At 56.6% G+C, this 57671-nt stretch carries 51 protein-coding genes and 1 pseudogene (1 of these 52 running past the window's edge); 36 read left to right on the top strand and 16 right to left on the bottom strand.

Annotated features, from left to right (window positions below):
* A protein-coding gene (hemW, locus tag G518_RS0120115; protein ID WP_036595401.1) for a radical SAM family heme chaperone HemW crosses the window boundary here: on the top strand, nt 1-510 show its 3' end. 675 nt of this gene lie to the left of the window's left edge; only the last 510 of its 1185 coding nucleotides appear in the window; the start codon falls outside the window, past its left edge; it ends in the stop codon at nt 508-510.
* 154 nt (nt 511-664) lie between these two features.
* Nucleotides 665-880, top strand: coding sequence for a CsbD family protein (locus G518_RS0120110; protein ID WP_028604076.1), 216 nt, complete (start codon nt 665-667; stop codon nt 878-880).
* A gap of 155 nt (nt 881-1035) precedes the next feature.
* On the opposite strand, the gene G518_RS0120105 is transcribed toward G518_RS0120110, so the two are convergent.
* The 6 genes from G518_RS0120105 to G518_RS0120075 all read right to left on the bottom strand — a co-directional run bounded on the left by G518_RS0120105 (nt 1036) and on the right by G518_RS0120075 (nt 4663).
* A complete protein-coding gene (locus G518_RS0120105; protein ID WP_051237101.1) occupies nt 1036-1677 on the bottom strand; it encodes an LOG family protein in 642 nt (213 codons plus the stop codon).
* Complete coding sequence (locus G518_RS0120100; protein WP_028604074.1) at nt 1674-2111, bottom strand: diacylglycerol kinase; 438 nt, start codon at nt 2109-2111, stop codon at nt 1674-1676. The genes G518_RS0120105 and G518_RS0120100 overlap by 4 nt, the downstream gene beginning before the upstream one ends.
* A 66-nt stretch (nt 2112-2177) precedes the next feature.
* Nucleotides 2178-2651, bottom strand: a complete 474-nt coding sequence (locus G518_RS0120095) for an RDD family protein (RefSeq protein ID WP_028604073.1) — start codon at nt 2649-2651, stop codon at nt 2178-2180.
* Nucleotides 2652-2982: 331 nt separating this feature from the next.
* On the bottom strand, nt 2983-3612 hold the full coding sequence (locus G518_RS36055) for a DUF3106 domain-containing protein (RefSeq protein WP_084652027.1): 630 nt from the start codon (nt 3610-3612) through the stop codon (nt 2983-2985).
* Between the two features lie 14 nt (nt 3613-3626).
* Entirely contained in the window at nt 3627-4100 is a 474-nt protein-coding gene (locus G518_RS0120080) for a DUF3619 family protein (RefSeq protein WP_028604072.1), read from the bottom strand.
* Nucleotides 4097-4663 (bottom strand): RNA polymerase sigma factor, encoded by a 567-nt coding sequence (locus G518_RS0120075; protein WP_028604071.1) that lies wholly within the window; start codon nt 4661-4663, stop codon nt 4097-4099. Before G518_RS0120075 ends, G518_RS0120080 begins: the two co-directional genes overlap by 4 nt.
* Before the next feature lie 306 nt (nt 4664-4969).
* Here G518_RS0120075 and G518_RS0120070 point away from each other — a divergent pair, with 306 nt between their 5' ends.
* The 4 genes from G518_RS0120070 (at nt 4970) to ada (ending at nt 9700) form a co-directional block, all read left to right on the top strand.
* A complete protein-coding gene (locus tag G518_RS0120070; RefSeq protein WP_028604070.1) occupies nt 4970-6748 on the top strand; it encodes an acetolactate synthase 3 catalytic subunit in 1779 nt (592 codons plus the stop codon).
* A 119-nt stretch (nt 6749-6867) separates the two neighbouring features.
* Nucleotides 6868-7359, top strand: coding sequence for an acetolactate synthase small subunit (gene ilvN / locus G518_RS0120065; RefSeq protein WP_028604069.1), 492 nt, complete (start codon nt 6868-6870; stop codon nt 7357-7359).
* Nucleotides 7360-7444: 85 nt separating this feature from the next.
* The gene (gene ilvC, locus G518_RS0120060; RefSeq protein WP_028604068.1) at nt 7445-8461 is read left to right on the top strand and encodes a ketol-acid reductoisomerase; all 1017 of its coding nucleotides are present in this window, start codon (nt 7445-7447) and stop codon (nt 8459-8461) included.
* Nucleotides 8462-8596: 135 nt separating this feature from the next.
* Entirely contained in the window at nt 8597-9700 is a 1104-nt protein-coding gene (ada, locus tag G518_RS36050) for a bifunctional DNA-binding transcriptional regulator/O6-methylguanine-DNA methyltransferase Ada (protein WP_051237097.1), read from the top strand.
* A gap of 124 nt (nt 9701-9824) precedes the next feature.
* Here the strand turns inward: ada and hemP are convergent, their stop codons facing one another.
* Nucleotides 9825-10109, bottom strand: a complete 285-nt coding sequence (gene hemP, locus G518_RS0120050) for a hemin uptake protein HemP (RefSeq protein ID WP_028604067.1) — start codon at nt 10107-10109, stop codon at nt 9825-9827.
* 453 nt (nt 10110-10562) lie between these two features.
* Here hemP and pssA point away from each other — a divergent pair, with 453 nt between their 5' ends.
* From pssA to G518_RS36045, 4 genes are all read left to right on the top strand, one after another.
* Entirely contained in the window at nt 10563-11450 is an 888-nt protein-coding gene (gene pssA / locus G518_RS0120045; RefSeq protein WP_051237095.1) for a CDP-diacylglycerol--serine O-phosphatidyltransferase, read from the top strand.
* Nucleotides 11451-11692: 242 nt separating this feature from the next.
* Nucleotides 11693-13357 carry a 2-isopropylmalate synthase gene (gene leuA / locus G518_RS0120040; protein ID WP_028604065.1) on the top strand — a complete coding sequence of 555 codons (1665 nt, stop codon included), beginning with the start codon at nt 11693-11695 and terminating at the stop codon, nt 13355-13357.
* 53 nt (nt 13358-13410) lie between these two features.
* Nucleotides 13411-14949, top strand: coding sequence for a 2-isopropylmalate synthase (locus tag G518_RS0120035; RefSeq protein WP_028604064.1), 1539 nt, complete (start codon nt 13411-13413; stop codon nt 14947-14949).
* A gap of 169 nt (nt 14950-15118) precedes the next feature.
* On the top strand, nt 15119-16291 hold the full coding sequence (locus tag G518_RS36045; protein ID WP_036595400.1) for a serine hydrolase: 1173 nt from the start codon (nt 15119-15121) through the stop codon (nt 16289-16291).
* A 38-nt stretch (nt 16292-16329) separates the two neighbouring features.
* Here the strand turns inward: G518_RS36045 and G518_RS0120025 are convergent, their stop codons facing one another.
* From G518_RS0120025 to G518_RS0120010, 4 genes are read right to left on the bottom strand one after another with little or no spacing between them, the layout of a single operon-like run.
* Complete coding sequence (locus G518_RS0120025) at nt 16330-17115, bottom strand: IclR family transcriptional regulator (protein ID WP_028604063.1); 786 nt, start codon at nt 17113-17115, stop codon at nt 16330-16332.
* 28 nt (nt 17116-17143) lie between these two features.
* Entirely contained in the window at nt 17144-17935 is a 792-nt protein-coding gene (locus tag G518_RS0120020; protein ID WP_028604062.1) for an arginyltransferase, read from the bottom strand.
* The gene (aat, locus tag G518_RS0120015; RefSeq protein ID WP_028604061.1) at nt 17932-18669 is read right to left on the bottom strand and encodes a leucyl/phenylalanyl-tRNA--protein transferase; all 738 of its coding nucleotides are present in this window, start codon (nt 18667-18669) and stop codon (nt 17932-17934) included. The genes G518_RS0120020 and aat overlap by 4 nt, the downstream gene beginning before the upstream one ends.
* A gap of 30 nt (nt 18670-18699) precedes the next feature.
* Entirely contained in the window at nt 18700-19260 is a 561-nt protein-coding gene (locus tag G518_RS0120010) for an NUDIX hydrolase (protein WP_028604060.1), read from the bottom strand.
* Between the two features lie 36 nt (nt 19261-19296).
* Here G518_RS0120010 and G518_RS0120005 point away from each other — a divergent pair, with 36 nt between their 5' ends.
* From G518_RS0120005 to G518_RS0119995, 3 genes are all read left to right on the top strand, one after another.
* Nucleotides 19297-19758, top strand: a complete 462-nt coding sequence (locus tag G518_RS0120005) for a MarR family winged helix-turn-helix transcriptional regulator (RefSeq protein ID WP_028604059.1) — start codon at nt 19297-19299, stop codon at nt 19756-19758.
* A 241-nt stretch (nt 19759-19999) separates the two neighbouring features.
* Nucleotides 20000-20701 (top strand): YiaD family glycine zipper/OmpA-like lipoprotein, encoded by a 702-nt coding sequence (locus G518_RS36040; protein WP_051237093.1) that lies wholly within the window; start codon nt 20000-20002, stop codon nt 20699-20701.
* A 122-nt stretch (nt 20702-20823) separates the two neighbouring features.
* Nucleotides 20824-21471: a DNA-3-methyladenine glycosylase I gene (locus tag G518_RS0119995; protein WP_028604058.1), complete on the top strand. Its 648-nt coding sequence runs from the start codon at nt 20824-20826 to the stop codon at nt 21469-21471.
* Here G518_RS0119995 and G518_RS41090 read toward each other — a convergent pair.
* A pseudogene (locus G518_RS41090) lies at nt 21416-21580 on the bottom strand (antibiotic biosynthesis monooxygenase family protein); the annotation flags it as partial. The gene G518_RS0119995 and the pseudogene G518_RS41090 sit on opposite strands and share 56 nt — an antisense overlap.
* A 422-nt stretch (nt 21581-22002) precedes the next feature.
* On the bottom strand, nt 22003-22230 hold the full coding sequence (locus G518_RS0119990) for a hypothetical protein (protein ID WP_156909477.1): 228 nt from the start codon (nt 22228-22230) through the stop codon (nt 22003-22005).
* A gap of 142 nt (nt 22231-22372) precedes the next feature.
* Between G518_RS0119990 and G518_RS0119985 the strand changes: the two genes are divergently transcribed.
* The 6 genes from G518_RS0119985 (at nt 22373) to G518_RS39430 (ending at nt 32911) form a co-directional block, all read left to right on the top strand.
* Nucleotides 22373-25648 carry an ankyrin repeat domain-containing protein gene (locus tag G518_RS0119985; RefSeq protein ID WP_028604056.1) on the top strand — a complete coding sequence of 1092 codons (3276 nt, stop codon included), beginning with the start codon at nt 22373-22375 and terminating at the stop codon, nt 25646-25648.
* A gap of 885 nt (nt 25649-26533) precedes the next feature.
* Nucleotides 26534-29077 carry a hypothetical protein gene (locus G518_RS0119970; protein ID WP_028604054.1) on the top strand — a complete coding sequence of 848 codons (2544 nt, stop codon included), beginning with the start codon at nt 26534-26536 and terminating at the stop codon, nt 29075-29077.
* A 435-nt stretch (nt 29078-29512) separates the two neighbouring features.
* On the top strand, nt 29513-31186 hold the full coding sequence (locus tag G518_RS0119965; protein WP_156909476.1) for a hypothetical protein: 1674 nt from the start codon (nt 29513-29515) through the stop codon (nt 31184-31186).
* A gap of 227 nt (nt 31187-31413) precedes the next feature.
* Entirely contained in the window at nt 31414-31878 is a 465-nt protein-coding gene (locus tag G518_RS0119960) for a type III secretion system chaperone (protein ID WP_169457974.1), read from the top strand.
* Nucleotides 31879-31903: 25 nt separating this feature from the next.
* Nucleotides 31904-32332, top strand: a complete 429-nt coding sequence (locus tag G518_RS0119955; RefSeq protein WP_028604051.1) for a hypothetical protein — start codon at nt 31904-31906, stop codon at nt 32330-32332.
* Between the two features lie 363 nt (nt 32333-32695).
* Nucleotides 32696-32911, top strand: a complete 216-nt coding sequence (locus tag G518_RS39430) for a DNA-3-methyladenine glycosylase I (protein ID WP_084652025.1) — start codon at nt 32696-32698, stop codon at nt 32909-32911.
* On the opposite strand, the gene G518_RS0119950 is transcribed toward G518_RS39430, so the two are convergent.
* Nucleotides 32856-33146 (bottom strand): antibiotic biosynthesis monooxygenase family protein, encoded by a 291-nt coding sequence (locus G518_RS0119950; protein ID WP_028604050.1) that lies wholly within the window; start codon nt 33144-33146, stop codon nt 32856-32858. The two genes, G518_RS39430 and G518_RS0119950, sit on opposite strands and share 56 nt — an antisense overlap.
* 57 nt (nt 33147-33203) lie before the next feature.
* Between G518_RS0119950 and maiA the strand changes: the two genes are divergently transcribed.
* The 16 genes from maiA to G518_RS0119870 all read left to right on the top strand — a co-directional run bounded on the left by maiA (nt 33204) and on the right by G518_RS0119870 (nt 54656).
* Nucleotides 33204-33845, top strand: a complete 642-nt coding sequence (gene maiA, locus G518_RS0119945; protein WP_028604049.1) for a maleylacetoacetate isomerase — start codon at nt 33204-33206, stop codon at nt 33843-33845.
* Nucleotides 33845-34660: a peptidoglycan editing factor PgeF gene (gene pgeF, locus G518_RS0119940; RefSeq protein WP_036595395.1), complete on the top strand. Its 816-nt coding sequence runs from the start codon at nt 33845-33847 to the stop codon at nt 34658-34660. Before maiA ends, pgeF begins: the two co-directional genes overlap by 1 nt.
* Before the next feature lie 217 nt (nt 34661-34877).
* Nucleotides 34878-35873 (top strand): DUF2157 domain-containing protein, encoded by a 996-nt coding sequence (locus G518_RS38670; protein ID WP_051237091.1) that lies wholly within the window; start codon nt 34878-34880, stop codon nt 35871-35873.
* Nucleotides 35870-37546: a GDYXXLXY domain-containing protein gene (locus tag G518_RS38665; RefSeq protein ID WP_051237089.1), complete on the top strand. Its 1677-nt coding sequence runs from the start codon at nt 35870-35872 to the stop codon at nt 37544-37546. The genes G518_RS38670 and G518_RS38665 overlap by 4 nt, the downstream gene beginning before the upstream one ends.
* A 254-nt stretch (nt 37547-37800) precedes the next feature.
* On the top strand, nt 37801-39489 hold the full coding sequence (locus tag G518_RS0119925; protein ID WP_028604047.1) for a PHA/PHB synthase family protein: 1689 nt from the start codon (nt 37801-37803) through the stop codon (nt 39487-39489).
* A gap of 33 nt (nt 39490-39522) precedes the next feature.
* Entirely contained in the window at nt 39523-40701 is a 1179-nt protein-coding gene (locus G518_RS0119920; RefSeq protein WP_028604046.1) for an acetyl-CoA C-acetyltransferase, read from the top strand.
* A gap of 115 nt (nt 40702-40816) precedes the next feature.
* Nucleotides 40817-41554 carry an acetoacetyl-CoA reductase gene (gene phbB / locus G518_RS0119915; protein ID WP_028604045.1) on the top strand — a complete coding sequence of 246 codons (738 nt, stop codon included), beginning with the start codon at nt 40817-40819 and terminating at the stop codon, nt 41552-41554.
* 325 nt (nt 41555-41879) lie between these two features.
* Complete coding sequence (locus tag G518_RS0119910) at nt 41880-43292, top strand: YncE family protein (protein WP_211231748.1); 1413 nt, start codon at nt 41880-41882, stop codon at nt 43290-43292.
* A 221-nt stretch (nt 43293-43513) separates the two neighbouring features.
* Nucleotides 43514-44515, top strand: a complete 1002-nt coding sequence (locus G518_RS0119905) for a heme/hemin ABC transporter substrate-binding protein (protein WP_036595394.1) — start codon at nt 43514-43516, stop codon at nt 44513-44515.
* Entirely contained in the window at nt 44512-45573 is a 1062-nt protein-coding gene (locus G518_RS0119900) for a FecCD family ABC transporter permease (protein ID WP_036595392.1), read from the top strand. Before G518_RS0119905 ends, G518_RS0119900 begins: the two co-directional genes overlap by 4 nt.
* A complete protein-coding gene (locus G518_RS0119895; RefSeq protein WP_084652020.1) occupies nt 45570-46352 on the top strand; it encodes a heme ABC transporter ATP-binding protein in 783 nt (260 codons plus the stop codon). The genes G518_RS0119900 and G518_RS0119895 overlap by 4 nt, the downstream gene beginning before the upstream one ends.
* On the top strand, nt 46349-47383 hold the full coding sequence (locus G518_RS0119890; RefSeq protein ID WP_156909475.1) for an alpha/beta hydrolase: 1035 nt from the start codon (nt 46349-46351) through the stop codon (nt 47381-47383). Before G518_RS0119895 ends, G518_RS0119890 begins: the two co-directional genes overlap by 4 nt.
* Before the next feature lie 54 nt (nt 47384-47437).
* On the top strand, nt 47438-48673 hold the full coding sequence (locus G518_RS0119885) for an MFS transporter (RefSeq protein WP_028604039.1): 1236 nt from the start codon (nt 47438-47440) through the stop codon (nt 48671-48673).
* Between the two features lie 84 nt (nt 48674-48757).
* Complete coding sequence (locus tag G518_RS0119880; protein WP_028604038.1) at nt 48758-50419, top strand: (2,3-dihydroxybenzoyl)adenylate synthase; 1662 nt, start codon at nt 48758-48760, stop codon at nt 50417-50419.
* Nucleotides 50420-50424: 5 nt separating this feature from the next.
* Nucleotides 50425-50688 carry a phosphopantetheine-binding protein gene (locus G518_RS0119875; RefSeq protein WP_036595390.1) on the top strand — a complete coding sequence of 88 codons (264 nt, stop codon included), beginning with the start codon at nt 50425-50427 and terminating at the stop codon, nt 50686-50688.
* The gene (locus tag G518_RS0119870) at nt 50688-54656 is read left to right on the top strand and encodes a non-ribosomal peptide synthetase (protein WP_084652018.1); all 3969 of its coding nucleotides are present in this window, start codon (nt 50688-50690) and stop codon (nt 54654-54656) included. Before G518_RS0119875 ends, G518_RS0119870 begins: the two co-directional genes overlap by 1 nt.
* A 36-nt stretch (nt 54657-54692) precedes the next feature.
* Here G518_RS0119870 and G518_RS0119865 read toward each other — a convergent pair whose 3' ends face one another.
* Nucleotides 54693-55883: a M20 aminoacylase family protein gene (locus tag G518_RS0119865; protein WP_028604035.1), complete on the bottom strand. Its 1191-nt coding sequence runs from the start codon at nt 55881-55883 to the stop codon at nt 54693-54695.
* Nucleotides 55884-55978: 95 nt separating this feature from the next.
* Nucleotides 55979-56971 (bottom strand): Bug family tripartite tricarboxylate transporter substrate binding protein, encoded by a 993-nt coding sequence (locus G518_RS0119855; RefSeq protein ID WP_245598048.1) that lies wholly within the window; start codon nt 56969-56971, stop codon nt 55979-55981.
* A 454-nt stretch (nt 56972-57425) separates the two neighbouring features.
* Here G518_RS0119855 and G518_RS0119850 point away from each other — a divergent pair.
* Nucleotides 57426-57671 (top strand): transposase (locus G518_RS0119850; RefSeq protein ID WP_028604094.1); only part of this gene is annotated, 246 nt, incomplete at its 3' end.

Here is a 57671-nt window from a genome sequence, read left to right as displayed (position 1 = left end):
AGCGCCTGGGCCATGCTCGATCGCATCACCGAACTTACGGTGGGGGCGGGTCTGGAACGGTATGAGGTCTCGGGGTATGCACGCGCGGGTCACCGCTGTGTGCACAACCTCAACTACTGGCAATTTGGAGACTACCTGGGGATAGGTGCAGGCGCTCACGGCAAACTGAGTTTCGCCCACAGGATCATTCGTCAGGTGCGGCATCGTGAACCCGATCTCTACATGAACAAGGCACTGGCGGGCGATGCGATTGCCCAGGAGCATGAGGTGCCGCGAAAGGATTTACCCTTCGAGTACATGCTGAACGCCTTTAGATTGAAGGACGGCTTCGCGCTGCAGGATTTCGTTGATCGCACGGGCTTGCCTCCGAGCAGCGTCACCGAAGGGTTGAAAAAGGCTGAGGAAGCGGGCTTGATTGAACGCGAAGGCGCCTGGGTTCGCCCGAGTGAGCGTGGATTCGACTTCCTGAGCGACCTGCAGGAGCTGTTCTTGCCTGAAGAGCGCGAGTAGGTGTGCTGCCGTAGGTGTGGACTGACGCGCAATGCTCACCTGCGCTGACTGACCAATCCAGCTATCTTTTCTACAGTAAATCCATCGCAGACGTTTTGGTCTCTGACACCCGGAGACGGCAACTGTGACCTATCGTAGAAACAAGGAGCTGAATATGAATGAAGACCGCATCAAAGGCAACTGGCTGCAATTCAAAGGCAAAGTGAAAGAGCAATGGGGCAAGCTAACGGATGATGATCTGGATGTCATTGCCGGAAAGCGTGACCAGTTCATTGGCAAACTCCAAGAGCGCCAAGGTATTGCCAAGGATGTTGCTGAAGAGCAATTGACTGCCTGGGAATCCCGCAACAAGGATTTCCGCTGGGATTGAGTATTCTTCAGGGGCTCAGATGAACCCCTGAACGCCGCCCAGAAAAAAGCCGCACTCCGAATTTCGGAGTGCGGCTTTTTGCTGTGGTCCTTAACCCGGAAACTGCAGCGGAACGCATTGATTGCGCTGCGGCGTTCGCATGGACGCCCTAAGGTTTAAATTTCCTCGAGACGCACGGCCGTGGGCAACCCCGCGGACTCTATGAGCTTTTCCAGTAAGGGCGTCGGACGCTCGTCTACCTCAATCGACCGCATTTGACCTTCGTCCATGAAGCCCTGGTTGACGCCATGACGCAGGAACTCCAGCATGCTGCTGTAATAGCCTGCGTGATTGAGCAGGCCGAGCGGTTTGTTGTGGTAGCCCAATTGGCGCCACGTCCATGCTTCAAAGAACTCTTCAAACGTGCCAATCCCTCCCGGCAAGGCCAGGAATGCATTGGAGTGCTCGGCCATGAGGCGCTTGCGCTCATGCATGGTGTCTACGATCAGCAATTCGGTGCAGCCTCGGTGGGCGTGCTCTCTATCGACCAGCGCTTGGGGAATGACGCCAATCACCCGTGCACCGGCTTCCAGTGCTGCATCAGCCACGACACCCATCAAGCCACTACGGCCACCGCCATACACGAGTTGGCCTTGATGTTCGCCAATCCAATGTCCTACTTCGCGAGCGACTTCAGCGTAGTCTGGAGTCACTCCATTGCGGGAACCGCAGTACACACACAGAGAAAAAGCCGGCTCAGATGCGGGCTTGGGTACAGAAGCGGAAAGGGAAGCGGAAACAGAAACAGTATTTTTCATGAAACGAAGAATTTAACGTACAAGGCTGCCAGCCAAATGCCGGTCGCCATCAGCAAGCTCAGCAGGACCGCAGCGCTGCCCATATCCTTCGCTCGCTTGGATAGATCATGCCATTCAGGCCCTATGCGGTCGATGGCCGTCTCTATACCCGTGTTGAGCAGTTCGACAATCATCACGATCAGTACCGAGCCAGCCAAAAGTGCTGTCTCCGCCCAGCTACGGCCCAACCAGAAAGCGGCGGGTATGAGAACCATGGCTGCCATGGCTTCCTGCCGGAATGCCGTTTCGTTCCAGCCTGCACGCAAGCCTTCGATGGAGTAGCCGGTGGCATGCCAGATACGTGAGAGACCAGTTCGTGCCTTTTGCGGGTTAACGGGCTCGTTCGGGTCTCTTGGCGGCGTGGTCGGATTTGATTTGGAAGGCGTTGAGCTCATGCGGCGATTGTCACGCAGGCATATGGCAACTTGTTGATGAACACGCGCTTAGCTGGAAAACACGTCCTAAGAGCGTTTTTTGACCTTTGGAGGGAGTCGCGGTGCTTCCACTAAACGTGTGCCTGCCCAAACGTCGTGCCAAAACTGTCCTTCGCGTTGAAATCGACTCAGCAACGCCCAGACCGCCACCCACCCCATCAGGAGCACAGAAATTTCACCACCCGAAAGTCCGAAAGGCGCCATCAGCAGCAGCGGAGGCAGAAACCAGATCCAGCTCAGGAAGTAGCGCAGAAGAGCCCGCCATTGTGGAAGCGATTGGCCGCCTCGGTCCACCACCCGGATATGCCAGGTTTTCATGGCCAAGGTCTGGCCTTTCGACCAGAACCACGCGAAGTAGATGCCCGCGACCACGAAAATAAAGGCCTGCAAGCCGTGCCGGTTGTGCAGCGCGTGGCGAGTTTGTGTCAAAGCGCTGAAAAGGTAGCCAGCCAAAAAGACGACGGCGAACATCAACATGCCTTCATAGAGCCAGCAAGCCATGCGTCGCCGCAGCGGCGGAGCGATGAGCGGTGAGGAAGGCGCGCTGGAAGAAGATGGCATCGTCGAAGATATGTTGAGCAAGGACTACAGGCCGATTGACCGCTGAGAGATAGGGCTATGAGGAGTAGCTAGGAAGCGTGGCTCAAAGAGCGAGCATCCAGGGCGGTTGACCATGGGATCGCTGGCTTGCGGAAAGTCGGCCCCAAATTCGCTAGCCCAAGTCCACGCCATTGGCTAGGGGCCAGTGAAAAATGGAATAGAGAAAAATGAAATAGAGAAACGCCTTACACCCGGCAACATTTGCCACCCACGCTCGCCAGAGCGCATGATTTTAAGGGGTAGCTGAAGAGGCCGCCGGAGCAGGGGCGCGGGGCAGAAGCGTGTTTCTGTTCAAGGGCGAAGGGGTTTGAGCCCCACCTGCCGGTGATACGGGAGGGCGCGGCGTGGCGCGCAGGATCTTTTCAGGAGGCACCGGACGCAGAGCGGGAGCGGTACTTTTCGGCGGCTTGGGTCTATCCGCTGCCAATCGCTGGCGCTCCTCAGCCGACAGCGATTGGTACTCTTCCCATTTGGCTTTCTTCTCGTCCACCGGAAGCTTGCGTGTTTCACCGAAATTCAACCGTGCCTGCGTGCGCTGCGCTGGAGTCAATTTGGCCCAATCGCTCATGCGACCTTGCAGCATATTGCGCTCCGCAGGGGACATGCGGTCGAAATTGTGTGCCAATGCGATCCATTTGCGCTGATGCTCGGCACTGAGCTTGGGCCACAAGCTTGCCAAAGGGCTCAAGGCAGCCTTCTGTTCCCCATTGAGACCGCTCCAGTTCACGGAGCCGCCCATTGGTGCGGCGGCTGCAGCTGGGGGTTGTGCCACCGATGGCGCGAGTTGCGCATAGGCAACAGCGCCCGCTGCAGCTAATGCGATTGTCGAGACCGACAGGAGACTGACCAACTGAGCGCGCATTTAAAAAACCGGATTTACTGGCTCGAGGTGCGCGCAGCCGAGTCAGTTTTCAAAAATTGGAGGAAGCCTGGATCGGAATAGGCGGCAGGAGGCAGATCGTCAGTGAGCAGTGCTGCATCGACTTCAGCGACTTCAGACACACGGTCATCCTCTTGCACGATATTGATCGTTATCAGCGCGACTGCCATGGCGATCACAAGGACAGCAGAGGTCAGGCGACCCCACAGACCCAGAACATCGTCGCCGAATCCGCCCAGGGCGACCGTGTTTCCGTACCTGACAACCGCAGGAGCTGTACGCAGGCGTGTCACGGCGACAGCCTGTTTACGCCGTGCAACCGCCTGTTCACGAGTGGCGCGCAGGCGCTCACTGATGTCATGCGGCAATTCAGCGCTACCGGCGGATAGGCGTGCAGCCACTCTCAGCCCGAAGCGGTTCTGCAATATCTCGGCGTGCGCACGTGTGTGCGGATAGTGGCGACTGTTCATGGCATGATTCCCTTGGCCCGGAGTGCCTTAGCCAGCGCCTGGACTGCGCGCGAGCAGTGTGTCTTGACACTGCCTTCCGAGCAACCCATAGCCGCTGCCGTCTCGGCAACATCCATCTCTTCCCAATAACGCATCAGAAAAGCCTCGCGTTGACGGCCAGGCAATTCTTGGACTTGTAACTCTATTACGTGCAGGATTTGTGCACGCCGCGTCAAATCCTCCGCGCTTTCTGTTCGCTGTGAGTCTGAAACCCCTGCAAAGGTTTCCAGTAGATCAAAATCGTTGTCGCCATCCGCTGTTTCGAAGTCGCTCATGTTCGAAAACAGTGCCTTGCGCGTTTTCTGGCGCCGAAACCAGTCCAGGGTGGTGTTGGAGAGGATGCGCTGATAGAGCATCGGCAGCTCCGCTGCGGGCTTGTCGCCGTAATGCTCGGCGAGCTTCATCATGCTGTCTTGCACGATGTCCAGAGCAGCCTCATCGTCGCGGACGTGATAGAGCGCGCGCTTGAACGATCGCTTTTCGACGCTCTTGAGGAAGTCGGAGAGTTCTTGTTCAGTGGCCAAGGGACGGTTCGCGACAGGCGTTTAGGCGGTCGAAGGGAAGGGCGGTAGGCTTAAGCGTCGCGAAGGTAGCGGTTCTTCTTTCGGGCGATTATGGCACCCACCGGGCTTTTTTTTCGCGATCCATCAGACATCTCTCATGTTGCAGTGCGATAATCCGAGTTGCAATCAAAAAGGCAAACGGGTCTCAGCACAGCGGATGTTCTTTCGCTCATGGCTGTTGGCCTCAAGTCCTGACGCGGCCTCATAAGGGCTGGCAAGGGGCACCCAAGGTTTTTCGTCAGAGAAATTCTCGAAAGGTTTATCAAAATGGAAATCTCTAAAGCCGAAATCAAATCGGCCGCTGCCGCCTCTGCTGGCAGCCAATCCTCCGAACTTCGCGGCGCTGAAATTCTCATCAAGGCTTTGCAGCTTGAGGGTGTAAAGCACATTTGGGGTTACCCAGGTGGTGCGGCGTTGCACATTTACGACGCGCTCTACAGGCAAGACATCGTTCAGCACATTCTGGTGCGTCATGAACAAGCGGCAGTGCATGCTGCTGATGGTTTTGCTCGAGCCACTGGCGAGGTCGGTGTAGCCCTGGTTACTTCCGGTCCCGGCGTGACCAACGCGGTCACTGGCATTGCCACCGCGTACATGGACTCCATTCCCATGGTCATCATTACCGGTCAGGTGCCTGCCACCGCCATCGGTCAGGATGCCTTCCAGGAATGCGATACCGTGGGTATCACGCGGCCTATCGTCAAGCACAACTTCCTGGTCAAGGATCCGCGCCAGATGGCGGACGTGATGAAGAAGGCGTTCCACATCGCCCGCACCGGCCGTCCTGGCCCTGTCGTGGTGGATGTGCCTAAAGACATTGCTTTCGCCAAAGCTCCCTGGACGGGTTACCCCGAAAAAGTGGAGATGCGCTCCTACAACCCTGTGAAGAAAGGCCATGGCGGCCAGATTCGCAAGGCCATGCAGCTGCTGATGGCGGCCAAGCGCCCGTATATCTACACTGGCGGCGGTGTTCTGCTCTCCAATGCCTCCGCTGAGCTGCGTCAGCTGATCGACATGTTGAACGTGCCGATCACCAACACCCTGATGGGTTTGGGTGCTTTTCCCGCCACGGACCGCCGTTTCGTCGGCATGTTGGGCATGCACGGTACCTGGGAGGCCAACCATGCCATGCAGCACTGCGATGTTTTGCTGGCAGTGGGTGCGCGCTTTGATGACCGCGTGATCGGCAACCCCAAGCATTTTGCTCAAAACGATCGGAAGATCATTCACATCGACATCGATCCGTCGAGCATCTCCAAACGCGTCAAGGTCGACGTACCTATCGTGGGTGATGTGAAAGACGTTCTGATCGAGCTCATGGGCATGATCAAGGAATCCGGCGCCAAACTGGATCAGCCAGCACTTGATTCCTGGTGGCAGCAGATTGAAGGCTGGCGTGCACGCGATTGCATGAAATACGACAGCGGCAACCAGGACGTCATCAAACCCCAGAAAGTCATTGAGACCCTGTGGGAAATGACCAAGGACGCCGATGCCTACATCACTTCTGATGTCGGCCAGCACCAGATGTGGGCGGCGCAGTACTACAAATTCAACGAACCGCGCCGTTGGATCAATTCTGGCGGTTTGGGCACCATGGGCGTCGGTATTCCCTACGCCATGGGGATCAAGCTTGCGAAGCCCGAGAGCGAAGTGTTTTGTGTGACTGGTGAAGGTTCGGTGCAGATGTGCATCCAGGAGCTCTCCACCTGCCTGCAATACAACACGCCGATCAAGGTCCTTTCGCTGAACAACCGCTACCTGGGTATGGTCCGTCAGTGGCAGGAGATTGAATACTCCGGCCGCTACAGCCACAGCTACATGGATGCGCTTCCCAATTTCGTGAAGCTGGCGGAGGCCTATGGCCACGTTGGTATTCTTGTGGAAGACCCGAAAGATGTGGAGCCAGCGCTGCGCGAGGCGCGCAAGCTGAAAGACCGCACTGTATTTATTGATTTCCGCACTGATCCCACCGAGAACGTGTTCCCGATGGTGCAGGCCGGTAAAGGCATCACCGAGATGCTTCTGGGGTCTGAAGATTTGTGAAAAATCAGGGGTCCATCCAGGACGCCTGACAATCAATAGTCATTAGACGAATCTATTGTCTGCCGAGCCCGCGCATTACCGTGCGTGGGGGAGGGCAGCGAAAAGAGGAATCTTTCATCATGAAACACATCATTTCCGTATTGATTGAAAACGAGGCGGGCGCTCTGTCCCGCGTGGTAGGCCTGTTTTCGGCCCGTGGCTACAACATCGAATCATTGATTGTGGCGCCCACGGAGGACGAAAGTCTTTCCCGCATGACCATCCAGACTCGGGGCTCTGATGAGGTGATCGAGCAGATCACCAAGCATCTGAACCGCCTGATTGAGGTTGTGAAGGTGGTTGACCTGACCGAAGGCGCCTATATCGAGCGCGAACACATGATGGTCAAAGTGCGGGCAGTCGGCAAAGAGCGCGAGGAAATCAAGCGCATGTCCGATATTTTTCGCGGCCACATCATTGATGTAACCGACAAAAGCTACACCATCGAGTTGACTGGCGATCAGGCGAAGAACGACGCCTTCCTGAACGCTATCGACAAATCCGCCATTCTGGAAACTGTGCGCACCGGTGCCAGCGGTATCGGGCGGGGCGAGCGGTTGCTGCGAGTGTGATCGTTTTTTCGCGCTTCCTGCGGCTGCTAAATCTGTGGCCGGGCGCGATGTTGTTGATTTTTTGACTGTTTCCTAGGAGAAAACCATGAAAGTGTTCTACGACAAAGACTGCGACCTGAGCCTGATCAAGGGCAAAACTGTCGCCATCATCGGCTACGGTTCCCAAGGCCATGCGCACGCGCAGAACCTGAACGACAGCGGCGTGAAGGTTGTGGTTGGCCTGCGTAAGAGCGGTGCCAGCTGGCCTAAAGTCGAAAAAGCTGGCCTGAAAGTGGCTGAAGTTGGCGACGCCGTCAAGGCTGCTGACGTTGTGATGATCTTGCTGCCTGATGAGCAGATCGCCAAGGTCTACCGCGAAGACGTGGAACCCAACATCAAACAAGGTGCCTCCCTGGCATTCGCGCACGGTTTCAACGTGCACTACGGACAAGTCGCGCCACGCGCTGACCTGGACGTCTGGATGGTCGCACCTAAGGCCCCAGGCCACACTGTGCGCAACACCTACACACAAGGTGGCGGCGTTCCCCACCTGGTGGCAGTGCATCAAGACAAAACCGGCAAAGCCCGTGATCTGGCTCTGAGCTACGCCATGGCCAACGGTGGCGGCAAGGCTGGCATCATTGAAACCAACTTCCGCGAAGAAACTGAAACCGATCTGTTCGGCGAGCAAGCCGTGCTGTGCGGTGGTGCAGTGGAATTGATCAAAGCCGGTTTCGAGACACTGGTGGAAGCCGGTTACGCGCCTGAGATGGCTTATTTCGAGTGCTTGCATGAACTCAAGTTGATCGTTGATCTGATCTATGAAGGCGGCATCGCCAACATGAACTACTCGATCAGCAACAACGCTGAGTACGGCGAGTACGTGACTGGCCCCCGGATCGTCACTGACGACACCAAGGCCGCCATGAAGCAAGTGCTGCGCGATATTCAGACCGGTGAGTACGCCAAGAGCTTCATCGCTGAAAACCTGGCAGGTGCACCTACGCTGCAAAGCCGTCGTCGCCTGAACGCTGAAAGCCAGATTGAAGTGGTGGGCGACAAACTGCGCGCCATGATGCCTTGGATCAAAGCTAACAAGCTGGTCGATAAGTCGAAAAACTGATTAAAGGGGCCTCGGCCTCGTTCGGAAAAAAGGCCACGCAATGCGTGGCCTTTTTTTCTAGCGCAAGAATCGGAGTGCTTGCTGCAGATATAAAGCCTATTGTTTGCCTGTGATCGAAATCAACAGGGATTGAACATGAATACGGCCAGTTCATATGAAACCGAAGAAGCCCGTTGGGTTGCTGTGCAGGCGCGCGATGCGGTGGCTGATGGCCATTTTGTCTACGCTGTTCGCACTACAGGTGTTTATTGCCGGCCAAGCTCCACTGCGCGGCGGCCCAAGCGTGAAAACGTAGAGTTTTTCACTTCGCCCGAGGCTGCTGAGGCGGCGGGATACCGCTCCAGCCTTCGCCCCCAGGCTGATAAAACGCGCTCAGCGGCCGAACATGCACAGCTGGTGGCGCGCGCTTGCCGTCTGATTGAAAACTCAGAGACACCGTTACCGCTAGGCGATCTAGCGACTGCCGTTGGCATGAGCCCCTTCCATTTTCATCGCATCTTCAAACTCGAAACCGGGCTGACTCCGAAGGCTTATAGCTCCGCGTACCGCGCCCGCAAATTGCGAGAGGAGTTGAATGAAGCCAAAGCCTCTTCCGTAGCGGATGCGATTTACGGCGCAGGCTTCAACTCGAATAGCCGGTTCTATGAGACATCGGACGAATTGCTAGGGATGCACGCAAAACAATACCGTGCTGGGGGAGTGGGGGCGCTTATTCGCTTTGCAGTGGGGCAATGCTCAATGGGTGCCATTGCCGTGGCACAAAGCCAGCGGGGCATCTGCGCCATTTTGCTGGGGGATGATCCGGGCGAATTGGTGCGTGATCTTCAGGACAGGTTCCCCAAGGCGCAATTTATCGGTGGTGACGAAAATTTCGAGCAGTTGGTTGCCCAGGTTGTGGGCTTCGTTGAAGCACCCGCCTTGGGGCTGCGCTTGCCGCTGGATGTACAAGGTACGGCTTTTCAGGAGCGAGTATGGCGCGCACTGCGCGAAATTCCGCCTGGTACAACCGCGAGCTATACCGACATCGCCACACTCATTGGCTCGCCCAAGTCTGTGCGGGCCGTGGCACAAGCCTGCGGCGCCAACCATCTGGCCGTGGCCATTCCTTGTCACCGTGTGGTGCGACGAGATGGCGATCTTGCAGGCTATCGATGGGGGGTGGATCGCAAGCGCGAGTTGCTGCGGCTTGAGGGGGATGCCCTCAGCCAAACTTCAGGGAAGGCCACCGTACTGGCTTGAGAGTATGAGCGGCGAACTTCATGCGTGGGAAAGAAAAGCATGGCTGGTCAGCGAACCGATGGCTAGCATAAAGACCCCGGGAGATCGCAGAGATCTCGGAGTCGTCCCACGATGAAACTTGAATCTATTTGGTCAGAATGAGTTTGCCGAGCTTGGTAGCTTGCAGCTTGTATACGGAACCGTTGTGTGCGATCTGCACGGTCTTCTGACCGCATAGCAACGAGGCACTATCAAGACGGGCAACTGTCAAATCAGCATCATCGAAACGTTGCACCACAGGCTGCGCTGACAGAGCTTCGTGCTCAGTCACCAGACTTTTTGGTACCGCCATGGAAGGCATAGAAACCGGACGCGACACATGTAGCGTGCGCCGACCGTTCGTAGGAGCTTGCAAGGTGTTCATGGACATGGCGGCAACGTTTTGGAAGAAGGAATTAAGTAAGTTGCATGCAGTGTAGCACTAAATGAGATTGATTATCATTTACCGAAGAGATTTTTGTCGACGGGCCGCTCCCGAGACAAAAGGCTCCCCCTCGGGGGGCAGCGGACCACACGAAGTGGGGTAGCGTGGGGGTATTGTTTTTGTCGACGGGCCGCTCTCGAGACAAAAGGCTCCCCCTCGGGGGGCAGCGGACGACACGAAGTGGGGTAGCGTGGGGGTAGGGCGTTGCCACCTATTTCGCGTTGACCACCCAAATTCGGCCATTTGGAGTACATACCAACCAATCGCACCCGTCCAGAATGAGGTCGTAGGCCGCGTCAGATGCCGCCCGAGATGTAAGCGCTTCAGGGTTTTTCCCCAGGCCTTATGCAAGCCCATTTACACTGCCCGTACTGCCTACGAGGCGCAAAGCTCTAATCAATGACAGAACAAGACGTTTCCCCCACTCCAGATCCCAGGCCCCAGGACGAGGTGCCGCAGGTGCGCAAACCCCGCAAGGGCATTTATGTGCTACCTAACCTCTTCACGCTCGCTGCCCTGTTCGGCGGGTTTTATGCGGTCGTGATGGCGATGAACGGGCGCTTTGATCTGGCGACCACCGGCATCTTTGCCGCGATGGTGCTCGATAGCCTGGATGGCAGGGTGGCTCGCATGACGGGCACACAAAGCGCCTTTGGCGAACAGATGGACTCGCTTTCGGATATGGTGAGTTTTGGTGCCGCGCCCGCCCTGATTGCTTATGAATGGGCGTTGCGCCCCTTAGGCCGCTGGGGGTGGATTGCCGCGTTCGTGTACTGCGCCTGCGCCGCGCTCCGCCTGGCAAGGTTTAACGTGAACACCTCGGTGGTTGATAAACGTTTCTTCCAGGGGCTGCCTTCACCGGCGGCGGCTGCATTGGTGGCTGGATTCATCTGGTTGACCAGCACCATGCTTTCCGCGCAGCATGAAGTCCCCATTTTCCGGGAGCTCATGTCGCTATTCGGTGGTGTGAGAATAGAGCGTTCGGATTTCGCGTGGATCATGTTTGCCGTGGCCCTGTTCGCAGGCCTGACGATGGTTACCAATATTCCGTACTACAGCTTCAAGGACTTTGGTGGCCGGCGCAGTGTGCCGTTTGCGGTGCTGGTGCTGATTGCTTTGGTGATTGCCATCATCAGCCTCGAGCCGCCTACCTTGCTCTTCGTGCTGTTCGTGGGGTATGCGCTTTCGGGCTATATCGTCTATGCGTGGCGCCGTGCGAATGGCCATCAGGCGAGCATTGTCAGCACCTCCACGGATGAGCCCGAAGAGCGCGGTTTGCATAATTAGATCGTGATGACAGTCGGTCTTTGCAGATGAGTTGCGGAATTTCCTGATTGTCTTTTCGCAAGCCTGTGCTATATTTATCTTATGAACGCTAAATCGCTAGCCCTACTACTAACACCCAACGGGTGGAGGCGGTAGCGCGCAAGTTTCGCGTTTCCCATAGCTCTCGGCCCGTTCGCACCAGCAACGGGCCTTTTGCTTTTTGGGGTTGCTGGATGCCTTGTTTTTTCAATGAGGACTTTTCCATGTTGTCGCAACCCGCTTCCAAATATCGCCCTTTCGCACCCATTCGGCTTGCCGATCGCACGTGGCCTGATGCAGTGCTGAAGCGCGCGCCCATTTGGTTGTCCACGGACCTGCGAGACGGTAACCAGGCCTTGGTGGAGCCTATGGATGCCACCCGAAAATTGCGCATGTATGAGATGTTGCTGCGCATAGGTTTCAAACAGATCGAAGTCGGATTTCCCGCAGCCTCGCAGATTGAATTTGATTTTCTGCGCAAGCTGATCGACGAAAATCGGATCCCGGATGACGTCACGATCCAAGTCATGACGCCTGCGCGAGAAGAGTTGATCGAGCGCACCATCGAGGCGTTGCGCGGCGCTCCGCGAGCTATCGTTCACGTGTACAACGCTGTTGCACCCGCGTGGCGTGAGGTGGTATTTGGCATGACGATCCCCGAGGTCATGGAACTTGTGAAGGGCAGCATCCAGCAGGTGCGTCGCCTCACAGATGCTCAACCTGAGACAGAATGGACGCTGCAATATTCCCCTGAAACTTTCAGCTTGGCGGAGCTTGATGTGTCGGCCCAGGCGTGCGAGACAGCCATAGCCGCGTGGGGTGAAGGGCGCCCCATCATTCTCAATTTGCCCACCACAGTGGAAAATGCCACGCCCAATGTGTTCGCCGACCAGATTGAGTGGATGAGCCGCCGCTTCGGAGCGCGGCCTGGGGTAGTTCTTTCAGTACATCCGCACAATGACCGCGGAACAGGCACGGCCTCCGCCGAACTGGCTTTGATGGCTGGTGCAGATAGGGTGGAAGGTTGTTTGTTTGGCAATGGTGAACGAACCGGCAACCTGGACGTGGTCAATGTGGCATTGAACCTCTACACGCAAGGTGTGGCCCCGGGGCTTGATTTTTCCGACATTGACGCCGTGCGTGCTGAAGTGGAGTACTGCAACCAGTTGCCTGTTTCTCCCCGCCATCCCTACGCGGGAGATCTTGTCTACACGTCTTTCTCGGGCTCGCATCAAGACGCCATCAAGAAGGCTTTCGCGGCTCGTCGCGAAACAGACGTATGGAATATTCCTTACCTCCCCATAGACCCGAAGGACTTGGGGCGCAGCTATGAAGCCGTGATTCGGGTTAATAGCCAATCAGGCAAGGGCGGCATCTCGTATTTGCTCGAGCATGAGTACGGCTTGCAGTTGCCCCGGCGTTTGCAGATTGAGTTCAGCCAGATCGTGCAACGCGAAATGGATGTGGGCGGCAAGGAACTCACGGCTCAAGACATTTATGCGCTCTTTGAACGCAGCTATCACCCATCTCAGGAGGCTCTTCAAAATCTGAGTATGCAGGCCACAGGTGATGACGTACAGGTTCATGCGATCTGGAAGGGCCAAGCGATTTCCGGCTCGGGAAATGGCCCGGTGGATGCCCTGACCCAAGCCTTCTGCACGGCGACTGGCTGCCAGGTGCGTGTGCTTGATTACCACGAACACGCCATAGGAAGCGGGGCTGATGCCCGCGCCATGGCCTATGTGGAGTTGCGCGTGAACGAGCAGCAAACCCTCTTCGGCGTGGGTATGCACCATGACATCACGTGCGCCGCGCTTTCCGCGTTGGCCAACGGCGTCGGACGTGCGGCGCTCGCACCCACGGCACAATACGAGGTTGCTACGGCGTAAGAACAGGTTCCAAGGCCTCACGACCGAATCCGCTAGATATAGGAAAGACCCACATGACTGACAAACTCATCATTTTCGACACCACCTTGCGTGACGGTGAACAATCTCCCGGCGCCAGCATGACCAAAGACGAGAAGCTGCGCATCGCGCGCCAGCTTGAACGTCTCAAGGTGGACGTGATTGAAGCTGGCTTCGCCGCCAGCAGCAATGGTGATTTCGAGTGCGTTCACGCGATTGCCAGCGCCATCAAGGACTCAACCGTGTGCTCGCTTTCGCGTGCCAATGACCGGGATATTGCGCGTGCCGCTGAAGCCCTGAAACCTGCCGCACGCGGTCGTATCCACACCTTCATTGCGACCAGCGCGCTGCACATGGAGAAGAAGCTGCGCATGACGCCAGATGAGGTCTTCGAGCAGTCCAAGCTGGCGGTCCGCTTTGCTCGCAACCAAATCGATGATGTTGAGTTCAGCGCTGAAGATGGCTACCGCAGCGACGTTGATTTCCTCTGCCGCGTGATCGAAGCGGTGATCAAGGAGGGCGCAACCACCATCAACGTGCCTGACACCGTGGGTTATGCAATCCCTGAGCTCTATGGGAATTTCATCAAAACGCTGCGCGAGCGCGTGCCCAATAGCGACAAGGCGATCTGGAGCGTGCATTGCCACAATGACCTTGGCATGGCCGTGGCCAATTCGCTGGCAGGGGTGAAGATTGGTGGTGCCCGTCAGATCGAATGCACCATCAACGGCTTGGGCGAACGGGCGGGTAACTGTTCGCTGGAAGAGGTTGTGATGGCTGTTAAGACCCGCAAGGACTATTTCGGGCTGGATGTTGGGATCGATGCATCACACATCCTGGCCGCGAGCCGCATGGTCAGCCAGACTACCGGTTTTGTGGTTCAGCCGAACAAGGCCGTAGTGGGGGCCAATGCCTTTGCCCATGCCAGCGGCATCCATCAGGATGGCGTGTTGAAAGCGCGGGACACCTACGAAATCATGCGTGCGGAAGATGTGGGCTGGAGCGCCAACAAGATCGTGCTCGGCAAACTCAGCGGGCGCAATGCCTTCAAGCAGCGTTTGCAGGAGCTCGGTGTCATGCTGGAGTCTGAAGGCGAAATAATGGCCGCGTTCGCCAAATTCAAAGATCTCGCTGATCGCAAGACCGAAATCTTCGACGAAGACATTCTGGCGCTGGTCAGTGATGAAAGCGTGACGGCGGAAAAAGAGCAATATGGTTTTATTTCCCTTTCTCAGCACAGTGAAACAGGGGAGAAACCGCAGGCTGAAGTAGTCTTTTCTGTGGCTGGCAAGGAGGTTCGAGGCACCGCTGAAGGCAACGGGCCGGTTGACGCGTCGCTGAAAGCGATTGAAAGCCACGTGCAAAGCGGCGCTGAAATGGTGCTCTATTCCGTTAATGCAATCAGTGGCTCTACGGAAAGTCAAGGCGAGGTGACGGTACGCCTTCAGAACTCCGGTCGGGTGGTGAACGGAATGGGTGCTGATCCGGACATCATCGTCGCTTCAGCCAAGGCTTATCTGAGTGCTCTCAACAAGTTACATAGCAAAGCTGAACGAGTTGCTGCTCAAGGCTAGGTTTTTATACAGTTATTTGAAATTGGGTTAACAAAATAAAATAACTCGCTGATATTGCATGATTTTTCCCATTTGAATACACTTCGTCCAATTGTTGTTTTTTGGGTGAGTAAAAATCATGTGGACTGGTGCGCTTCGCAATTTGGGATCGATATCCAAGAGGGTCCTCATGGTTGCGACAGCCACGAGTCTGGTGTGGCTGGCGCCGGCTGTTCCCGTGGAGGCGGCGGCCAAAAAACCGTCCGAGCGTCAAGCTTCCAAACGCGCCGCACCAGCGCCTTCCAAAGCCAAGTCAGCCGCTGCGCAAAAGAGCAGTAAGGGCAAAGCGACGGTAGCCGAATCCCGTCCCGCCAAGGGAAAATCTGCAACGACTGCCAAGAATCAGTCGGGTAAGAATCGTGGCGAGCGCGTGAGTGCCCGCTTAGGTGGAAAAGGCGCCAAGGCCGGTCGTTCGCTGGCCGCACGTGAAACGCGCCTGTCGCTGCGCTCACGAGCAGCAGAGCACCCGGTTGTTGCGCCGAGATTGTCTTTCGGTCAGATGGCCGGCTTGCATGCTGTGGATGATCCCCTGGATCTGAAATCCAGCGTGGCGCTGGTGGTTGATCAAGACACCCGTGAAGTGATTTTCAGCAAGAACGATCATGCCGTCTTGCCAATTGCCTCTCTTACCAAGTTGATGACCGGTCTCATCGTCTCCGACGCCCGTCTGCCGCTCGATGAAATGATCGCCATCACGGCGGAAGATGTAGACACTGAAAAAGGTAGCCGCTCGCGTTTGGCCGTGGGCAGTGTGCTGACTCGTGGCGAATTGATGCATCTGGCTCTCATGTCCAGCGAAAACCGTGCAGCCCATGCACTGGGCCGCAGCTTTCCGGGAGGAATGACGCGTTTCGTTGGCCTTATGAATGCACGTGCCCTTATGTTGGGCATGAAAGATACCCGGTACGTTGAGCCTACGGGCCTTTCAAGCGGGAACCGTTCCAGTGCGGTTGATCTCGCCACTCTGGTGGCCACAGCGTCTCAGGATCCGCTGCTGAGCCAGCTTTCAACCTCGCCAGGCTACGAGGTGGCGGTCGGCAGCCGTGTCATTCAGTACAACAACACCAACCGGCTGGTACACAGCCCTGAGTGGCAGATCGGCTTGCAGAAGACTGGGTACATCTCCGAGGCAGGCCAGTGCCTGGTCATGCAAGCCCGTGTCGCAGGGCGCAAAATCATCATGGTGTTTCTGGACTCAGCTGGTAAGTTCAGCCGCATAGCGGATGCTGAGCGCGTACGCCGCTGGATGGAGCATCAACAGCACGGTGTTAGCACCCTGGCTGGGGCCGCTATCGCCGGCTGATCGCGCGACCGGTCGATCCAGGGGGCGGAGTTGAGAGGCTAGCGCTTCGCCTCGTGATTGCCCAAGGCTGCGGAAATATGGCTGGCCGTCGATTTGAGCTTGGGCTGCCAACTGTCATCCAGTCTATCTGCGGGTGCGGAAATTGACAAGCCTGCGACCAGCTTGCCTTGGTCGTCGTAGATGCCGGCTGCCATGCAACGCACTCCGGTTTCCAATTCCTCATTGTCTACAGACACGCCCAACTGGCGGGTTTTCACAAGCTCGCGTTCCAGCACCGGCAACTGAGTGATGCTGTTGCGTGTGTGTCCCGGAAGGCCGGTGCGCGTGGCGTAGGCCCGCACACGCACAAGATCATCTGCCGCCAGGAACAGCTTACCCACGGAAGTCAGATGAAGCGGTGCACGGCCGCCTATGGCTCGCACCACCTGCATGCCTGATCTTTCGCTGTAGGTGCGCTCGATATAGACGATTTCATCACCCTGACGAACGCTTAAGTTCACTGGTTGTTGAATGAGTTTGTGCAGCTCGCGCATGGGCTCCAAAGCTGCATCGCGTACGTTGAGCCGCCCTTTGACGAGGTTGCCCAATTCCAGGAGCCGCATTCCCAGACGATAGCTGCCCGCTTCTGGACGATCCACAAAACGGCCGGAGGCCAGATCATTGAGGATGCGGTGCGTGGTGGAAGGGTGAAGTCCGGTTTGTTCGCTTATTTGCTTGAGCGACATGGCTTCTTCCCGTGAGGCCAGGACATCGATCAACGCGAACATACGCTCAATCACCTGAATGGTGGGCGTGGCGTGGGCATCTGGGTTGGACTTGCGCATGGTTAGTTAGTTTTAAGGCCTGGAGAGCTCAGCCCTTTTGATCGTGTGCAGAGACCGCAAATTTGGTTCGGGCGTCGGGTTGGGGAATCCAGCGATCACCCTCCAGCCGTTCGGAAGGTCCAAAGCGCGCCTTGTATTCCATTTTTGGACTGCCCTGGATCCAATAACCAAGATAGACATAGGGTAAGCCGAGTGCGGCGGCCTGCTCAATCTGCCACAGGACACCGTAGGTGCCGTAGCTGGTCTTGGGCAGGGGATCATAGAAAGTGTAAACCGCAGAGATGCCGTCGTTAAGAAGGTCGATGATGGCTACCATCCTCAAGGCTCCGGCTGCATCGTAGCTGCCGTCCTCGGCGGGTTCACGGAATTCCACCAGTCTTGAATTGACCTGGCTTTGCAGCAGGAACTGCGTGTACTGGTCTACGCTGTCATGGTCCATCCCACCACCCGTGTGGCGGCCGGTCTGGTAGCGCAGGTAAAGCTGATAGTGCTCGGGCACGAAGCATAGCTTGAGTACCCGCACTTGCAGCCCTGCGTGCTGTGCGCGGGCGCGGCGCTGGCTTCGGTCTGGCAGGAAATCCGCAACTTTGATCCGGACGGGGGTGCAAGCATTGCAGCCGTCGCAATACGGCCTGTAGGTGAACATCCCGCTGCGGCGAAATCCCTTCAGCACCAGGCCGGAATAGACATCGCTATTGATCAAATGGCTCGGGGTGGCTACTTGCGAACGCGCCTGGCGCGCTGGCAGATAGCTGCACGGGTAGGGAGCCGTGGCATAGAACTGCAGCGTTTGAAGTGGGAGGTCCTTGAGGTGCGTCACCGGTCGAAAGTGGAGGGAGGCATCAACGTATTCCAGTATACGGGGTCGAACTGCCAACGTGGCGGCGGCTTCGGAAGCTGCTCCTGGACGCGTTCAGCGAATTGCAGCCGTGGCATGGGATTGGCGCCCAGCGATGCGAGGTGGCGCGTGGCCTGCTGGCAGTCAATGAAGGCAATGGCGTGCTCGCGGCAGAAAGCCACCAAGGCTGCCAGGGCGATCTTTGAGCCGTCGCTGACGGTCGTGAACATGGATTCCCCGAAAACGGCGCGCCCGATCGCGACGCAATACAACCCGGCCACGAGACGGCCTTCTACCCAGGTTTCCACGCTGTGGGCATAACCTGCGGCATGCAGGTTTCTATAAGCCGCCACCATGTCTGGCACGATCCAGGTGCCGGCCTGATCTGCGCGCTGAATGCCCGCGCAAGAGCTGATGACGCTGTCGAATGCCGTATCTATACGGATTTCGCAGTGCGCACTCATGCGAAAGCGCTGTAGCGTCTTGCGCATGGAGCGATGCAGTCGAAAACAAGATACATCCAGCACCATGCGCGGGTCTGGGCTCCACCAAAGAATGGGTTCACCCTCGCTAAACCAGGGAAAGATGGTGGCAGAGTAGGCTGCCAGCAAAGTGGGCACGTCGAGAATGCCGCCGGTTGCGAGCAAGCCCGGTGCAGCCGAGTGTGCGGGCCAGGCCTGCTGTAGCGGAGGGAAGGGCTCGCCTGGACTCAGCATGGCGAGCGGAGGTTGAGAGGGGGGCTGCACTTATTGAGGTGGCTGCCAATGGATATCGATGTCGTGAATACCCCAAGCGCCACGCCGGAGGTCGTCAAAAAAGCACTTGAGCGTTTCCCGCACGGTGGTGAAGGCGATCTCCTCCCAAGGTATTTCAGCTTCGTGAAACAAACGGGCTTCCATGGTTTCGTATCCCGGATCGAATTGATCGCTCAGCAATCGGGCCAGATAGAAAACGTGCACCTGTCCCACGCGCGGAATGCTCATGGTGCTGAAAAACGGTCCCATTTCAATCTGCGCGCCAGCTTCTTCCGCGGTCTCGCGAGCAGCCCCTTGGGCTACCGTTTCATCCATTTCCATGAATCCAGCTGGCAATGTCCATTTGCCCAGCCTGGGTTCAATGTTTCGCTTGCATAGAAGAACCCGGTCACCCAGGTAGGGGACGGTGCCGACTACCAGCAAGGGGTTGACGTAATGTATGGTGCCGCAATTCGGGCAAATCGCGCGCTCCCGCGTGTCCCCGTCGTCCGGAATACGGTAGCTCACGGCGGTTCCGCATTCGCGGCAATGCTTGATCTGTTTGCGCTGCATGAGAACTGCAGTGTAGCCGCCGCTTACACTTGCCGGATGCAGCAGGGCAGTTTCGCATTCGAGCAGGCTCCGGGTCATCTGATTCGGCGCGCGCACCAGATTTCCGTCGCGACCTTTGCCGAGGAGACCTCGGCCTTTGGGGTGACGCCGATTCAGTTCGCCATTCTCAATGCGCTTATGCACGCACCCGGGGTCGATCAGATCACGTTGGCGGGTCGCGTTGCATTCGATGCGGCCACTATTGGCTCAGTCATTGCAAGGCTGGAAAAAAAGGGGTGGTTGCGCAGGCAGGCCGCTGATCTGGATCGCAGGCGCAAGCTTTTGTGGCTGACTCCAACTGGTGAGAACGCAGTGGCCAGCATGCAGGCCGATGTGGTCCGCGTACAGGAGCGGATTTTGTCACCCTTGAATGATTCAGAGCAACTCGAATTGATGGCTTTGCTCAAGAAACTAGTAGCCAGTAATGATCGCGAAACAGCCCCGCACGGATCGATTTAGATGTCGTCCTACAGTGAGAATTGATTGACTGGGTTCCAATGAACCAGGAACCTGTTCAAAGTCTTTGCACAAAGCGTGCGGAAAATACGGAATGGGAATTGTGATGTGCTGCAAGGTGCAGTTCCCGCCCTAACATGTCAGAACGGGCCTTGAACAGGGTCTTCGGGCCTGTACATGACACGGCGCCTAGCTTAAGGTGCATCTCAAACAGATTCGCTGCTTTATTAGAAGGATGTTAGTTATGAAGCGTACTATTTCTTCCAGTCGCACTTTGGTGCTTTCAGTCAGCGCTGCCGCTGTTTTCATGACAGGTTGCGCGAACATGACCGAGACGCAGCGCAATACCGGCATTGGAGCGGGCATAGGCGCGGTGGCCGGCGGGCTGATCGGTGACGGAGGCGGGGCCGCCATTGGCGCGGGCGTTGGTGCACTCGGCGGTTATGCCTGGTCGCGATATATGGAGAACAAGAAGGCCGATATGCAGCGTGCCACGGCTGGTACGGGCGTACAAGTCACGCAGACGTCGGACAACCAGCTCAAGCTCAATATCCCTAACGATATTTCGTTCTCCACAGGCCGTGCAGACATCCAGCCGGCCCTGCGTCCAATTCTGGACCAATTCGCCAATGGCCTGGGTGGTCAACCCAACACCGAGGTGGTGATTGTTGGCCACACGGATTCAACCGGAAGTGACGCCATCAACAACCCGCTTTCAGTAGAGCGTGCCAATAGCGTGCGCGACTATCTCTCTGCTCGCGGCGTGGATTCGCGCCGCGTGCGCACCGAAGGCCGAGGCTCCCATGAACCGATTGCCAACAACGGCACAGATGCCGGCAGGGCTCAGAATCGTCGTGTTGAAATTTTCCTGGCCGAGCGTGCTGTAGCTGCTGCACCAGCACCTGGACCTATGAATCAACCGGTAGGGACACCAGTCCGTTATTAAGCTCATCGCTGTAACCTAAGCGTTGTGGGTTAGCGCCTCTTGCGGACCTTTCCCGGGGGGCGCATGACGTCTTGGATAGAGCTTAGTATTGGTGCCATGCCTTCCCCTACCAAAGCCAAATCATGAGCACCTCAATTCCTGGCCCGGATGGCCGACTCCGTTGTCATTGGTGTGCGGGAGCGCAGGAATTCTTTCCTTATCATGATGATGATTGGGGCTTTCCAGTCAAAGACGATCGGACGCTGTTCGAGAAGTTAAGTCTCGAGGGATTTCAATCAGGTCTTAGCTGGCGCACTATTCTCACCAAACGGGAGAATTTTCGAGCAGCGTTCAAGGGTTTCGACTTCGATCTTGTGGCTCGATTTACCGCGGATGATATTCAAAATATGCTGGGTGATAGCGGTATTGTCCGTCACCGCGGAAAGATAGAAGCGGTTATCCAAAATGCGCGTTGCGCCCGGGAAATGGTCGATCGAGAGGGGTCTTTGGCCGCATTTTTCTGGCGCTACGAACCCACGGCGCTGCAATCCACGCAGCCACAGATTGTGTCTACCTCTGCGGAGTCGGTTCAACTCTCCAAAGACCTGAAAAAGCTTGGATGGAAGTTTGTAGGACCCACCACCATGTATGCATTCATGCAGGCGGCGGGTATCGTCAACGACCATGCCCAAGATTGCGTCATCAGGGCCGAAGCCGATAAGGCTCGTAGAGCTTTCAAAACTCCTGGAAATGCTCCACGTTCGGCGGTGCCGTTAAAAACGGCCCGATAATCGCCCGCCACTCGCTGAACAGGGGAGATTCGCGAAATCCCTTGGTGTGGTCCTCCAGTGTTTCCCATTGCACCTGGAGCACGTAGCGCTCTGGCGATTCAATGCTGCGCCGCCACGACTGCGGAAAGCTTGTTCCCGATAAGCGCCGTCTCCCAAACGATCCAAAAGCTCAGGTTGAGTTGGCAAAAAATTCCCCCAAACGCTTGCTGAAATCTGTCAAGACGGGGCCCAAGGCCAAACCATCAAGCGGATGGCCCAGGACGACGTTCGTCTTGGACACATCTCGGACGTTCGCAGGTGCCGGGCACAACGCGAACCTTCGTGAATGACGAGCGGTTCACGATAAACCCGCCTCCCGGAGCGGCCTGGAACGGGTGCAGACGCCGGCCAAGATAGCTTTCGTTGACAGGCCAAGGTAATTCTCGTCAACCAGGCACGTCACCCTGTGGGTGCATCGCCGTGGAGATTGATGGTGCGAGCTGGCATCGTAGCGACACACTCGAAGCACCGACCAATATCTATCTGTTGGTACTACTCTCGTATGCGCCTGAGCTCAACCCGATGAAGCATGTTTGGGATGTGTTGGCTGCTCGATAGTGCCAGTTGCCCGAAATCAGCCCAGTACCGGCTGAGGCGGGCCTTCAAGCTCAGTTGCAAGTGCTGCAGGACGATCAGCCCCACCGGAACCAGCCCGGCATAAAGCGCAAGCTCCGATGTCAGGCGGTCTTGCAGCACCTGCGTCAAATCATTTATCTGCACCGAGACATGCGTAAGTCAGAGGGGGTGTTTGTCGATTTTTCGTTTTGCGGAGTAGTTGCAGGGAACTTACGTGTTTTGGTGGTTACTCAATTAGTAGGCGCGCAAATGCTAATTTCTGAATAAAAAGGAGATATTAAGTATTATGAAAGCTACTATTTCAAATGAGAGCTGCCTGAGCTTCTCACCTTTGAACCCGATGAATGGGGTGAGTGCGGGTGTGAATGTCGTGGATTCGGAAAGTTTCGACAAGCAGGCGCGAGTGGGAGCCACCGGCGTTGGCAATTCGCTGCTGAAAGGCAAGATCGAGTTCGCGGACAAGGCAACCGGAGGTGCCAGCGACAGCCTCGTTGCTGCAAGTAGATCTGTAGCCGAGCAATTGGTCTCTAAGGCGTCGCACGCTTGCGCTGCGCTGCTCGATGCGGGCGAGTCGTTGGTCGATATGGATGCACTCACCTATCTGGACGTGCACTCGGACGAAGCGATCCGGGCTTTTAGACATGCGTCGGCGCAAGGACAGCTCGATGTGGTGCGAGGCTGGATTCAGGCCGGTGCAGACGTCAACGCCGCTGACTCACGAGGAGATACCGCGCTGATGCTCGCGGCGGAGAGCGGCCATAAAGCCGTGGTGGCCGAATTGCGGAAAGCTGGGGCGGATGTCAACGCCGTCAATAAGCGTGGTCAAACCGCGCTGATGCTTGCAGCTGGAAATGGTCATTTAGAAGTGCTGAGTGAGTTGCTCAAGGACGGTGCGAACATAAATTCAGCAGCCCATGGTGGCAACACAGCGCTGATGTTTGCGGCCCATGGCGGGCAGCAAATGGCAGTGGTTATGCTTTTGAACGCTGGTGCGGATATGAACGCGCTCAATAGCAGTCGTGAAACTGCGCTGACGCTGGCAACTCAACGAGGCCACGAAACCGTGGTGGTCGAGATACTGAAAGCCGGAGGAGACGCGCTAGCAGATGATCTGGACGCGCTGCTGAGGGTTTCCATCGCGAAAGGGCATCAGGGGGTGGAGGCCGCCTTGATAGAAGCCGGCGCGAGAGTCAAGGCTGAACCTGGCAGTGAAGGTCTGACGGCCGTGATGCGGGCAGCCCAGGTGGGCCATCAGGTGGAACTGCAGAAGCTTTTGATGATCAAGCCCCCGCTTGCGGCAGACCTAGGCCACAACCTTGGCGTTGCGCTGAATGTGTTGGGCTTAAATGGTCACCAGGCTGCGATGGAAGGACTTCAGAACGCCTTCACGCATGCCGTAGGTGACGATCTGGAGCTCAGCGCTGCGTTGATGATTGCAACGTCCCGTGGTCACCATAGTGTGGTCACGATGTTACGGGCAGCTGGCGCACAAGAAAATGCCAGGGACCTTTATGGTCGGACCGCCCTGATGCTCGCAGCTGACAATGGCCAGCAGGATGTTGTGGCAGAGCTACTGAAAGCCGGTGCGCCACTCGACGCCCGCGAAAACCATGGTTTCACTGCATTGATGTTGGCGGCTCAAAACGGACACCGTGCTGTGGTGGCGGAGTTGCTGAAGAATGATCATGACATCAATGCCAGCAATCAGTTCGGTGACACGGCGCTGATGATTGCGGCAAAAAGCGGACAGCAAGGTGTTGTGTCTGATCTGCTAAAGGCGGGTGCGGATATTGACGCCGTTAATCACAGCGGAGCTACCGCTGTGCTGCTAGCGGCTCAGATGGGTCAAGTTGACGTGGTGAGGCAGTTCCAAAGGGCTGGCGCGAATATGCACGCCACCACCACAGGCGAAACCGCTTTGATGCTCGCAGCTCAGAGCGGTTATCTGGAAGTAGTGTCAGAGCTTAGAAGCTTTGGAGTGGATTTGCTCGCCACCAACGAGGCGGGTGCAAACGCATTGATGCTTGCAGCTCAGAGCGGTCAGCTGAAAGTAGTGTCAGAGCTTAGAAAACTGGGCTTGAACATCAATGACACGACCACCGACGGGCACACCGCCCTGATGCTCGCTGCGGAACGTGGACACCTGGATGTAGTGACGGCTCTGGCGAACGCTGGTGCGGAAATGAATACCGTTAATAGTTTCGGTGAAACAGCGCTAATGCTCGCTGCCGCAAATGGGCACCAATCTGTAGTGACGGCTCTGGCGAACGCTGGTGCGGAGATGAATACCGTTAATAGATTCGGTGAAACAGCGTTATTGCTGGCGGCAAAAAATGGACATATTGCCACAGTGAAGGAATTGAGCCAGGCCGGTCTCAGCCTTCATGCGACCAACCTTAAAGGTGAAACCGCGCTATTGCTGGCGGCCAAAAATGGACATGTTGCCATGGTGAACGAATTGAGCCAAGCCGGTCTCAGCCTTCATGCGACCAACCTTAAAGGTGAAACCGCGCTATTACTGGCGGCAGAAAATGGGCATCTAACCATGGTGAACGAATTGCACCAGGCCGGTCTCGACATAAATGCGAAGAATGATCGCGGGGAATCACCACTCTTGCTTGCCGCCAAAAATGGGCATGAAAAAATGGTGAATAAATTGCTTCAGTTGAAAGCCTCCCCTCATTTGGTGGATTATGGAGGTGGTACAGCCCTTATGCTTGCGGCTGAGTCAGGGCATGCTCATATGATGCGTGCTCTGGTCAATGCTGGATTAGATATCGAATCTACCGATTCCAGCCTGCGCACAGCGCTGATGTATGCAGCAAAAAAAGGGCATGAGAGCGTCATAGTTGAGCTGCTTAAAATGGGTGCGAAGGTCAATGTTGAAAGCGACGACGGTAAGACTGCACTTATGTATGCTGCGGAAAATGGGCACTCTGCAGCATTGAGCCGGCTGATTGAGGCTGGTGCAGATATCAATGCATATACCCACCGGGGCGCCACGGTGCTTTCGAGAGCGATTTCAAATGGAAATCCAGAGGTGGTGAGTAAACTATTGAATGCCGGTGCCAGTACACACCCATTATTCGGCGAGGACGCGCTGACGCGGGCCTCTCGATATGGGCACCAAGGCGTGGTTATTGAATTGCTCAAGCATGGCGAAGATATAAATTACATCAGCTGGGGAGGGCATACAGCGTTAAAGGTGGCTGCAAAAAATGGACATCTGGGTGTTTTAAATATACTTCTTGAGTCCGGTGCAAATGTAAATGCGAGCGGCATGTTTGGTACTACCCCGCTGATGGAAGCGGTTGCAAATGGACATCTGGCCGCATCGACTGCACTGGTAAAAGCTGGCGCAGATATCAACGCCCCCAATCGTATGTATGACACCGCGCTAATGATGGCGGCACAGCACGGGCACGACGATGTGGTACTCATGTTAATACAGAATGGTGCAGATATAACTGCTAAAAATTGGATGGGTGCCACTGCGTTGGATATTGCGAAAAAATATAAAAATGATGGAGCAGAAAATATTTTGAGAAAACATATTTCTTAATTTATAAATGATCTACGCATCATTTTCATGACAATATAAAAATATTGATTTATGTGAAAAACTGTTAGAGAACGAGCAGCGGCGCCAGAAGGTATTGGAGAGGATCGCGCGGGTTACGATAAGCCGTTACGAGCGACTCCAGGCTGTGGAGTTCGAGCTTGGCCAGATCAGGGCGGCACTCCAAATAGCCGAGCGATCGAGTGAATATTCCGTGGCCTTAGGAGATGCTTAGGCAAGTGAGATTTTGCTGAACCTGGTTGAATCCATAAGATTGGGATTCAACTTTATCTTTGGCCTCATTGTGCAGGGTTGGTCGAGCATCAATCCGTTTTTCACTACTCCGCTCAATGCGTACGAGTGCGTATATGACCGACATCAGGCGGTCTTGCCGCACCTGCGTCAAATCATTTATCTGTACCGAGATATGGGCAAGCCAGAGGGGGTGTTTGTCTATTTTTCATTTTTGCGGATTAATTGCAGGGAACTTGTGTGTTTGGGTGGTTACCTAATTATTAGGAAAAAACACGAATTTCTGAATTAAAAATGGATATTAAGCATTATGAAAACTACTATTTCAAATGAGAGCTGCCTGAGCTTCTCATCTTTGAACCCGATGAATGGGTTGAGTGCGGGTGTGAATGTCGTCGATTCGGAAAAGCGGTTGCAAATGGACATCTGGCCGTATCGACTGCACTGGTAAAAGCTGGCGTAGATATCAACGCCTCCAATCGTATGTATGACACCGCGCTAATGATGGCGGCAGGGCGCTGATACGACGATGTGGTAATTATAAGCGTTCCGCGCGCCATCTTAATAATAAAAAAATATTGATTTATATGAGAAAAAACACGCTAATTTAAATTTTACTTTTAGAGAGAAAATATAATGATTGAATATCTTTTGAGCTTTATTCGCTACAGCGCACCCGCCAACTTTGAGAAGTCTGAGGATAAAAATATCAAAAAGTCGTTGGGCAATACGGGTGAGGATTTTCCGAAATATTTAGATGATGACGTAGAGTCTGGAGATTGCTTTGCTTATTTTCGAGGCAGCAGAAGCAACCACGCCGTAGAAAATTCTTGGGCTAGTCCTGACGCTGAGAAGTTTATGAAGGAAAGGATCGACGACCCGTTTAGCGATGAGAATTATATGGAAGAAGCGATCGACGACCCGTTTAGCAATACGGATAGGAAGTCTATAGATGAAAGTATCGAAAAGTCGTTTAGCAATACGGATAAAAAGTCTATAGATGAAAATATCGAAAAACCGTTGAACAATACGGATGAGAAGTCTACTGATGAAACGAGCAAAAAGCCGTTTAGCACTACAGATAAGAAGTCTATAGATGAAAGTATCGAAAAGTCGTTGAACAATACGGATGAGAAGTCTACTGATGAAACGAGCAAAAAGCCGTTTAGCAATACAGATAAGAAGTCTATAGATGAAAGTATCGAAAAGTCGTTGAACTATACGGATGATAAGTCTATAGATGAAAGTATCGAAAAGCCGTTGAATAATACGGATAAGAAGTCTACGGATGAAACGATAAAAAAGCCGTTGAACAAAAAGGGTGAGGAGGTTTTTGGTGTTTCTTTTTTAAATGACGATAGGCTAGAGTCTACAAATTGCTTTTCCCATTTGTACGAATGGATAAGCAGCGACTCCGTGGAAGATCCTCATCTGAAGTCTATGAAAGAAAGTATCAAAGAGCCGAGCGATATGGTTGAAGCAGATTCTAAAGCTCTGGTTACGGGAGCCTTGAAGAAGGACGCGGACCAGGCATTGAAGGACGCGCGCAGCCTTTGCGGAGAGATAGATAAAAAATTCCGAATAATGAATGAGCAAGTTCGGCGACTGGGAAATTTGCCAGTCATAGAGCCAGAATTAGGGCGATCGGATGATGTCGAATTATCTACTATGGAGCATGTAAATCGCTATTTTCACGTGCTGAAAGGCGTTGTGCATTCTTTCACTGATACGTTGGGCGTGGGCGTTACGGCTATCGCACTACCAACCGTGGCTAACGTTTTTCTAGGTGGGATTGTCTCGACATCGGTTGGATATGGAATGAGCGCGATCACCAGTGGGACTGGTGCTTATTTATTACTTAGCACGCTGCGCGATGCGCCCCAATTGGCATCCGACCACGCAACCGTTTCCTTGATTAACTCGGGATTGAAGGATATTCAGGTGCAGCAAGCCCAACTTCAAAAGCTGTTGGAGGACGAGCAGCGGCGCCAGAAGACGCTCGAGAGGAGTGCGCTGGTTTCGATAAGCCGTCACGAGGGAATCCAGGCTTTGGAGCTTGAACTCGATCAGGTCAGTGTGGCACTACAAATAGCCGAGCGATCGAGTGAATATTCCGTGGCCTTAGGAGATGGTCGGGCAAGTAAGCTTTTGCTGAGCCTGGTTGAATCCATAAGATTGGGTTTCAACTTTATCTTTGGCCCCATTATTCAGGGTTGGTCGAGTGTCAGCAGGCTTTTCGCCACTCTGCCCAATGCATACGAGCGAGGCAGTGAGCGACGTCAGGCCGTTTCGCAGGAGCGCACGGAGAAAGCCGCGTATAGATGGGCGCTTGATGCCATATCGGAGCGCTCTGAAACCAGTCTTTTGGAGCCGGGCGACGATGTGCACGCCAGTAATTTGAAAGGATGCACGGAAACAGAAAAAAACAAACGAACTGAAGAGAGTCGGCAGAAGTTGAATATGGGTGAAAACCTAATGCGCTTAATCCGCGACGGCCAAGCCTCTCCAGACGGCATTGTAATGATTGAAACCAAGGGCGAGCGTCCAATTCAATACTCTGTTCCGTCTAATGTGACGCTTGCGCGTGCATTGACCTTTTATTTTTCAGTGATCGCGGATAAGTCAAACGCAGATCCAGATGCGGGTGTTCATAAAGATGCTGAAAATGGGTCTTTGGTAGTGACCGATCCTAAGGGTAGCTTTTACAGCTTCCTGATGCATGTGCCGTCCGCTTACACCGCGAGCATGGTGGGCTTGAAAAGTGCGGGGGCACATGGGCGCCTGACTATCGACGACCATGCCGCAGGCTTCCCGGGGGGGGCGTGCAGTATGCAGTTTGAGCAGAGGCTCAACAAGGACGGCGTTCTCGAATTGAGAGTCAATTTTCTCTCGGAGCAAGCTAAGCCGGTGTTCTTACCATTGGAGAACGAAAGTCGGGTGCTACGATCCTTATATATTGCGATGCATGAGCGCCGCGCAGAACAAACCGTCGATGTATTCACCGCTCCCATTCTAAAAGAGAATACCGCAAGCCTGACTGATTACTCCGACTGGTCGATCGGGCGTATGCGAGATCACCAAATAGACTTAGTTGAAAAGCTAGATAATGAGGTCTCATTGCTGCAAATTGAGAGCCAAAGGTATCAAGCAGTTCATCAGTGGGAACGTCCTGCCTACTGACTCCAGGGGCTCGAAATTCGCTTGCATTTTACGCGGAGGCCGAAGAATATCTTCAATGTTCCCCTTGGCTGGTTCATTTTCTAACGCCTGATAGACCGCGCATTAGACCGCGAGGATTAGAGACGCGCCTTAAGAACGCTCTGCATAACTCCTCGCGGCGTGTGCTAGCTCGGATTCGGGCGGGCTGCGATGTTGCATTTTTGGCCAGTAGCCGTGCTATTGGGCTACCAAATGCGTCTTGCATCCCATGACTAGCCGCGCACCAAGGTCCGCACTACGCCCACTCGCTTCGGGTTGTGCAGCGCATCCTTAAATGGAACTCGCGGCTCATATCGGTTACTTATGAATAGGTAGCTCCTACTGGTATCGTCTAAACGGTTGACTTAGGAGATTTCGAAACCGTCATCGCAGACGATTTAGTATAAAAGTATTCATATGGCAGGCGAAATTGTAAATCAAAACACAGGTGGTGGACCGCCAACTGTGCAAACGACCCCGTTTACTCATAATGTGCGAGCAGAGGGAACGGCGTCCGCCACGACTCATACCCGGCAAGGCCGTGAGTGGTCGGTGAGTGATGGCCGCGCGAAGGCGAATCTTCTTAAGGAAAAGAATGAATCTATTGCGAGCTCTTTTCGCCCAGAGCACTTTCCGTATGCCAAGGACACGTCTGGCCTGGCGAAAAAGGACAGATCGTTTCAAGACGCCAAGGCACTAAGCACACAACCTAAAACTTCTCCATCTATCTGGATGAACGGCTTCGAGTCAGCAAAAGCTTTGGAGGAGGCTAAGACGGTATTGGATCGCTTGGATAGCATGATGCGAGAAGCAGACTTTCTTGAAGAGCGCGGTGAGCAAAGGCCGGCCAATATGGATGCTGATGCTCTTCTTAAGGAAAAGAAAGAAAGTCGTGTGAGCTCTCTTAGCTCAGAGCACTTTCCGAGTGCCGAGGACACGTCTGGGCTGGCAAAAAAGGATAGATCGTTTCAAGACGCCAAGGCACTAAGCACGCAACCGAAAATTTCTCCATCTGTCTGGATGAACGGCATCGAGTCAGCAAAAGCTCTGGAGGCGGCTAAGAAGGTATTGGATGGCTTGGATAGCATGATGCGAGAAGCAGACTTTCTTGAAGAGCGCGGTGAGCAAGGGCCGCCTATAGTGGGAAATGGGAGAGCACGAGGTGAAACCCTTTCATGGGGTGAAGAGGCCAAGCAAGTCTTTGCGAAATTCCTCAGTTCCATTGTGAGCGGATTAGAGAGTGTCGGACGCTTTATCGCGGATGTGCCGAGCAGGCTTGCCCGGATGTGGGGCGCCGCCCCGACCGGTAAGGCCGCAGTTGAGAAAGCTATCGTCAAGGAACACAGTCTGCCCGACAGTGATTTGGGGGGGGGCGATCGGCGGAAAGCAGCAGTTGAGGAAGCTTTCGCCAATAACCTCCGTCTGCGCGAAAGTGAGGTGGGGAAGGACGACCGGATGCCCGCTCGCAAGGAAGGCAGTGCACGGTACATTTGCACAGGCATGGCTAAGGATGCATTGCGCTCCCCCGTTTTCATCGGGGGACAGCAGTTCAAGTTGCCTTCAGGCCCCGTGGGAGAAACAAAAGACCAACTAGATAAGAGGCACGACGATTTCCTCGAAGAAGTAGCGGAGGCTCTACTGGCACAATGCGGTGGAGATACAGCTCTATGCATGAAAGTCAGCAATTTCGCATATCAGATTATGCTTTCTTTTCCGTTAACGCAAATCCGAGAGGGGAATGTCGTTGCCAATGAAAATTCAAATCTGAATATTTTAGACATCATTGGGAAACGTGATCATGGTATTTCAATGAAGCGGCAGACAGAAAATAGCATGCGATTGGATTATTATTTAACATACGAAAATATAAGTCACGTTACGCGTACGGTAGGTCAAAAAACGGAGTTGGTAGAAGTTAATCCATCGAGTAGTTTTCACTGCGATTACGCAATGGTAGTCAATTCCGAACCCGAACCCGAACCTGAATCCGAACTCGAATCCGATATCCTTATGAGTGCCAAGCCGTACCCAAGGAAGCCTTATTCTGATGATCAATCGGCTGTGCATTATAAGTTCAATATCGATTTCTAAATACAATGAGTGCCCAGGCGAATGACGCGAACCGTGTTATCTGTAAAACCCTGGATGATTGCATAGCTTCCCGGCGTTATCCGTTATCGTGGCTGGATTGACTTTCCAGAAGACGCGGAACATGCAGTTTGGGCGTGTTCCGAGCCCCGAAATGGTGAGCTTCAGTTAGAACGCAGCGTTTGCTTTATTTCATAATCATGCATGGAGACAAGCTCCAATTAAAAATTATGAGCAAAGAATCTTATTTGAAATTACTCGTTGCCCACGGACAGCACGTGCCTTCTGGCGCCTCAGTGTCTGATTTTTTTGGCGAAGAGAAGCTTGTTTTCAACGGGCATAATGTTAGTCTCAAATTTAGAGCAAACGAGATGTTCCCGGAAGACGGTATGGTGTACTGCCGTACGGATGTGGTAAGTTTCAATCACCGTCCAGAGGACGATGTCCTTCGCTTGCTGCTCCAGGCCAATAATCTTTGGGCCGGTACTGCCGGGGCCACGTTGGGCTTGAACGGGAGCGGTACCGTCATGATGACTGTCGCGAGACGAATCGGTTCGCTCAATGTGGTTACGCTCGACGCCGTCTTGAATATGCTTTGCGCTGATGCTGAACGTTGGGCCAGGAGACTCACGGCGAAGCCAAAAAGCGAACCGTCGCAGCCCGATTTGCAGCACATGCTTCAAATGCGCGCATGATCAGAAACTCTAATTAACCATAGCGATGTCACAAGAACGTTACGAAATTGCTCTGGCTGAGTTGGCTGGGGATTTTGGTCTGGACGGCGCGAATCTAGCGAAATATCAGGAGCTGATTATTGGTGGCGTTGCCATCGCTCTGTCTTACGAGCCTGACGAAATGGGTGGATCCATGCAAGGTGCTTGCTACATCGGTACTGAAGCGCTCCCTGTCAACGCATCTTCAGACTTGCTGCAACTGTTATTGCAGGTGAACACGCAAGGCCCCGCCACCTTGGGTTTGCAGCACTCAGGCCGACTGGTGTTGTCTCGCCGCGAGCCGCTGGATGCGCCGCCTAGTCGCCTCGCACGGGTTTGGCGCGAGTTGGCCGCTGCGTCGAACCTATGGGCGGACGCGTTTGAGCAAGGCCTTGAAATGAAGGCGCGCGAAATTCTCTATTTAAACGAGCGCTGACACGCCCTAGATTGATCAAAGAGTGTGCCCTTGATGCCGGTCTGGCGGTGCGCGAGTTGATGTCAAGCCAAGAGCTGGTATTGCTGGAGTGGGTATAGGCTTGGCGCTTGAGGGAGATTAAGGCACTGGAGACATGATGGGTTTTTTCGACGCTGGGTCGGCCTTTTGAAACGCTGACGTTTCACCCAGCGACACTGGCGCACCAGACATAGGCGGAAGCGAGAGCCTAAAGCAGGAAAGATTCTAGCTTGAGGGCGATTGGGTCAATTGAGTTCAGAGCGTCTCATCAGAATCACCCCAAACCCGCAGCTCCGACGCCTACAGCTTCGCCACAAGCCGAGCCACCTCTGACGGCTTCCACCTCTGCGAAATAGGTTTCAGCTGTCAAAAGACCTCAAGAAGCTGGGCTGGAAAGATGTCGACCCGACCACGATGTGCGCTTTCATGCAGGCGGCGCGCATTGTCAACGGCCATGCCCACGACGGCGTCATCAGGGCCGAAGCCGACAAAGCCCGCAGAACTTTCAAAACTCCTGGAAATGCTCCACGTTCGGCGGTGCCGCGAAAAACGGCCCGATGATCGCCCGCCACTCGCTGAACAGGGGGGATTCGCGAAAGCCCTTGGTGTGGTCTTCCAGCGTTTCCCATTGCACCTGAAGCACGTAGCGCTCAGGTGATTCAATGCTCTGCCGTACCGTGGCGCCCTTGTAGCCCTTAGCCCGCGATATCACGGTGGCAATGGCCAACTGGATGGCTGTTTCAAATTCGGCTTGCTTGCCAGGGGCGATGCGGAGGTCTGCAATTTCAAGAATCAAGGAGTTCTCCCGTATTGGTGGTTTTTGTGCGCCTGGAGGCGTTGTATCCTTCGGACCATGAAACTCTACAGCTACTTTCGTTCTTCCGCCTCGTTTCGTGTGCGTATCGCACTCAATCTGAAGGGTCTAGCGTATGAGTACGTGCCCGTTCACCTTGGTAAAGGGGAGCAGAAGAAGGCGGAGTTTGCGGCGTTGACATCGGAGAAGTTTGTGCCCTTGTTCGAGACGGACAATGGTCGCCGGCTGACCCAATCGATGGCCATCATCGAGTACCTCGATGAAACGCATCCCGAACCTGCTCTATTGCCAGCTGATTCGCTTGGCCGGGCGCGTGTTCGGGCGCTTTCGCAAATTATTGCGTGTGAAATTCATCCCCTCAATAATCTGCGCGTTCTAAAGTACCTCGTGCATGATTTGGCGGTGAGCGACGATGCCAAGAATGGCTGGTACAAGCATTGGGTTCGCGTGGGGCTGGAGTCTTTTGAGGCCCATCTGGCTGAAGCGCCTGCTTCAACCTACAGCCATGGCGAATCTCCCTCACTGGTGGACTGCTGCCTGGTGCCGCAAATTTTCAACGCCCAGCGTTTTGATTGCGATCTCACCGGCTTGCCTCGTACTATGAAAGTGTTTGAGACCTGCATGAAGCTGGAAGCGTTCCAGAAAGCGGAGCCCTCGGCCTGTCCGGATTACGAAGCTTGATGTTTGCGAATTCAGATTGGATCGTTCCCGATTGGCCAGCGCCTTCTGGTGTGCGAGCGGTGTTCACCACTCGTTCAGGCGCGCAGATGGAGGAGGGCGCATCGAGCCCACCTTGGAACCGGTTCAATCTTGGTGATCACGTGGGTGATGATGCCGGGCATGTGGCTGCCAATCGAGCCGCGCTACGGCAGATATTGAAGGCACAGCCCATATTCTTGAATCAGGTGCACGGTGTGGCTGTGGCCTCCATAGATGCCGGCACACCTGATGGAACGATCGCCGATGGTGCTGTTAGCGCGCATCGCGGCGTGTCCTGCACCGTCATGGTGGCAGATTGCCTTCCGGTGTTGTTCACCGATACTGCGGGATCGGTGGTGGGTGCCGCGCATGCCGGCTGGCGTGGGTTGGCGGCCGGCGTGCTGGAACACACCGCGAGCGCTCTCAGGGCGTTGGCTACGCGCACCCTCACGGCTGACCGGGGTCCGCACGAATCGATTGAACTGATGGCCTGGCTAGGCCCCTGCATCGGCCCAGCTTCCTTCGAGGTTGGAGCGGAGGTGCGGCAGGTATTTGTCGATAGTGACCCGGGCGCGAGTGCCTGTTTTGTCGCCTCGAAGACTGGCAAATATCTGGCCGATCTCCCCGCTCTGGCGCGCCGCCGGCTGGAGGCGAACGGGGTGGCACGTATCTATGGCAACAATGGTTCCAGCCACTGGTGCACGGTCGAGGAGTCGAGCCGCTTCTTTTCGTATCGCCGCGATCAGCCGGTCTCTGGCGGGACGGGACGCATGGCAGCTTGCATCTGGAGGATTTAGATGATCAATTCTTTGGCGCTACTTTGTCTTGACGGCGGGCTCCCGTCCATTTCTGGCGTCTGAAATGGGGCTTTGCTTAAAAATTAATCAACGCAAAAGAGTCTCTTACAAATCAAGCACTTGGATATGGCATACAGCGTTTGCCCAGGGTTATCCACATGCTTGTCCAGTGTCGTAAGGGATAACCCGAAAGCATTTGAGCTCTCTGGAGTCAATGATGAATACACAGCTTTACCGGGCGTCGGAACACATTCACACCACCGGCGCAGCCAACGCCGAATGGCGCACGCTTCTTTACGGTTGGGCCACGGAGCCCCCTGACCCAGACTCTCTGGCGCGAGCATTGCAACGCGGCATGCTGATTGCTGCTGCGTTGTTGGGTGGCTCGGGGCTGATCTTCTGGATAGCGGCTAACTGGCAGGACCTCTCGCGAGGTGCGCGGCTTGCGCTGATTGAAGGCAGCTTGCTGATGACGCTTGTCGTTGCCTGCTTCGTGCCACGAGTTCGCGAAGCCAGTCTGCTTGCTTCATTGCTGGTGCTGGGGGGCTTGTTGGCGCTTATCGGCCAAACCTATCAAACCGGCGCTGACTCCTGGCAGCTGTTTGCCGCGTGGGCTGTGCTTTCGTTGCCTTGGGTTCTCGGCGCGCGCAGCGATCTGCTGTGGACACCGTGGGTTGGCATTGCCGCGTTGGCGCTCAGTCTTTCTACCGGCCCGCTCGGGATGATGAGGTGGTTTTCGTTGACCGAGCCGCACAGGGTTGCGCTCGCCTTGACGTTTCTGGCCTGGTTGGTACTCGGGTTGGTGCCATTGGCTGTAGCTCATGTGCGCTGGCTGCGCTTGCCCGGTGGACTTGGCCGCTGGTCGCATCGGCTGTCCGTGGGGTTGGCACTGGGTGCCTGGACGGGGCTTGGGATAGCGAGCCTGTTCTATTCCGACACGATGTCTGTCGCATGGCCAGTGGCTGCTGTCCTGGTGATGGGTATGTTATGGATGAACTGGCAAAGCCGCTGGCGTGATTTGCCTTGTTTGTCGTTGGCAGTGTTGGCGGCCAATGTGTTGGTGATGTCATTGGCTGCACGCTTTTTGCTGAACAACGATGAACATGTCATGACGCTCTTGACGCTAGGTGTGTTGGGGCTGATTTGTCTGGGCGGAAGTGCAACCTGGCTGTTGCGTCAGCAGCAGACCTGGGGCCGGGGAGATGCTGAATGAACGCGTCTGTTTCATGGCTGAACAAGGCCCGCACGCAAGGATGGTTGCCACCAACATGGACCCCCGACAACGGGCATGCGGAGCCCTCGCCGCTGCTGGCTGCGCTGGTGCTTCTAGGTGCTTTGATGTGCAGCGTGCCGCTGTTGGCTTTTCTTTGGCTCGGCATTGGAGAAGTCATTCTCCAGACGGCCGCTGGGTATGCGGTGGGAGCCATAGGTATGGTGGCGGCGCTGTGGACACTGCGTCGCACGGTTCACATCTTTCCAATTTGCCTTGCGCTGGAGATTTTGGGGCTTGGGACGACTCTCGTGCTGGTCCGTTGGATGGATGACACCAACGGGATTGACGGGGCAACGTTGGCTGCGAGCGTTTTTTTAACCTCTACATTGATGCTCAGCGCTTGCCTGGTGCGCGCACCATGGGTCAATCGGCTCATAGGTTTTGCGTTGGTTCCAAGCATGTTGGCTGTGCTGGCACTCGGCCTTGGGCTGATGGGAGTTCGCCATGAATTGCTTTCGGTGTTGTGGCCACTCGGGCTGTTGCTGGTGGCGTCGGGTTGGGTCTGGTGGTGCTGGTGCGAAGAGCGTTGGTTGGGGCGGCCCAGCGCAGCGCGCTTCGCCGCATTGGCAGATGGATTTGCCGTAGGCCTATTAGCGAATGCACTGTTTCTTAACGCCTGGCCTTCACTGCCGCTCGGCTTTCTTTTTGAAGGCCATGAAGGCTATCCTGGAGGGTGGATTTACTCCCTATCCCAGTGGTGTGCTGTGATCGTCGTGCTTTGCAGCGGCGTGGCCCTGATTCGGAGATGGTCGAAGCCACGTGGTCCGGAAGTAACGGGGGCCAATCGCAGCTTGCTGCTGTTGGGTCTGGCCTGCGCGGTGTTGGCTGCGGCAAGCTGGTTCAGTCCTGCGTTGGGCATTGTGGCGCTCATTGCCGCTATGGCGGCGGCCAGTGCGCGCTGGCGTTTGCTGGTGGCGTGCGCTGTGGTGGCACTGGCCCTGTTGGGGCATTTTTATTACAGCCTGGCTTGGCCTTTGGCCACCAAGGGCTTGGGGTTGGTATTGATAGGCGCAGTCCTGGCCTTGGGCGTATGGGTATTGCGCTCGCCTATGCGCACGCTATCCACGCCAGCGGTGGAGCCGGCGAAGAAAGGTCGTATCGGCTGGATTGTCCTGGGTGGATTGATTGTTCTCGGACTTGCGAATATGGATGTCTGGCGCAAGGAAAAAGTCATCGCCAACGGGCAACGCATCCTGGTACCACTGATTCCTGTGGATCCTCGTTCGCTCATGCAGGGCGATTACATGCACCTGCGTTTTTCAATCCCCTCAAAGATGCTGAGCGAGCTGAATGAGTCCACCGCCGCTCAATTGTCCAAGCGCGCCGTTGGGATTGCTCGCCTGGATGCGAGCGGCGAAGCTGAACTGCTTCGTGTGGGCAGTCAAAACGAGACTTTAGGCGAGGGCGAAGTGAAGCTGCCGCTGCGGCAACTCAAAGGACAATGGGTGCTTGTAACGGACGCTTACTTCTTCGCAGAAGGCCAGGGAGCTCGTTTTGAGCAGGCGCGATTTGGTGAATTTCGCGTGTTACCCGATGGTCGAGCGTTACTGGTGGGGCTGGCCGACCAAGACGGAAGCGGCATTCCCACTCGAGAAGTTGACGCGCGCAGGTGAATTTTCACCTCGCCTTAGCGCCACCCGGAGCATGGGTGAGTGTTCCTTGATGTAAATGTTCTAGTGGTATGTCCTGAGAGGGGGGCAGTCCGTTGACCTGTCATTCTCAGCGTATATTGATGCTGTCAGGCCTGAGTCACGTGCGCGACGGAAACTTGGGTCGAATTACTTCATGCATCAAGGAGAAAAACCCGATGAATCAAAACCCCGCCGCCGGTTTGTGGCCTGGGTTGGCCGATGCTTTTCCATCTGCCATGACCCAATCGCTTGGGCAGGGTTTTACTGAAGGTTGGCTCAAAGCCTTCAAGGCCTTCCAGAACATCGATGTCGGTAACCTGGCATCACATGCTCCAGCGAGCGAGGCACAAGCTCTCAAATTTCCGCCTGAAAAGTTGCAGCAGTTGCAAGCGGAGTATCTCAAGGAGGCCGCCCAGCTGTGGAACCAAACCTTGCAATCCAGCCAGCCGCTGAAAGACCGGCGCTTCAAAGCGGAAGCCTGGAGTAACAATCCGCTAGCGTCATTCACAGCGGCCGTTTACTTGCTCAACGCCCGCACACTCATGGCGATGGCCGAGGCCGCTGATGGTGACGCCAAGACCAAGAACCGGTTGCGCTTTGCTGTAGAGCAATGGATGGCCGCTTCTGCGCCTAGCAACTACCTGGCCCTCAACGCCGAAGCACAGCAAAAGGCGGTCGAGACCAAGGGCGAAAGCCTGGCCATGGGCCTGAAGAACATGTTGAACGACATGCAGCAGGGCCACATGTCCATGACAGATGAAAGCCTGTTCGAGGTCGGCCGCAATGTGGCCACCTCCGAGGGAGCCGTTGTGTTCGAAAATGAGTTTTTCCAGCTCATCGAATACAAACCTCTCACGGCCAAGGTGTATGAGCGCCCGTTCTTGCTGGTTCCTCCTTGCATCAACAAGTTCTACATTCTTGACTTGCAGCCCGAGAACTCGCTGATCCGCTATGCCGTGAGTCAAGGGCACCGGACTTTCGTCGTGAGTTGGCGCAACCCTGATCAGTCGCTGGCGGAGAAAACCTGGGATAACTACATCGAAGATGCTGCCATCAAGGCCATTCACACGGTGCAGGACATCACCGGAGCTCCTCAGATTAACGCGCTTGGTTTTTGCGTGGGAGGCACCATTCTGACGAGTGCCTTGGCGGTGCTCGCCGCACGCGGCGAGAAACCCGTGGCCTCTGCTACCTTGCTGACGACTCTGGTCGACTTCTCCGACACCGGCATCCTCGATGTCTTCATTGATGAAGAGATGGTCAAGTACCGTGAGATGCAAATGGGCAAAGGCGGCCTGCTCAAAGGACAGGATCTTGCTTCTACCTTCAGCTTCCTGCGCCCCAATGATTTGGTGTGGAATTATGTGGTTGGCAATTATCTGAAGGGCGAAACACCTCCGCCGTTTGACTTGCTCTACTGGAACAGCGATTCGACCAATCTGCCCGGTCCGTTCTACGCATGGTATTTACGCAATACGTACCTGGAAAACAATATCGTCAAGCCTGGAAAGTGCACGGTCGCGGGTGAAAAAGTTGATCTCGGCAAGCTGGATATGCCGTTCTACATCTACGGCTCACGCGAGGACCACATTGTTCCTATTGGGGGAGCCTACGCGTCCACTCAAGTACTGCCGGGCAAGAAGCGTTTCATGATGGGGGCTTCCGGGCACATTGCGGGCGTCATCAACCCACCGGCGGCCAAGAAGCGCAGCCACTGGGTGCGCAATGATGGGAAGTTTCCAAAAACCGCAGATGAATGGATTGCCGGGGCAGAGGAAGTGCCAGGCAGTTGGTGGACGGATTGGGCTGCCTGGATCAAAGGCCATGGCGGCAAACAGATCATTGCCCCCAAGGCTTATGGAAAAGCTGGCAAATACAAGGCCAGTGAACCAGCCCCGGGGCGTTATGTGAAGGCAAGGGCCTAGTGCCGTATCTGATTTAAAAAAGGAGAGATCGAAGTGGAAGATATTGTCATTGTTTCGGCTGCGCGTACTGGCGTGGGTAAATTTGGTGGCTCGCTGGCCAAGGTATCTGCTACCGAACTGGGCAGCATTGCTATCAAGGCTGCACTCGAGCGCGCCAAATTGGGCCTCGATCAAGTGGGCGAGGTCATCATGGGTCAGGTGTTGGCTGCAGGTAGTGGCCAGAACCCTGCGCGCCAGGCGCTGATCAAAGCTGGTATTGCGAAAGCAACTCCAGGGCTGACCATTAACGCGGTGTGCGGATCAGGCCTGAAGGCGGTGATGCTGGCGCACCAGGCTGTGGCCACGGGCGATAGCGAGATCGTGGTCGCTGGAGGTCAGGAGAACATGAGTGCGAGCCCTCACGTTCTGCTCGGCAGCCGCGATGGCCAGCGCATGGGCGACTGGAAGATGATCGACTCCATGATCGTCGATGGCCTATGGGATGTGTACAACCAGTATCACATGGGTATTACCGCAGAAAACGTTGCGAAGCAGGAAGGGATCACTCGCGACCAGCAAGATGAACTCGCCCTCGGCAGCCAGAAAAAAGCTGCCGCAGCGCAGGCCGCAGGCAAGTTCAAGGATGAGATCACTCCGGTAAGCATCCCTCAACGCAAGGGTGACCCGGTAGTGTTCGAAACCGACGAATACATCAATACCAAGACCAGTGCCGAAGCACTGGCTGGTTTGCGCCCAGCCTTTGATAAAGCCGGCACGGTGACCGCAGGTAACGCCAGCGGCATCAACGACGGCGGCGCTGCCGTGGTCGTGATGACGGCCAAAAGAGCTGCAGCCTTGGGGCTGACGCCTCTGGCCCGCATTGCCAGCTACGCCACGGTGGGCCTCGACCCCGCCACCATGGGCCTAGGTCCTGTCGGCGCCACTCAGAAAGCGCTGCTCCGTGCAGGCTGGAATGTGGGCGATGTCGATTTGTTCGAACTCAATGAAGCCTTCGCCGCGCAAGCTTGTGCTGTGAACAAATTGCTGGGCGTGGATCCAGCGAAGGTGAACGTCAACGGCGGCGCGATAGCAATCGGGCACCCCATTGGTGCGAGCGGTTGCCGCATTCTCGTGACCTTGCTGCACGAAATGCAGCGCAGCGGTGCCAAAAAAGGCGTGGCTGGGCTGTGCATTGGCGGCGGCATGGGTGTGGCGCTGGCACTGGAAAGATAAGAATCGACTAGGCAACTGCGTGGAAGCCGCTTACTGCGAGCTTGGCCTTAATGGCGGCTCGCAGTGAACGTCTATGAAATTGATTAACTTTTTTTTTTGAATGAGGAGACAAGTAATGGGTAAAAGAGTTGCATACGTGACGGGTGGTATGGGTGGCATCGGAACCGCAATCTGCCAGCGCTTGCATAAGGAAGGCATGACCGTCATCGCGGGCTGCGGCCCTACGCGCGATTTCAAGAAGTGGCTCGATGAGCAAAAGGCCCTGGGTTATGACTTCCACGCAAGCGTAGGCAATGTGAGTGACTGGCAATCCACCGCGGATGCGTTCACCAAAGCCAAGGCCGAACATGGCCCCATCGAGGTACTGGTGAACAACGCGGGCATTACCCGTGACCGCATGTTCCTGAAAATGACTCGCGAAGACTGGGACGCGGTGATCGACACCAATCTGAACTCCATGTTCAACGTCACCAAGCAAGTGGTGCCTGACATGGTAGAGGGCGGATGGGGTCGCATCATCCAGATCAGCTCTGTGAACGGCGAAAAGGGCCAATCTGGCCAGACGAACTACTCTGCAGCCAAGGCTGGCATGCACGGGTTCACCATGGCTCTGGCGCAGGAAATGGCCAATAAAGGCGTTACGGTGAATACCGTGAGCCCTGGCTACATCGGGACCGACATGGTTAAGGCCATTCGCCCAGATGTGCTGGAGAAAATTGTGGCCACCATTCCGGTCAAGCGCCTGGGCGCACCGGAAGAAATCGGCTCTATCGTCGCTTGGTTGGCAGGCGAAGATTCAGGCTTTACCACCGGTGCGGATTTCTCCTGCAACGGCGGCCTGCATATGGGCTGATGCTCTAACGCGAAAAGCTTCGCTGCTCGCGTTGATCTAACCCCAAGCCTGGACTTCGGTCCAGGCTTGGGGTTTTTTTCTGCCTGAAACCAATTGCATTGATTGGTCGGTACCCCGGAGTGACAGTGGCTCGACTGGGATCGCGTGCTCCCAGGTACGCATCAAAGACTATCGCGGGTCTTCCCCTCGCCTTTGGGGGAGTTCGAGGGAGGGTTTTATCCAATTGATAATAATTATCATTTAACATCGGAGGTTAGAAGCTGGCCATCCATCGCGAACGGTGTGTGGCCTTTCATGCTGTTTGAATAGAAGTCAAAGGAAATTCATGACCAAACCTTCCATCGCCATGATCAAGCCTATTGCAGCGGTATCGCTGGCTCTGGCCTTGGCTGCGTGTGCCTCCCCCAGCTTTGAAGCGCCTGATGCGAACTTCAAAGGGCGCGTCAATCTGATAGAAACGCCTGTGGTTATGCCCGGGAGCAGCGTGAAGGTGGGCGGTCAGGACTTCAAGCCGGGCCAGGAAGTGACCATCTATTACGGTGGCAGCGCTCTCAACCGGGCGCCAGCCGTGGTCGGCGCTGATGGCAAGTTCCGAGCTGAGTTCAAGGTGCCGCAAGGGGCCGAGACGGGTAATCATTCACTCACGGTAAACGCAGTCAAGCCGGCTGCGGCCGTGGTGCTTCCGCTCAAGGTGTCTCCCAATCTGCCCTTGGCCGGCCAGGAGCGCTTCGATATCAAGGCGCAAAAGCTCGTACCGGGTCTCTATCAGGCGGCCTATAGCACCAAGAACGACCGCGTATTTGTGACGTCTGCAGTAGGGCGCCCGCCCGTCAGCCAGACAGAACTAGTGAAGATCAATCCACAGACCTTGGCCATTGAGGCGCGCGTTCAAGCGGGCCTGGTTCCACCACCGGCTGCTCCTGCTGCTGGGAATGCGGGGGCAGGAGTCAGTCGATTCGCCGTCTACGGCGTGGCGGTTGACGACGTTAACGGTACGGTTTGGGTTACCAACACGCGTCAGGACACGGTGGCAGTCTATAGCCAGGCTGATCTGAAACTGATCAAGCAATTCGACGCGGGCGTGGTGCCGCATGCGCGTGATGTCATCGTCGATTCGGTTCTTGGCAAGGCGTATGCAACGCCGGTCGGGCAAGCTGAGATGGTGGTGTTCGACACCAAGACACTCGCGGTCATCAAGAAGATTCCTTTGCAGACCACCGTCAAGGGGCCAGGCGACCGCAAGTTTTCGCCTATGAGCCTGGAGCTGGATGCGGCCAATCACCGCCTCTTCACGGTAAGCATGTCTACCAACGAGGCCGCGATCATTAACACCCGCACTGATCAGGTTGAGAAGGTGATCGCTCTTGAAGGCGCTCGGTTAGCGTCTGGGGTTGCGTATGACGCCAAGACTAACCGCCTGCTGGTGGCCTCGCAAGGCTCAGACAATTTGCTTATCGTCGATGCCGCCAGTGGCAAGGTGCTGCACGATGTGAAGGTGGGCGCTGGCCCGCTGAATGTCTCGTTTGAACCGGTGCGAAGCCTGGCGTATGTATCCAATCGCGCCTCTGACACCGTCACGGTAGTGGACCTCAATGGAAAGATCGTGGCCAATCTGGCTGGAGGCTCTTTCCCCAATCACACCACTGCGGACGGCAAGGGCGGTATCTTCTCGGTGAACAAGGCCCGTGGCACCGATGACCCGCAAGGCGACCGCATTTCCTACATCAAACTGCGCTGATTCCCGCCATCGAAAAACCGGTGCCTGGCCGCACGGGACTTGGAGCATTGCTATGCGTCTAAGGCGCCGTGGGGCAGGGCACTCAGGCCCGAACCGTCTATTTGTTCAGATTGCGTGTTGTGAGCTGGAGTGCCCATGAGCAGTTCACCCCCTGCATCTCCGAGAGAACCCAGGGCACCCAGATACATTGTTCTTATAAAAACTAGCCACTTCCCATCGATATGTCTCAAAAGACCCGCCTCGCAACGCTCGCCGGTGTCACGGTTGCTTTGGCTGTTTCCGCCGCGCTGGCATTTCCTTTCGTTTCCGTAGCTCAACCGTTGCCCGCCGGCTGGTTGGCCGTTGGCGAGGCTCAGAGCTTGAAAGCGAGCGCAGGAACCCCTCGACTACCTAGCTCAGTGACCTCCGATGATGGCGCGACTGTACGCATTACAGATGCCGCGCGTGTCATCGTGGGCGGCGATGATGTCATTGGAATCATGGAGGCACTGGGGCTTGGCAGCCGCGTGTTTGCCGCGCCTGAAAGCTCGGTTACGGCCGCCGGCCGCAAGGCACCTCATCATTTCCTGTTCAATCGCACTACGGGCGCGGAGGGCGTGTTGAGCCTCGATGGCACCCTGTTCATTGGTAACAGCCTGCGCCGGCATGCGAAGCTGTCCGAAACGCTTCGTCAGACGGGCTTGCCTGCCATCGTGATTGACGATCTGCAGCCCGCGCCGCAGAAGATTCGAAAAACCGCGAATGCCTTTGGCCTGAAGACCGAAGGGGAGACGCTCGCGCGCGATCTGGAGCGGCAGTACCGGGAGGCTGCGGCAATAGCCCGTGAGCTGCCGCGCCGCGCCCGCGTCATTCACATTTCAGCCACTGGTGGTGGCGGACGGCCGACTGTAGGAGGCAAAGATACTGCCGCGGCCAATCTCATCAGATTGGCCGGAGGCACCAACATTGGCGATGACGCCAAGACGGGTGACTACACCGCACTGAGCAACGAAGGCATGGTTGCTGCGGCGCCGGAGATTGTCTTGCTTACGCGCAGTGATCTGGAGCTCTTTGGTGGTGATGCCGGAATATGGCGAAGCTACCCTGCGCTGAAGCAAACCCCCGCTGGGCAAAAAAATCAGATATGGGTCATGCCTGATGAGCAGCTCAAGATCGTGGGCGTACATTCCGGCGCGGGCGCCCTCGCGCTGACCAAGGCGCTCAAGGCGTTCACCTCAAAGTGAGTTCTGCCTTTGCTACCACCCGCTCTGGAGTCCGCCGGCCCAGTGGGTTTTTGCTTTTTCTGTTGCTGGCGGCCCTGTTGCTGATGGCCATGGTGCTTTCTTTTGGCATCGGGCCGCTTAAGGTTGCGCCAGAGGATGTTTTGCGCATCGTGCTGGCTCGCTTCGGCTTGGCTGATACGGAAGGACTGAAAGTCCGCGACATGGCCGTGATCTGGAATCTGCGCATCCCGCGCGCCCTCATGGGGGCTTTGGTGGGGGCGGCTTTGGCATTGGCAGGCGCAGGCCTGCAAGGTCTCTTTGGAAACCCCTTGGCGGATCCTGGTGTGGTGGGAGTGAGCCAAGGGGCAGCCCTGGGAGCAGTGGGCGCCATTGTGATGGGCGCGACTGCTTTCGGGGAGTGGACCGTGCCTGTGGCGGCGTTTGTTGGTGGCATGCTCTCCACCACGCTGATTTACCTGTTGGCCCGTCCCGGACGTGGGAGTGGTACCGTCACCTTGCTTTTGGTGGGTATTGCTATCGGCGCGGCATGTTCGGCAGCGATTGGATTTCTCACTTACCGCGCTAACGCCGCGCAACTGCAATCACTGGTGTTTTGGCAAATGGGCTCGCTAGGATCGGCCGATTGGGCTGATCTGGGTGCAGCGCTTCCGGTGTTCACGATAGGCGTGGTGGGTATGCTGATGCTGGGCAAGCCGCTGGACATGCTGGCGCTTGGCGAACGCCAGGCTCAGCACATTGGCCTGGACGTTCGGCGTGCACGTGTGATGCTGGTCACGTGTTCTGCTCTTTTAGTGGGTGCCGGAGTGGCATTCGCGGGCACCATCGGATTTGTTGGCCTGGTCGTGCCCCATGTGGTGCGGTTGTTGGCTGGTCCCGGGCACCGTTGGTTGTTGCCTCTTTCGGCGCTGACGGGCGCCGCGCTGATTGTGGTGGCCGATACTGCCGCGCGGACTCTGGATCCGCCATCGGAAATTCCGCTTGGCCTGTTTTCTGCGGCCATCGGCGCACCGTTTTTCCTTTGGCTGGTGTTACATCAGCGGCCGGGGGGCGCGAGATGAATACGAATTCTGCCCAAGCTATTCTGTCTTTGCGCGATGCGGGCTTCGCGATCGATGGGCAGGCCTTGGTTGAAGGCGTGTCGCTTGAATTTTTTCCTGGCACGCTCACCGTGCTGCTTGGCCCTAACGGTGCAGGGAAGTCGACCTTGCTCGCCTTGGCCGCTGGCGACCATGTACCTACCCATGGCAGCGTAGAGGTGCACGGCAAGCCCATTGGTCGTTGGCGTGTGCGCGAGCTTGCACGTGAACGTTCGGTCATGCCGCAAGACCACGCGGTGCGTTTTGCTTTTTCCGTGAACGAAGTGGTGGCGATGGGGCGGCTACCGCATCCACCTGATCCGGTGCGAGACCTGCACATCGTCGATGCAGCGATGGAGGTTGCTGATGTCACGCACCTGGCACAGCGTGATGTGCAATCGCTGTCGGGCGGGGAGTCTGCTCGCACGGCCTTTGCGCGCGTGCTTTCGCAGCAAACACCCTTGATCCTGCTGGATGAGCCTACAGCGGCCCTGGATCTCAAGCATCAGGAGTCTCTGCTGCGCAGTATGCGAAGCCTCTCTCGAGAGGGGCATTGTGTGATCGCGGTGCTGCACGATCTCAACCTAGCGGCGGCCTACGCAGACAGGATCGTCATGCTGAGCCGCGGCAAGGTGGTGGCCGATGGCACGCCACGTGAAGTTCTAACGGGCGAGCGCATCCATTTCGTGTATGGGCAACCAGTCGCTGTTATTGAACATCCGACCCGCTCAATCCCTTTGATCGTCACAACAGATCCATGAGTCACTCTCTCCGACTGCCCCGCCGATATGTGCTGCTTGCGCTGGCCAGCAGCGCGCTTTTGCAAGGCTGCGCCAGCAGCACGAATACGATGACTGCCGCACCTTCTGAGCAACCCATCCCGCCTACGAATCTGGATCTGTCGACGTACTCTCTGAATCGGCCCGTGGGGTCTACGGTTGCGCAAGCAAGCTCTCCTTACTATCGGTTCGAGCAGTTCAGCCTGGACTCCGTCGATGGCAAGCGACATTACCGCGTGCAACTGGCTGTCCCCAAAGCGCCGCCACCTGCTGCAGGCTATCCACTGCTGTTGATGCTGGATGGCAACGCTTCCTTTGCTTCTCTGACCGCTGAACAGTTGAAGCAGATGGCAGATAGCAGCCGCCCTGTGGCCATCGCCGCCCTGGGCTACGAAACCAATCTGGGCGTGGACGTAGCGGCACGCTCTTTTGATTACACGCCACCTGTGCCAGGCGAGAACCCCACCTGGGATGACGAAGCCCGCAAACGCCTGGGGGGCGGGGCGGACATTTTCCTCGACCTGCTTGAACAACAAATGCTGCCGGAGATTCGGCGCCGCGTGCCGAGCGACCCGTCGCGAACCACGCTATGGGGTCACTCCTATGGTGGCCTGTTGACGCTGTATACGCTTTTCACACGCCCCAGTTTGTTCCCGCGCTATGCGGCCGCCGATTCATCACTCTGGTGGCACGAGGGATTTATCTTGAACGTTGAAGCCAAGGCCCGGCCACTTCCTGCGGGCCGAACCACTGATTTGCTGCTCATGGCTGGCAGCGCCGGTCTGGAAGTGCAGAACGAGACGCGCGCCTTGCGCCCAGGGTTGGACCCGGCCATGGTCCTGGCGGCACGCGAGCGGCGCCGTTCGGTACCGCCTGACGCTGCGCCAAAGCTTGGAGAGCGCCAGGCGCTGCGTCAAGGCTTGGCCGTGATCTGGAAGCCGTTTCCTGGTGTGAGCCATGGCCCCATGCGTCCAGCGTCCATTCCACCAACGCTGGAATTTGCGGCTCGTTGAGCCGCAGGTGACCTCTAATCTGACGAGTTGCCAGCTTCCTGTTCTACGAGCGCAATGACTTCATCGCATACGCCTGCACCCACGCCTTTTCGGCTGTTTCCGCTGCTGTTCACTGCACTCACCGGAACTATGGCAATGATGTCTTATGTGGCCGTCATTGGGCCCATCGTGCGCAGGCTCGGGTTGCCAGAGTGGATTGCGGGGCTGTCGCTCACAGTGGGTGGGGTTTTCTGGATGCTGATGGCCCGCTGGTGGGGCCGCACCAGCGATCGCCATGGCCGCAGGCGAGTGATGCTCATAGGGGTGGCCGTGTTTGCGCTCGTCTATATGGGCCTGGCGGTAGGCGTTGACCTGGCGCTGCGTGGCTACGCGGGGGTTACAGCCGTTGCCCTGTTGCTGATAGTGTCTCGTGCATTGATTGGTGCCTTTTATGCTGCTGTGCCGCCCACTACGGCGGCAGCCATTGCGGACAACACTTTGCCGAAAGACCGAGCCACTGTGATGGCCAAGCTGGGCACTGCGAATGCTGTCGGCATGGTGGCCGGTCCTGCTGCTGCGGGGTGGTTGGCTACCGTGAGCCTGGGTGGCGCGCTCTATGCCGCGGCCCTGTTGCCGGTCTTGAGCTTCTTAGTCATCGTATTCTGGTTGCCACGTCAAGAGCATGCTGTGGCTAACACCGGCGAGCGCCCTCGCGCTGAGTTGAGTTGGCTGGATCCCCGTCTGCGCCACATCATCCTGACCGCATTCACGGCGATGGGCTCCGTGGCCATTGCACAAGTATTGGTTGGATTTTTTGCAATCGACCGCCTTGGCCTTAGCGAACCGGCGGGCGCACGAGTAGCGGGCCTCTCGCTCACCGTCGTAGGTGTTTCGCTCATTTTTTCTCAGCAGTTCGTGATGCGGATGAAAAGCGTGCCTCCGCGGCGTTGGATCTGGGTGGGTGCGTTGATTTCCGGGATTGGTTTTTCCAGTGTCACTCTGACGAATTCTGCGACCACGCTTCTCCTTTCTTACGGAGTGGGTGCGTTTGGCATGGGAATGATTTTCCCCACATTCCAAGCTATGGCCGCCAATGCCGTTCAATCCCATGAGCAAGGCGCGGCGGCCGGTACGCTCGCGGCCGCGCAGGGTTTTGGCATGGTGGTGGGCCCGTTGGCCGGCACATTGCTGTATCGCTTTTCGCCTGCACTGCCTTACCTGGTGGTGGCTGGAGGATTGCTTGCTCTGAGCTTGGGCACTGCCGTTGGCCGGGGGAGCGCCATTACCAACCCGGTGGGTAAAGACGATTGAGTACGCACCTTACCTTCCCATTTATCTTGCACCTCAACCCGGAAATCCCTGCAGATTTCCCATGAATTCCCATTGAACTGGACCATGTCAGAGCCGCTTATTGTCCTTCGCCAAACCTGGCCTGAGGACTTCGTTCAACGCTATCGCAGAGCCGGGTACTGGCGCGGTGAGACGTTCCCAGGGTTTCTGCGCGAAAGGGTGGGGCGCTTTCCTGAGCGCACCGCCATCGTCGACCATGAGCAACGGTGGACCTACGCGCAGTTGGGCGAGCGCGCGCAAACCATTGCGGCTGGCTTGCTCGCTATGGGGTTGCACCCGGGCGATCGAGTGGTCCTTCAGATTGGAAATGTGGCGGAGTTTTATAGCGTAGCTTTTGGGCTGTTCCTGGCGGGCATGATTCCCGTGTATGCATTGCCAGCCCACCGCATCACCGAGATCAGCCACTTTGTGCACAAGGCCCAAGCTTGCGCCTACATAGCGCAGCAACAGTACGGCGGATTTGACTATCGCGTGTTGGCGCGGGAGCTGCAGGCCCGGGAACCCGGAGTGAGGCACGTTGTGATCTCTGGCGATGCTGCTGAATTCACGCCACTTGAGAGCTTTACGCCAGATCCCGCGCGGCTTCCCGCCACAGACCCTGATCCGCAATCAGTGGCGTTCCTGCAGATCTCTGGGGGCAGCACCGGGCTATCCAAGCTGATTCCCCGCACGCACGACGACTATATCTACAGCTTTCGTGCAAGCAATGAAATCTGCCGCATCACGCAAGACAGCCGCTACCTGGTGGCCTTGCCGGCAGCCCACAATTTCCCTATGAGTTCACCCGGAGCCCTGGGTACGCTCTATGCAGGGGGTACGGTCGTGCTTTCGCGCTCTACAGCGCCGGAAGATGCGTTCGCGCTGATCGAGCGGGAGCGCGTGACCGATCTTGGTTTGGTGCCTCCTTTGGCCCTTTTGTGGGCGCAGTCTGCCCAGCAGACGCGGGCCGATCTTTCCAGCCTTCGGGTGGTTCAGGTGGGGGGAGCCAAGCTCACACCAGAAGCGGCGCGACGCGTGATCGCGGGTTTCAAGTGCCAACTGCAGCAGGTCTTTGGTATGGCCGAGGGCTTGGTCAACTACACCCGACTCGATGACGATGAAAACACCATTCTGAATACGCAGGGACGACCCATCAGTGCGGATGATGAAGTGCTGGTGGTCGATGATCAAGGGCAGGCAGTGCCCATTGGCCAGAGCGGCTATCTGCTGACACGCGGTCCGTACACCATCAGGGGCTACCACAATGACGATGCCGCCAATGCCCGGGCTTTTACGGAAGATGGTTTTTACCGCACCGGCGATGTAGTGCAACGCTCCGCCAATGGCTACCTGACTGTACAAGGCCGCGCCAATGACCACATCAACCGAGCAGGCGAAAAAATATCTGCCGAGGAAGTGGAAGACCACCTCCTGGCCCACCCGCAGGTGTTCGATGCCGCTGTGGTCTCCATTCCCGACGAATACCTGGGCGAACGCATTTGCGCATTCATCATCGTGCGCGGTGAGAAACCTCGCGCACCTGCTCTCAAAGCCTGGATGCGCGAGCGAGGATTGGCTGCATTCAAGGTCCCTGACCAAATCGTTTTCGTAGACGCTTTCGAAAATACAGCGGTTGGCAAGACCAGCCGCAAAGAACTGCGCGCACGTTTGCGCGGCGAGTTCCTGGGCGGCCAAAGCGCTTCGCCCGCATCCCCTTCAAATACCTGAGTGCCATGACGACCTCGCCAGCCCCCAAGACAACAGAATTCACTTTAGAGCGTATCCGAGGCGACATCGCGCGCCTGGTCGGCGAACCGCCAGACGAGATCGGACTGGATGAAAACCTGATGGACCTTGGCCTGGATTCCATGCGCCTGCTCGGGCTGGTGGCCGAATGGACGCAGGCGGGGCTGCAAGTAGATATTTTTGAGCTGGGTGAACACACCACCTTGGGCGGGTGGTGGAGCGTGATCCGGAAGCACCAGGGTCAGGCGTGATGAGCGTATCGGTCTCACCGGTTACTATCTCTGTCAGTTCCGATGCCGACACCAGCCCGATCTCAGGCTCTGATGCCTGCATAGACTGGCCGCTCACTGAAGCCCAATTGGGCCTTTGGTATGCGCAGCGCCTGGCGCCTGCGAACCCGAGCTTTAACACCGGGCATGCACTATGGATTCGCGGTGAGCTGAACGAAGCCGCATTCACTGCAGCCGCACAGCAAGCCGCAGGTGAAGCGCAGTCGCTTCGCCTCGCGCTACGCGATGGCCCATATGGCCCACGCCAATGGCTGGATCCATCGCATATGCCCTGCCTGGAGCGGATTGATCTCAGCCAATCCTCAGATGCCGTGGCGCAGGCGAGAGAGATGTTCCTGCGGGATATGCAGACTCCGATCGACCCCGCGAAGTCGCCACTTTCCCGGCAATGCCTTTTCATTCTGGAGCCAGGTAGCCATGTCTGGTATCAGCGCGCGCACCATCTGGCCAACGATGGCTATGGCATGGCGCTATGGGGTGCTCGCGTGAGTGAGTTGTATGCTGGCCGAGTAGCCGCAGCAACAGAGCGCGCTCCCTTGAACCGCTTTCAAGGCGTGGTGGAGGAAGACTTCACATACCAGGGCAGCGAGCGTCGCACGGCGGATGCAGCATTCTGGCGCGGGGCCTTCGCAGATCTTCCAGAGGTTGCGAGCATGTCATCGGGGCGAGCGATCAGTGCGTCGGCTTGCCACCGCCTGACGGTGGCATTGGAGCCTGCTCAAACTGCTCGCCTGCTGGCTTTTGCGCAAACACTCAAGTTGCCTTGGCCGGATGTGCTTACGGCGTTGACAGCCATCTATATCCAACGCATGTCCGGGGCTGCCGAGACCGTGGTGGGCGTTCCCTACATGGGCAGGATGGGCAGTGCCAGCGCGCGCGCCACAGCCAGCATCATGAATGTACTGCCACTCCGAGTGGCCGCGCCGCTGGAGAGTCCACTGGCGGAGCTTGTGCAGACCATGGCAGACCAGCAGGCACGCGCACGTCGCCATGGTCGATACCGCAGCGAGCAACTGCGCAGAGATCTGGGCTTGCTGGGCGGGCAACGCCGGCTTCACGGCCCGCTTATCAACGTGCAGCCGTTCTACCGGCCACTGGAGTTTTCGGGCTTGAGTTCCGAGCTTGAAATCCTTGGTACCGGGCCTATTGACGACATCACCATTGGCTTTCGCGGAGACGGCATTCGTCGACTGGATCTGGAGATCGAAGCCAATCCCGACCTATACAGCGCGGCTGCTGTGCAGGCTCACCAGGAGCGCTTGCTGGCCTTCCTGGATGCTGCATTTTCCGCGCGCACGGTGGGAGATATTCCGCTGGCCAGTCCGGCCGAAGCCAGCCGTTACCTGTTCGACGTCAATGCGACCGATCATGCTGTGCCAGAGACTACGCTCGCGGCCTTGATCGAGGAGCGCATGGCCAGCACGCCGCAAGCGCTTGCGCTTGAATATGAAGGGGCTCAACTTACCTATGGCGATCTGGAAGCACGTACGCGTGCACTGGCCATTGCCTTGCACTCCAAGGGGATCGGCCGCGAGAGTCTCGTTGCGGTAGCTCTGCCGCGCTCGTTGGAGCTGCTCATCGCGCTGGTCGCGGTGTTGCGGTCCGGCGCGGCTTATCTCCCGCTCGATCTTGAGCACCCACCAGAGCGTTTAGCTCGTGTGGTGGCGCTGGCTCAGCCAGCCTGTGCCTTGGTGCGAGAGGTGGATGCCAGCTCTCTGCACGCTGACCTGCCCAGGCTTGACCCCTCACAGTGGCCTGTTGATTCGGGACCTGGGGTATCGCTCGTGCTCCCGGCGCCACCCACTCCTCAAGACGCTGCATACGTTATCTATACCTCTGGCTCCACCGGTGAGCCCAAGGGCGTGGTCATAGAGCATCGTGCCATCGTGAACCGGCTGGAATGGATGCGCCAGCACTACGGCTTCAATGAGAGTGACCGCATCCTCCAGAAAACTCCGGCCACCTTCGATGTTTCGGTTTGGGAGTTTTTCCTTCCGCTCATCACCGGTTGCACGCTTGTCATTGCGCCCCCCGAGGCCCATCGTGATCCAGCTTGGCTGGCCTCCATTATTCGGCAGCGCCATATTGGCACCTGCCACTTCGTGCCTTCGATGTTGGCTGCGTTCCTGGCTCACCCCGGGTCACGTGGCCTTAGCTTGCGACGCATTTTCTGCAGCGGAGAGGAGCTACCCGCCACGCTTCGCGAGCGGCTGCATGCCACCTTGACGAGCGAGTTGCATAACCTTTACGGGCCCACAGAAGCTGCGGTGGACGTGAGCTACTGGCCGGCTGATGTAGAGGACCATTCGCTACCGGTTCCAATCGGGTTTCCGGTATGGAATACCCGCTTATACGTGCTGGACGGGAAGATGCAAGCGCTTCCGCCCGGCGTGGCCGGTGATCTCTATCTGGGGGGCGTGCAACTAGCACGAGGCTACCTGGGCCGTGACGACTTGACTCGTGAGCGCTTTCTTCCTGACCCGTATCGTGCGGGCGAGCGCATCTATAAAACCGGTGATCTTGCGCGGTGGCGCGAGGATGGTGCGGCGATCTTCCTCGGCCGTAATGACCATCAGATCAAGCTACGCGGCTTGCGCATTGAGCTCGGCGACATCGAAGCTGCCATCGCTTCGTTTGATGGCGTTGTGCGATCAGGCGTGGTGGTTCGCGAGGACCGTCCGGGAGATAAACGGCTCGTAGCCTATGTGCAATCTGGCCGGGCTTATGAGGTCAATGCTCTTCGCTCCCATGTGGCCGCCCAGGTACCAGACTACATGGTGCCTGGTGCTTTTGTCGAACTCGCCGATTGGCCTGTAACCAGCAACGGCAAGCTCGACCGTACCCGGTTGCCCATGCCGGATGTTGATTTGGCAGTTGGTCAACTTCCCCGAACGGCAACTGAAGTAGCTTTGGCCGAGATGTTTGCCCAACTGCTTCAGCTCAAGCCTGGCAGCAGGCTCAGCACCGATTCAGACTTCTTTAGCCTGGGCGGGGACTCTCTCCTCGCAGTACAACTGCTTGCTCAAATGCAAGACCGTTGGCAGCGCAATCCGGGTTTGGGCTCGCTTTTCGCCAACCCCACCTTGGGCGCGCTCGCTTCCGCCATTGACGCCGAGGAAGTGCGCTTTGACAGCGGACTCGCTCCGCTGATCCAACTCGCTGCAGGAGACCCCGCGCAGCCTCTCGTGTTCGCCGTGCATCCTGCTGGAGGTATTTCGTGGGGGTACCGCTTGCTGGCGCGCGCGATTGCGCAACCGGCACAGGGGCCCACACGGAGCGTGTATGGCCTGCAATCGCCGGCGCTGGAACCTGATGCGCCACTGCCTCTCAGCATTGAGGAGCTCGCGCAGCAGTATGTGTCGCGAGTACTCAGCTTGCAGCCTCGTGGCCCGGTTCACCTACTCGGTTGGTCCGTCGGTGGAATCATTGCCCAGGCGATGGCCGTGGAGTTAGAGGCGCGTGGCCGCGAGGTGGGTGTGGTGGCGCTCTTGGATGCCTATCCCGCCGATGTTTGGCGAGCCGAACCTGAACCAACCCCAATCCAGGCTCTGCGCGCTTTGTTGGCTGTGGCCGGGCATGATCCGGAAGGTCATCCCGAACTCACCACGCGTGAAGCTGTGATTGATTTCCTGCGAGAGGGGGATACGGCTTTGGGTCATCTGCCCGAAAAAGCGCTGCAAGGCGTAGTGCGCGTCGTGACAGACACCAACCGTTTGATTCGGCAGCATCACCACAAATATTTTGGCGGCACCATCACGCACGTACGTGCGGCACGGGATCACGCGAACAAACCGCAGCTACAGGCCAATGGATGGCAGCAGTATGCGGCGCGAGTAGATACGCTGGAAGTCCCCTTGTTGCACGCGGAGATGACAGGAGAGCAAGCAACCGCACTCATCGCTCCTGCGCTACAGCAACGCCTTGATTAGAGGCACGCCCGCACTTGCGGCGGGCGTTTCGAGAGCTTATTGCTTTGCCAACCAGCGCCGCGCAAGCTGGACGAAGAAGCTTGCTCCAAGGGGGAGCAGATCGTCATTGAAGTCGTAGCTGGTGTTGTGCACCACACATGGCCCCGCTCCGTGGCCAGGATCGCGGTGGTCTCCTTCGCCATTGCCAATGAACGCATAGCAACCGGGCACGGCTTCCAGCATGAAGGAAAAATCCTCTGCCGCCATGATCGGTGTTTGTGTAATCACCTGGGAGGGAGGCAACATCTCTGAGAGCACCTCTCGCGCGAAGGCAGTCTCGGCCTCGTGGTTGATGGTGGAGGGGTAGTTACGCTTGAACTCGAATTCGCACACCGCGCCAAACATGGCGCCCGCATGTTCTGCAATCTCGCGCATGCGGCGCTCGATCAGGTCCAAGGTCTCTGCGGTGTACGCCCGCACGGAACCCTGAATTTCGCAGGTATCTGGAATCACGTTAGGCACCTCACCCGCGTGAATCATGGTGATGGAGATCACGGCAGTTTCCAGAGGTTTTTTGCTGCGCGTGACGATGGTCTGAAGCGCGGGCAGGATCTGGCTGGCGACGGCGATCGGGTCCACCGAAAGTTGTGGCATGGCCGCATGCCCGCCCTTGCCACGGACGATGATCTTGAACTCGTTGTTGGAGGCCAGCACCGGGCCCGGTGAAACCGCGATCGTGCCCACGGGAATGCCAGGCATGTTGTGCATGCCGAACACCGCGTCCATGGGGAAGCGTTCGAACAGGCCATCACGCATCATTTCGCGCGCTCCGCCACCGTGTTCCTCAGCGGGTTGGAAGATCAAGTAGATCGTGCCATCGAAGTCACGGTGCTGCGCAAGGTATTGGGCTGCGCCCAGCAGCATGGTGGTGTGGCCATCGTGGCCGCAGGCGTGCATCTTGCCAGGGTGTTGGCTGGCATGCTCGAATTGATTGGACTCCTGCATGGGCAGCGCATCCATGTCGGCCCGTAAACCAATAGCCCGTGAAGAGCTGCCTTGCCGCAGGATGCCCACCACGCCAGTCTTGCCCATGCCGCGGTGAATGGGAATACCCCATTTTGTCAGCAGATCCGCCACCAGGTCAGAGGTGCGTGTTTCCTCAAAAGCCAGTTCAGGATGGGCGTGGATGTCACGTCTCACGGTCCGCAGGTACGCGGCTTGGCTCACGATGTCGTCAATCAGTTTCATGTTGTTTGTAAAAATCCGCGTGGGTTCCGGTCAGGTTCTGAAGCGTGTCTTTGATCTATTCGCGCAGAGATCGCAGGCACGCCCCAAGTTCAATTTCAGTTGGGCTTGAGGTCAAGGTTCTTCAAGATGGGTGTCCATAGCGCGCGGTCTTGGGCAATGCGCTGGGCGAACGCGGCCGGCGAGGCGTGGTAGGGCAGTGACCCTTGAGCCTCTATGACCTTCTGCACGGCCGGATCTTGCAGCACAAGACCAATTTCCCGGTTGAGACGTTCTACCACTGCCGCAGGAACGCCAGTGTTGGTGACTACCCCCAGCCATACCGCACCCTCAAAGCCTTTGTAGCCTTTGTCGGCAAAGCTAGGAATACCGGCGAATGTAGGGCTTTTCACACTGGGGCTGACCGCCAGCACGCGCAAACGGCCATCCTTGACCATGGGCTCCACCAGTGAGGTGCCAGCCAGGTAGATCTGGGTATCGCCTGCCGTCACGGATGTCAGCGCATCGGGCCCAGTCTTGAAGGGGATGTGTTCAATCTTGGTGCCCGATTGCTCCTTGAACATCTCGAACAGTACATGCGGTGGGCTGCCGTTGGACGAAGACGCGTAGTTCAGCTTCCCCGGTTGGCTTTTGGCCAGGGCCACCAATTGCTCAAGTGATTGCGCTGGAATTTTGGGGTTCACAGCCAAGGCCATGGGGATGATGGCAAGCGGGCTAACCGGTAATAAGTCAGCCTGCGGGTCGTACGTGAGCTTGGGAAACACGAAGGGATTCCACACCGCGTGCGCATTGGTGATGATGGCCAGCGTATGGCCATCCGCAGGGCTGGCCTTGAGTGTCTGCAGCGCGACCATGCCTCCCGCACCAGGCTTGTTGTCCACCACCACCGATTGCCCCAGCGCTTGCCGCAAGCGATCTGCCAGTGGGCGCGCAAAGTTGTCCGGCAAGCTGCCAGCGCCGCCGTTCACGATGATCGTGATTGATTTGGAGGGAAAGGCTTCAGCGGCGGAAACTGCCGAAGCGCCAAAGAGCATTGCCAGGGAAAGTGCACGCATGCGTGCGCCACGAAATAGCCATTGAGTCGAGCTCATCTTGCTTCCTTAAAGCAGGGTGAAAGGCCGGGAACGGCCCTTGCTGTACTGGCTACCGCTACTCAATGAAAACGAGCAGCATTGGCTATCGTGTTGATCAGGTGAAGTCTAGCGCTTTTTAGTCCGGAAACGAGACTTGGCACCAGGCAGTGTAGGTTTTGCGTGGAGTGATTTCTGAACTTTTTCAGGGTCTTTTTGCCGCTTCAGGAGATCGTGAGACCGTTCTGAGAACCATGCCCTTCAATGTCTTGAATTGATCTTTCCCGAACGGGGAAAGCCTAACTATTCGAAGGCCGAGCGCAGCAATGGCCCGAGCGAGGCTCCCCACCCCTTGAGGCCGTGTGTATAGACCGGGGACATGGTGGACACATGTTCGGAGACATGGTGGACACATCAAGCTAGGGCGTGTTAACACTAATTGAGTTACCCCTGGGTGGCCAGAGATACTTCATCCATGGAAATCACACCAGCCCAGTTTGCCCAGATCGAGCACTGCCTTCCTGTACAGCGCGGCAATGTAGGTGTCTCGAATTTGGACGTGTTGAATGCGATTCTTTATGTTGCTGAGCACGGGTGCAAATGGCGTGGCCTGCCCGCGCGCTTGGGCAACTGGCACACCATCTACACGCGCATGAGTCGCTGGTCCAAGAGTGGCGTGCTCGATCGTGTGTTTGCCGAGCTTCAGCAGGCCCAAGTTGTG

The sequence above is a fragment of the Ottowia thiooxydans DSM 14619 genome, from assembly GCF_000422885.1.
Taxonomy (GTDB): Bacteria; Pseudomonadota; Gammaproteobacteria; order Burkholderiales; family Burkholderiaceae_C; genus Ottowia; species Ottowia thiooxydans.
The sequence above is the reverse complement of the archived record's forward strand: the minus strand, read 5'-3'. Positions and strand labels throughout refer to the sequence as shown.

Excerpts from the sequence above, each read along its gene's own strand:
- G518_RS0119910 (WP_211231748.1), top strand. The coding sequence starts at position 41,880 with ATGACCAAACCTTCCATCGCCATGATCAAGCCTATTGCAGCGGTATCG.
- G518_RS0119960 (WP_169457974.1), top strand. The coding sequence starts at position 31,414 with ATGAGCAAAGAATCTTATTTGAAATTACTCGTTGCCCACGGACAGCAC.
- G518_RS0119970 (WP_028604054.1), top strand. The coding sequence starts at position 26,534 with ATGATTGAATATCTTTTGAGCTTTATTCGCTACAGCGCACCCGCCAAC.
- G518_RS0119905 (WP_036595394.1), top strand. The coding sequence starts at position 43,514 with ATGTCTCAAAAGACCCGCCTCGCAACGCTCGCCGGTGTCACGGTTGCT.
- G518_RS0119880 (WP_028604038.1), top strand. The coding sequence starts at position 48,758 with ATGTCAGAGCCGCTTATTGTCCTTCGCCAAACCTGGCCTGAGGACTTC.
- G518_RS0119885 (WP_028604039.1), top strand. The coding sequence starts at position 47,438 with ATGACTTCATCGCATACGCCTGCACCCACGCCTTTTCGGCTGTTTCCG.
- G518_RS0119875 (WP_036595390.1), top strand. The coding sequence starts at position 50,425 with ATGACGACCTCGCCAGCCCCCAAGACAACAGAATTCACTTTAGAGCGT.
- G518_RS0119995 (WP_028604058.1), top strand. The coding sequence starts at position 20,824 with ATGAGCACCTCAATTCCTGGCCCGGATGGCCGACTCCGTTGTCATTGG.
- G518_RS36045 (WP_036595400.1), top strand. The coding sequence starts at position 15,119 with ATGGTTGCGACAGCCACGAGTCTGGTGTGGCTGGCGCCGGCTGTTCCC.
- hemP (WP_028604067.1), bottom strand. The coding sequence starts at position 10,109 with ATGTCCATGAACACCTTGCAAGCTCCTACGAACGGTCGGCGCACGCTA.
- G518_RS0120095 (WP_028604073.1), bottom strand. The coding sequence starts at position 2,651 with ATGGCTTGCTGGCTCTATGAAGGCATGTTGATGTTCGCCGTCGTCTTT.
- G518_RS0120025 (WP_028604063.1), bottom strand. The coding sequence starts at position 17,115 with ATGCGCAAGTCCAACCCAGATGCCCACGCCACGCCCACCATTCAGGTG.
- pssA (WP_051237095.1), top strand. The coding sequence starts at position 10,563 with ATGACAGAACAAGACGTTTCCCCCACTCCAGATCCCAGGCCCCAGGAC.
- G518_RS0119855 (WP_245598048.1), bottom strand. The coding sequence starts at position 56,971 with ATGAGCTCGACTCAATGGCTATTTCGTGGCGCACGCATGCGTGCACTT.
- G518_RS0119965 (WP_156909476.1), top strand. The coding sequence starts at position 29,513 with ATGGCAGGCGAAATTGTAAATCAAAACACAGGTGGTGGACCGCCAACT.
- G518_RS0120100 (WP_028604074.1), bottom strand. The coding sequence starts at position 2,111 with ATGAGCTCAACGCCTTCCAAATCAAATCCGACCACGCCGCCAAGAGAC.
- G518_RS0119925 (WP_028604047.1), top strand. The coding sequence starts at position 37,801 with ATGACCCAATCGCTTGGGCAGGGTTTTACTGAAGGTTGGCTCAAAGCC.
- ada (WP_051237097.1), top strand. The coding sequence starts at position 8,597 with ATGAATACGGCCAGTTCATATGAAACCGAAGAAGCCCGTTGGGTTGCT.
- ilvC (WP_028604068.1), top strand. The coding sequence starts at position 7,445 with ATGAAAGTGTTCTACGACAAAGACTGCGACCTGAGCCTGATCAAGGGC.
- G518_RS0119890 (WP_156909475.1), top strand. The coding sequence starts at position 46,349 with ATGAGTCACTCTCTCCGACTGCCCCGCCGATATGTGCTGCTTGCGCTG.
- G518_RS0120010 (WP_028604060.1), bottom strand. The coding sequence starts at position 19,260 with ATGCAGCGCAAACAGATCAAGCATTGCCGCGAATGCGGAACCGCCGTG.
- ilvN (WP_028604069.1), top strand. The coding sequence starts at position 6,868 with ATGAAACACATCATTTCCGTATTGATTGAAAACGAGGCGGGCGCTCTG.
- pgeF (WP_036595395.1), top strand. The coding sequence starts at position 33,845 with ATGTTTGCGAATTCAGATTGGATCGTTCCCGATTGGCCAGCGCCTTCT.
- G518_RS0119870 (WP_084652018.1), top strand. The coding sequence starts at position 50,688 with ATGAGCGTATCGGTCTCACCGGTTACTATCTCTGTCAGTTCCGATGCC.
- G518_RS36040 (WP_051237093.1), top strand. The coding sequence starts at position 20,000 with ATGAAGCGTACTATTTCTTCCAGTCGCACTTTGGTGCTTTCAGTCAGC.
- G518_RS0120005 (WP_028604059.1), top strand. The coding sequence starts at position 19,297 with ATGCAGCAGGGCAGTTTCGCATTCGAGCAGGCTCCGGGTCATCTGATT.
- aat (WP_028604061.1), bottom strand. The coding sequence starts at position 18,669 with ATGCTGAGTCCAGGCGAGCCCTTCCCTCCGCTACAGCAGGCCTGGCCC.
- G518_RS0119895 (WP_084652020.1), top strand. The coding sequence starts at position 45,570 with ATGAATACGAATTCTGCCCAAGCTATTCTGTCTTTGCGCGATGCGGGC.
- G518_RS38665 (WP_051237089.1), top strand. The coding sequence starts at position 35,870 with ATGAACGCGTCTGTTTCATGGCTGAACAAGGCCCGCACGCAAGGATGG.
- phbB (WP_028604045.1), top strand. The coding sequence starts at position 40,817 with ATGGGTAAAAGAGTTGCATACGTGACGGGTGGTATGGGTGGCATCGGA.
- G518_RS0119985 (WP_028604056.1), top strand. The coding sequence starts at position 22,373 with ATGAAAGCTACTATTTCAAATGAGAGCTGCCTGAGCTTCTCACCTTTG.
- maiA (WP_028604049.1), top strand. The coding sequence starts at position 33,204 with ATGAAACTCTACAGCTACTTTCGTTCTTCCGCCTCGTTTCGTGTGCGT.
- G518_RS38670 (WP_051237091.1), top strand. The coding sequence starts at position 34,878 with ATGAATACACAGCTTTACCGGGCGTCGGAACACATTCACACCACCGGC.
- G518_RS0120080 (WP_028604072.1), bottom strand. The coding sequence starts at position 4,100 with ATGAACAGTCGCCACTATCCGCACACACGTGCGCACGCCGAGATATTG.
- G518_RS0120070 (WP_028604070.1), top strand. The coding sequence starts at position 4,970 with ATGGAAATCTCTAAAGCCGAAATCAAATCGGCCGCTGCCGCCTCTGCT.
- G518_RS0119955 (WP_028604051.1), top strand. The coding sequence starts at position 31,904 with ATGTCACAAGAACGTTACGAAATTGCTCTGGCTGAGTTGGCTGGGGAT.
- G518_RS0120035 (WP_028604064.1), top strand. The coding sequence starts at position 13,411 with ATGACTGACAAACTCATCATTTTCGACACCACCTTGCGTGACGGTGAA.
- G518_RS0120105 (WP_051237101.1), bottom strand. The coding sequence starts at position 1,677 with ATGAAAAATACTGTTTCTGTTTCCGCTTCCCTTTCCGCTTCTGTACCC.
- G518_RS0120110 (WP_028604076.1), top strand. The coding sequence starts at position 665 with ATGAATGAAGACCGCATCAAAGGCAACTGGCTGCAATTCAAAGGCAAA.
- G518_RS0119865 (WP_028604035.1), bottom strand. The coding sequence starts at position 55,883 with ATGAAACTGATTGACGACATCGTGAGCCAAGCCGCGTACCTGCGGACC.
- G518_RS36055 (WP_084652027.1), bottom strand. The coding sequence starts at position 3,612 with ATGCGCGCTCAGTTGGTCAGTCTCCTGTCGGTCTCGACAATCGCATTA.
- leuA (WP_028604065.1), top strand. The coding sequence starts at position 11,693 with ATGTTGTCGCAACCCGCTTCCAAATATCGCCCTTTCGCACCCATTCGG.